The organism is Treponema paraluiscuniculi Cuniculi A, assembly GCF_000217655.1.
Taxonomy (GTDB): domain Bacteria; phylum Spirochaetota; class Spirochaetia; order Treponematales; family Treponemataceae; genus Treponema; species Treponema pallidum.
In genome coordinates this window covers 1-57,671 of sequence record NC_015714.1, presented here as the reverse complement: position 1 = coordinate 57,671, position 57,671 = coordinate 1, and the positions used below count along the sequence as shown (strand labels likewise).

The following is a 57,671-nucleotide window of genomic DNA, read 5'->3' as shown; positions in this document are numbered from 1 at the left end:
TGCACTATGAAATACATATCGGCTCTGACGTTGTCGATCCTGGTAAATACCTCAACGTCAAAACTGCAGGGGCAGGATAGTGTCTCAACAGGATGGAATACATGGCAAAGATTGAGCGTCGCTCCATGAACACGCTTATTGGTGCAGGCTCCCGTATCAGCGGGAACGTTGTTGTCCCCGGTTCAGTTCGCATTGAAGGGGATGTCGATGGGGACGTTATCACTACAGGGCACGTGGTAATCGGGAAGCGCGCGCGTGTCCGCGGCGTCATACGGGTAGGGAGCATCATCGTAGGAGGAATGGTGGAAGGAGATATCGTTGCGTCAGAGGCGGTGCAGGTGCTCCCTTCTGGAGTTATTCTGGGCGCAGTGCTTACCCGAAAAATTGTAGTGGACGAGCAAGCTTTTTTGGATGGTTTTTGCTATGCAGTGGCAGATCAAGAGGGATTCAACAAAGTGCTCAAGGCCTATCTCGGTCGTAAAAGTATTCATACGTCTGCGTTTGGATACAACAAGTACAGCAAGTCAGGATAAAGCGGATGGGATATCGCGTAGGAAATTCTGACTCTACGTCTTTACTGTCCGCATTCGCTCCTCCTGAGAGAGCCAAAAAAAAGTCAAAAGAAAAACGGCCCCTGCAGGCTGCGCGCTTTCTCTCCCTCCTATATCCTAAGACGGATCCGCACTCTGCAGTGCAGGATCCGTCTCTTGTTCACGAAGAACATCAGACACGGTTGGCGTATCTGCAAGATCGCCTATGCTCCACAGGGGATATATTAAAAAACACGCGCACGCTAGAAACCATCGCCGCATATAAACAGGCGGTCAAAGAATTTGTCCAATACGCGATTAAGCACAATTACACCACTGAGTCAAAAAGCAGTATCAGGATAGACAGGGGAACAGGTATGCCTGATACGGTAATATTTACAAAAATAAAGGTCATTGACCAAAAGCTGGCTTCCTTTGTAAGGGAGCTCATGTCTCACCAGGTAGATCAACTTACGGTTTTACAGAAAACGGAGGAAATCTACGGTATGCTCGTGGACCTACTGATCTAGCACTAAGGAAACTTATCATGATACCTAAACTGAGCCCAAATGCTGACCGCTGCACGGCGTGTGCTTCCACCCCTGCCTTTCCGCCGCAGCCCATGGAGGAGGAAGGAGAGTTTTTATATCAGTTGCGTCTTGAGTACTCCCGCGAAGTGTTATATGCGCGTTTTCACGCGGCGCTACGCGTGCACACTTTTGTCGTGGTACCCACGCGTTATGGCAACGACATTGCTCGGTGCGTAGGGCGTATACGCACACCGGTACAAACCGATATCGCGAGTGTGGTACGTGTTGCATCAGACCAAGATTTGTGCACATGGCATACACATAGGGAAAAGGAACGTGCTGCGGAAATGATTTTTCGGGATCGCATTGAGCACTATCAACTTGAGATGAAATGTATTTGCTGTCACTATCCTTTAGAAGAAGCACGCGTGGTATTTCTATACAGTGCGCCAGCACGTGTTGATTTCAGAGAATTAGTTAGAGACTTAGGAGCTACATTTGGTACGAGAGTCGAACTGCGACAGATAAATGAACGGGAAGAAGCGCGGATAGTAGGCGGAATTGACTGCTGCGGGCGCGCGCTATGTTGTTGCTCAGTGTTCAGCAGGTTGCGTCCAGTCTCGGTAAAAATGGTAAAGGAAAAAAATCTATTATTTCGTTCAACCCAGATGATGGGTCGTTGCGGACGATTGCGCTGTTGTTTGACGTTTGAGGAATGATCGTTACACACGTAGCCTGTGTGGCGCACCTAAGTCGCTGCACCCACTCGTAACACCACACTCACATGTGCAGTGTGTTCGCGTGTACAACCGATGTGAGCGTGGTGGGGTTTGTTAGCAAGGGGACGTTGATCTGTTCGTGCTGCTGATTGTCTTTGTCCCGTCGTATAGAACACACTCGCAGGTTTCCCTGCCCAATACCATTACTTAGCCCACCTCCTCTAGGAAATTTTCGTAAATGCAGAACGTTTGGTAATACTTGATTTTTTATAAGTCTCCATTGAATATAAGAAACAGGTATACCCGTTAAAAGCATAGCATTGCTCGACATTATCTATTGTTTTACGCAAGAGGATGCAGAATGAGGAGTCTTGAATATTATCGATCACAGCCAAAAGCAGATGTGCACACGCATCTGAATTTGAGTATGAAATACGAACGATATAAGCAATGGTCAGGAGTAGTCATTCCAAACTTTCCACGTAAAATGCGCGGGCTCGACGAAATGCATGAAATTATTGGTGAGTACACGCGTCCTCAGTGTAAAACTGCGCAAGACGTGTTGAATTTGTTTACCATGTCCATAGAGGATGCCATTGCGGACAATGTCGTCGTAATGGAGACATCAGTTGATATTGGCTTTGTCACCCATTATGAAGAAAATTTGGATCATTTCTTATGTGATTTAAGCGATCTGCATCGACGCTACAAGCGCAATGTTACCCTTCACTTTGAGCTCGGTATCTCCAAAATACGAGAGCGCAGCTTCGTAGAACAGTGGGCTGAGCCCATGATGCGAAGCGGTATCTTCGAAAATATTGACCTCTACGGTCCAGAGATTTCCGAAGGAATCGAAGATTTCATCTATATTTTTAAACTGGCCGAGAAGTATCACTTAAAAAAGAAAGCCCACGTAGGCGAGTTCTCTGATGCGCAATCGGTACGGCACTTTGTCGAAATATTTAACCTGGACGAAGTCCAACATGGCATCGGAGCCGCTACTGACGAGAACGTTTTGCGGTTTCTAGCTGAAAGAAAAGTTCGCTGTAACGTATGTCCAACCAGTAATGTCATGCTCAACGCGGTGGAATGCCTAGAAAAACATCCTATAAAAAAAATGATGGATGCAGGGGTCCGTGTTGGGTTAGGAACTGACGATCTTCTCTTTTTTGGAAAAACAAATAGCGAACAATTGTTTGATATGGTTTCCTGTGGCCTTATCACCGAACTTCACGCCGAAGCGCTCCTTGCTGTGCGTTAAAAGTACGTACAAACACCTGCCTAACAAGGCGGTTCTTCTATCTCTGCGGTAGCTGCTACCGCTTTAAGTGGGCGAGCAACAGCATTACGTCAGAGGGTCTGATTCCGCGCATTCTCCCAACCTGCCCGATAGTGTCCGGGCGAACGTGTTCCAATCGTGTACGGGATTCTACAGAGAGACCTGATATACGCGCGTAATCGAAATGCGCTGGAATCTTTATTCCTTCCATTTTCTCCACTTGTGCAATTCTTTGATCCTGTGCAGCGACGTAGTGTTCGTAGCGTATCTCCACCCCAACCGACTGGAACACTTCCAAAGGGAACCGCGCTATCTGCTCGTTCAGCGAAGCGATAAGCCCAAGAGGTATTACCGGATCACGTAGTGTAGCTGCAAACGATTTACCTATATGCGGCTTCAGCTGAACATATGCGTTTGCATGGGTAAGACTAACTTTGTTGGTCTGAAGCAGATGCAAGATCTCGTGCTTCGTACGCATCTTTTTTTGCAACGTTTCTACAGCAGATTTCTTCTGCAGCCCAATGGCGTAAGCCTTTTCTGTAAGGCGTTCATCCGCAGTATCGTGACGGAGTTTCAAACGATACTCCGCACGCGCGGTAAACATCCGATAGGGTTCGTCTATTCCTTGTGTTACAAGATCATCTATCATGACGCCAATATATGCTTCGTCGCGTTTCAGAACAAATGGATGATACTCCTCTTTGGTTTTAGTACTGCGCGCGTACAGCGCAGCGTTAATCCCAGCGATAATACCCTGACCTCCAGCTTCTTCATAGCCGGATGTTCCGTTAATCTGACCTGCAGAAAAGAGCCCGCTCACCCTTTTTGTTTGCAAATCAATACCAAGTTGTACAGGGAATAGCACCGCATAATCCACCGCGTACGCAGGACGCGTAATAACCGCGCGTTCCATACCAGGGATAGTGCGGATCATTTCGTCCTGTATATCCTCTGGCAAACAGGATGAAAGCCCGTTTATATATAACTCTTCCGTACCTAATCCTTCCGGTTCTATGTACAGCTGGTGACGTATCCTGTCGGGGAACTTCCTCACTTTATCTTCGATAGACGGACAATATCGTGTCCCTACCGCCTTTATTCTGCCAGAAAAGAATGGAGAACGATGAAAATTCTCACGGATGAGCTGATGCGTTCTCTCATTGGTGTAATTAATATAACAATCCGCATGTGGACGATTGATTTCCACGTGAGCAAAGGAAAAAGGACGCATGATAGCGTCGGCTTCTTGCTTTTCCATTACCGAAAGATCTACAGATTTTCGTAGTACGCGCGCGGGCGTACCCGTCTTCAGCCGTCCCATCTGAAACCCTTTTTTTCTCAGCGCAGCTCCCAGCCCTTCAGCAGCATGTTCCCCTAATCGGCCTTCAGGTGCCTCATATTCCCCAATATACACACGCCCTTCCATAAAGGTCCCCGTAGTCAGTACCACCGCGCGTGCAGAGATGTGTCTGCCGCGTGCGGTAACTACCGCATGCGCTGCCCCATACGCTACATATCCTGCATCAGTGGTATTGGAACACACAACGTCTACCACTGTGTCCTGATACAGGTGAAGATGCTGCGTACATTCCAACGTATGCTTCACCTTCTGGGCATACAAAAACTTATCTGCTTGGATACGCGGCGCCTGCACTGCAGGGCCCCGGCTTTTGTTGAGCAGTCGATACTGAATCATGCATGCATCCGCAAACTTTCCCATCTCTCCGCCGAGTGCATCGATTTCTCTTACAATATTCCCCTTGGAAATCCCTCCAATGGAAGGATTACATGAGAGCCTGCCGATACTATCGATTGTCTGAGTGATGAGTAACGTGTGCTCCCCCATACGGGCAGCGGCCAGCGCCGCTTCGGCACCTGCGTGTCCACCACCGACGACGATAACGTCATAGTCAGAAAATCTGAAACCCATGGGCAGCGGATTATAGAAGAAAGGTGCAAAAGGCTTCAATCAGGAAGCACGACAGAATTCAGGAAGCAACGCACACACAACATCTGAAGCCTGTTTCTGATAATAAAGGTACCCGTACATCACCGCTGCGGATAGGATCTTCCTCCCGTACTCCCGAGGTTCTGCAAGAGGCAGGGTTTCGAGGAACAGATCATCGGGCAGGCTTCCCCTCTGTTTTTTCCATTTGCGGACGCGCGACGGTCCCGCATTGTAGGAGAACAGGGCACAGAACACGGAGCCATCAAAGCGACGAATGAGATCTGAAAAGAACAGACTGCCGAATCTAACATTGATATCCGGGTCAGTTAAGTCATAGGTGTCGATATTGAGCTTACGAGCGATATCTGAAGCGGTTGGCCTCATCAATTGAGCAAGACCTACAGCGCCCGCCCGAGAGATAACCTGCGGCTGAAACAGACTTTCACTCCGGATGAGCGCAAACAGCAGATACTCCTCAATATGATACTTCCCTGCATAGCCTTGTATGACGTCAAGCCACGGACGCGGGTACGCAATCTTCAAGTGTTCTACAGAATAGCGCGCACCGTGAGAGCGTATTGCGTACGACTGAATGCGCACGGCATCGGACCATCGTGATCTTTGTATGTGTGCGTCCGCAAAATGCTCTGCAAGGTGGAGAGGAATGTCAGGATAGAACTGTACCATAGCTTGGTAGAACATATCGTCCAAGTGATAGTCGACATAACCTTGGAGAATAGCACGCGACTCATCGGGGGTAAGAAAAGGATGCGGTGTTCTCTTACTCCGCACCTTATACAAAGCCTCTTCCAGAGGAATGCCCAATGCACATGCAGCAAGAACACGATAGTAAAGGGAAGAATGCGCAGTTTCGAAGATGGTACGGTAAGCGCGGCGCGCACTCTCTTCTGAAAGCGTACCTGAACGCGCAAGGACATACGTAACGCGCGCGGAGCGCTCGGGTAATGCCCTATGCGTCAGCACCTCTTGCAGTGTAGCCAGACGCCCCCAATCTTGCTGCGTAGTCAGCTGGACAATTGCATAATCGACAAGGTCAGAAAACCAAGAATCCGAACGCCAACGTGGTGCACTTTCAACAAGCATCTTAAAGAAAGAATCAAAGTCCAATGCACGCAGTACGTCCAAGTAATACCACAGGGCATTATCAGCATCTTGCCGCCTTGTGGCCACTTTCTCTGCCTTTTTGAAAAGGGGAAGCGCTTGCTTCTTGTGAGAAGCGGACCGCGAGTAAAGACGCGCCGCATAAAAATAGCAATAAAAACGCAGTCGTGCCTCTAATTCCGCATTGGACAACGTTGAGCGCGACAGGTGTGCAAGATGGTCAAGAAAAACCTGCGCGGCTTTAACACTGTTTTCACTACCGTAAAGCGCTGCTTTCCCAAAATCGGAGAGAACCGAATTTGTAGCGTACCGCGTGTGCCACGCAGAAGAGCGCAACAACAATCGCACTCTCTCCCACCCCCGTTTGTAATTCCTGTGAAAGACGTCCACACGAGCACCATGTACTTCCTTAAAGATACGCGGCAGATCCGGCAGTGCCGCAATAAGCGCAGCAAATTGTGCACTCGTATGGGGCGCAAGTGCCCTATCGTTGTACCAAGACTCAACAACCGTTCTCAGACTGTAGTAGCGTTCGAGTTCAAAGAGCACCCTTGAACGCAAAAGGCGAAGTGTCTGTTGCTGCGTTTTGGTTCGCGCATCGCTGCCTTCATTAAGGACATGCAGCTGTTTTTCAATAAAGGCGAGACGCTGTAGTGGACTCCCTGTATTGTGTGCCTCATGCGCACATAACTGGCGGTACGGTGCGGCCTGCGCTGCGCCACGTACGAAGTACTCGTGAGCCTCTTCGGAAAACTTGGCCCGCTTGAGGTGTAACCCAATGAAGTAACTTGCACCTTCCCGCGCGGCGACCTGCTCGAGAAACTCATCTGTTGGCTTTAGAAACGGAGTGTAGTTTTTGTCTCTCAAAAACTGAGGGATATCAACCTCCCTAGCGCCGCGCGCGCACACAGTGCCCTCCCACGAGACAAGGACACACACCACGCACCACACGCGCAGGCACAACCTGCCCTCCCGTAAGAGAGAGAAAAAGCCACCTCCCCACACGAGATGCTTACCGTGACGGAATTTCAATTGAGGTTCCTGCAACGATATGATCAGGGTTTTTCAGTCGGTTAAACTCAGCAATTCTCATGTAGCGCCACGGAGTCTTGTAATAACTCCGCGCCAAATCCCAGAGCGTATCCCCCCGTTTGACCGTGTAACGCACAACCTTGACGGATCCAGACTCAGACTCCTCTACAGGTTCTGCCGCTGCACTCGTAGCCGTTTCAGCCCCGGGAGACGCAGGGGGGACGTCCTTTTCCTTGTGGGTTTCTGGAAGAGCAGTCTCAGATGGGAGATCGACGACACGTGCCTCAACCGCAGTACGCTCGAGCTCACGCGCTGCAACATGCGTAGAAGACCTGGGCAGTTCAACTTTTTGTGACGGCACGACCGCAGGACGAGAGGCGCCGTGCATGTACAGAACCCAACCCACCAAGACACCACCGAGCAGAATGAGAAATGCGCACACCGCCAACAAAATCCGTCGTCTCCTCGTGAGGGTAGAACCGTCCCCTCCCTCGTCTTCAGGGAAGGAACTGACATGCTCGATCTGAGCAGCAGGCTGCTCATCCGGTGTCACGTCTCCTGAGGATCTCTCCAACACGGAGAAAGAGGTTTCCTGAAAAGCACCAGAACCTACATCCGTCGCACGCGCACGGCACCGACTCCCATCACACTCAACCTCGAGGCGAATAGTAGCTCCCCCCGCCGCAGCAACGGACAACGCGTCTATCGAAAGCGCACCCATAGGCTCAAGTTCTGCAGAGGCGACCGACGCCTCTCCATCGCCAGGAGAAACCCGTTTAAAAAAGCTCAAAAGAGCACGAGACTGTTGGTCATTCGCGGTAACGAGCTCGAGCGTTGTGCGCTGCACACCCTCTGCAGCAAAGAGAGGGAAAAAAGACCCGTCCGCGAGCTTGATACCGATCTCCTGACTCATGAGCGCACCCCCGCCCGAGCATAGTCAGGCGAAACCCTTTTGTCAATCTTCAGTCCATAGGGGGAGGGGGAGGCCGGCGCTCGCTGAGACTGCACGCTCAGAGACAGCATGCGGTTCACGCTACCTGTAGGCTCCTCCTACCCCCCCCCGTGCCTGTATTCCGACTGAGGTTCGTCCGTTGGTATATTGCTGTCCAAGAGCCCACTCAGGGCGGGTGATTACCTCCCGCGTATGCAACTCAACTGCCCGCGTTCGTGCAACCACTTCCGTGAGCACTTCCACGTTACCGATCATCGTCTCGACCTCTGCGCACACCTTTTGCGCATCTCGTGTCAACCGCTCAGCACGAGCTGCACCTCGCGTGCATACCTCTGCTATCACTTTCCCCTGCTCACGCGCCGTACATAACTGCCCTGTCACCGTGCGCATACGCTCAACGGTACGCTCATTTTCTTCTCCCACCACCTGAACGGCACCGGAAATATCCGCAAGGATGGTGCTGAAACCGTCCACCTTTCCTCTAATGTCTGTAAAACTCTGGGCAACTCCTGCCGACGCGTGCCCTGATTCTCCAATCACTGCCTCTATTTCCTTTAACATTTTTCCCGTTGCACCAGACTCAGCTGCTGTTCGCGCTGCCAGGGAGCGGATTTCCCCCGCTACCACCGCAAAACCGCGTCCTGCGTCACCTGCATGTGCAGCCTCAATCGCTGCGTTCATTGCAAGTAAATTCGTCCGTCCTGAAATATCTACCACCAGCGCATTCGTCACCGCCAAACCACGCGACCGACTCGTAATTTCTTCGATCACCTCCATCATGCGGCCAACGCATTCCTTGCCGGTTTTACTTGCCGTGGTAATTGCCTCAAAATCTGCGTGCACTGCAGAAAACTTACCCCGCAAGTTGTGCACCGTACTCCCGAGACGCTCAACTGCCTCAAGCGCTTCTCGTGCACGTTCCCCTTGTGCTTCCATTTGTTCATCCAACTCTCGCAAGGAGGAACCAAGCTCTTCATTCACCACACGCGTTTGAGAAAACCCTTCCCCCTGCACCGCTAATTCTTCGCGTACAGCACCCGTGTAGCGCGTCAAGTCTTGCACTACCTGCTCTGCACGATCCATGGTCTCGGTCAGATTCTGTTCATTGTGCGAAAACTCCTGCGCGGTGCGACGAACTTCACCAAACAACCGCTCCAAACGCTGCGACGAGGAAGATAAGTCCTGAGAAAGCCGCTGCGCAGTCCGCCCATCCAAAACAACCTGCCACTCGATGAGCGCAGTTTGCGTAACCAAAAATCCAACAAACCCAAAAATCAACAGGGGAGCTCCTGACAGTACCCCTACAGCCAGGAGCACATCGTGCAGCGCTGTGACGCCTAACACCAGCACCCCCATACTCAAAGGCACCGCGCCACGCTTTCTGCGGTACAAGACTTTGCACATCACCCAGAGCACAATACCCAGCAAAAGCAATACGAACAGTTGCTGTAAGGGAAGTAATCGGGCAAAAGAGGCAGGGGGAAGCAAAAGGATAATCACCGCGTACGCAAGCCCCTCTGCACCAAACGCCACCACAAAACTCTGATTCACAAGCCCAGGGTACAACGTAGAAAGATAGTACAAACAGGACACCCCCGAGAACGCCAGGGTCAGGTATTCTAACCGCACCATCGGGTCCCACCCAATCGTGATCAAGCGTGGTAGCAACGCATTCCCCGTCAGCAGCAAGCGAACCACAATCAGCAACGAAAAAAGCGAGCACACATACAGGCTCTTTTCGCTCACTCCCAACACCCCTGCAGTATCTGCCCGCTCATTCTCCGCATAAGACTTTCTGCTGCAGGAGGACAATCGCCGGAAACAAAACATTGCCAGGTAATACGCGAATATCGTAAACGCAAAACCAATTGTCATCGCCTCAAGCACGTCCTTGCGCAGCACGCGCGTACGAACGCGCGAAACAGACCCCAAGTGAACTTCACCGACAATGCCCGGTCTTAGACTGTGGTAATTGCTTACCTGGATGCACACGTCAATTTCAGGTTCGTGCGTTGGCAACCACACTTCGGCAGGGTGGACGTAGGGGATGGCATCTGCTCGGTTACGCGCAACGGTACCAAGTTCTGTTAAGAGATGCCCGTTTGCGTAGATTCTTGCTGCGTAGTTAAGCGTATCGCAGGACAGCGCAAGCGACGGAGCGCGAGGGGGAAGCAAGATTTTCAGCGTATAGGTGGCACATCCGTAGTGAGGATACGCCTGAATAGCGGGTATCTGAACCGCGCCCCGCGGTTTGGTCCACAGGGAGGGAACGGTCATAAACGCAGCAGGCTGCTCAGCTGAGTGAGTAAGTAACTCGTTCCAGTGAAACCCCCACGTTCCCGAGAGAGAAAGCAGTGCATCACCAGAGGAAAAATCCCACTGACGGAGATCGAGCACTCCGTTTTTTGCCGAAGGAGGCGCCGGGAGTGCAGTGTGTGAAACCGCAGCAGAAAGGGCAAAAGCAAAAACATACGAGTACGTAATGGCACGATATTTCATGCCGCGGACTGTACGCGACACGTCCAAAATGATCTATGGACTGCACTTGCTGTTCACGCAATCACACGGGCATGCCCAAATGAGGAATTTTCATCGCCCGCATCAGGAATAGTGCGCACGTTTTTGGAAGGGTTCTCCCGCAGTGGGGACTGCAACGCTTTTTCATCCAAAACAAAATGAAACTGTTGACGCGGTTTATTCTCTTGCCTCACACTGGCTGCGGTCCGCGCCATTTTAAGTCTCTCCATAAGGAGCGTCTCATGCACACGCAAAGCCTCAGCCCCAGGCAGTTCATGATGAAAATACTCAACGGGTCTTCTGCCGGGATCGTCATCGGTCTTGTCCCCGCCGCTATCGCGGGGGAATTGTTCAGGGCGCTTGCTCCGCTTTCGCCGCTGTTCGCCGCGCTCTACCACGTGGTGCTGCCCATACAGTTCAGTGTACCGGCTCTCATCGGTACCCTTGTTGGACTTCAGTTTCACTGCTCCGCGCCCGAAGTGGCTACCCTCGCCTTTGTTTCTGTTATTGCCTCAGGAAATGTCACGCTTCAAAATGGCGCCTGGTTAATCACCGGTATCGGGGACGTCATCAATGTTATGCTCATATCTGCACTTGCAATCATACTCGTCCGTGCTCTACGGGGGAAACTTGGTTCGCTGACCATCATCGCGTTGCCCCTTATCGTAGCTGTTGTCGCAGGGGGTGTCGGCTCCTTTTCCCTGCCCTACATAAAAATGATCACGTTTTTCGTCGGCAGAGTTATCGCCACGTTCATCGCGCTCCAGCCATTACTCATGAGTATCCTGCTGTCCATGTCTTTCTCGCTCATCATCATCTCCCCTGTGTCTTCCGTCGCGGTAGGAATCGCCGTGGGGCTCACCGGTCTGGCAAGTGGAGCAGCAAACATCGGCGTCTCCTCCTGCGCTATGACCCTCATTGTGGGAACCATGCGCGTCAACAAGATCGGTGTTCCGTTGGCAGTGTTCGCAGGAGCGATGAAAATGCTCATGCCAAATTGGATCCGGTATCCGATTCTCAATATTCCGCTCCTACTCAATGGCCTCGTTTGCGGCGTGCTCGCGTGGCTTTTCAATCTGCAGGGTACTCCTGCAAGCGCAGGCTTCGGTTTTATTGGACTTGTTGGACCGGTCAACGCCTACAGGCTTATGGCGTACACTCCTATGGTGCGCGCGGGTATTCTTTTCCTCGTGTATTTCGTTCTTTCCTTCCTTGCTGCGTATCTTATCGACTTTATTCTCGTTGACCGCCTCAAACTTTACCGGAGAGAACTCTTTATCCCCGAACAAGGGTAGATATCCTATATGTTATGTGTTTCCGCCCAGGTCCTGCGTGAGATACGTGCAGAACGTGGGTAAGGAATGTTGTTTGCCTTACTAAGGAGGTGCGAAATGAGGTGTGTTGTCTTTAATCTTCGAGAAGAAGAAGCCCCTTACGTGGAGAAGTGGAAGCAGTCCCATCCAGGGGTAGTCGTGGACACTTACGAGGAACCGTTGACCGCAAAGAACAAGGAGTTGCTTAAGGGGTATGAAGGGCTCGTGGTTATGCAGTTTCTCGCTATGGAAGACGAGGTGTATGACTACATGGGTGCGTGCAAACTAAAAGTCCTTTCCACACGTACCGCAGGCTTTGATATGTATAATGCAACTTTGCTGAAAAAGCACGGCATTCGGCTGACGAACGTACCGTCCTATTCACCGAATGCTATCGGGGAATATGCACTCGCCGCCGCGTTGCAGCTGACGCGACATGCGCGCGAGATTGAAACCTTTGTAAGGAAGCGTGATTTTCGCTGGCAAAAACCAATTCTCTCGAAGGAGCTCCGCTGCTCACGCGTAGGTATCTTGGGAACGGGCAGGATTGGACAGGCAGCAGCAAGGCTCTTCAAAGGGGTTGGTGCTCAGGTAGTTGGTTTTGATCCGTACCCGAACGATGCCGCAAAGGAATGGTTAACCTACGTGAGTATGGACGAGCTGCTGTCCACTAGCGACGTGATCAGCTTGCACATGCCTGCGACAAAGGACAGTCATCACCTGATCAATGCGAAAACAATCGCGCAGATGAAAGATGGCGTGTACCTGGTGAACACGGCACGCGGAGCAGTGATCGACAGTCAGGCGCTCTTAGACGGCTTGGACAAAGGCAAGATTGCAGGTGCTGCACTGGATGCGTACGAGTTTGAGGGTCCGTATATTCCTAAAGACAACGGGAACAACCCTATTACCGATACGGTCTATGCTCGGCTTGTCGCACATGAGCGTATCATCTATACCCCTCATATCGCCTTCTACACAGAAACAGCGATAGAGAACATGGTGTTCAATTCGCTTGACGCCTGCACCACGGTGTTGCGTGGGGATCCTTGTGCCGCTGAAATCAAGCTGTAACTGACGCCAGGTGTCCCTGGTCCCGTGTGAGTCTGACTGGCTAATCGGTCAGTCTGGAGTCGCCAGCTCAGGGTGGGTTGTGGGCTCCGCGGGACCCCGTCCAGCCGGTTACGTGCGGGCGCGGCCCACCTGTGTGAGCGCGATAACCAACATCAGTACCACCACCGAGACCAGTGCGGTGAATCCCCCTGGGGCCACGTTCAAGTAATACGAGAAGACCAAACCCAGCGCCGTATCCAGCATACTAAATAGAAACGCCGCCACCAACGTAAGCAGGAAACCCACCCGCAGCTGTAGCGCTGTCGCAACCGGTACGGTCATGAGCGAGCTCAGCACCAAAATACCGGTAATCTTTATAGAAGCTGCTATAGTCGCTGAAATTACCACCGACGCGACGTAGTTTATCCCGTCTGCTGCGACGCCACAGATACGCGCGGTCTCTTCATCAAATGCCAAGTACAGCAGCTGATGGTAGCGCAACGCTAGCGTACCTACGCAGAACACGCTGAGTGCGAGCATGATCCACAAATCGCATGTAGAAACAACCAGTATGCTGCCAAACAGATAGCTGTCTATATCCGCCTGGATAAGCCCAGAGCTCAACAGCGTGACAGCAATACCCACACTCAGGGAGAGTACTATTGAAAGAATCAGGTCATGATGGTTTTTGAAAAAGGCGCGCAAAAACTCTATCAAAACCCCCACCAAGGCAGTGAAAAAAAAGGATCCCCATCCTGGATGGATGCCGCACGAAACGGCAATAGATACTCCTGCAAGTGAACCGTGCGCAAGTGCATCTCCCATGAGCGCGTAACGGCGGAGCACTAAGTGTATCCCCACAAGAGGACACAACAAGGCTATGAGAAAAGAAGCAACAAAAGCGTTGCGCATAAATGCGTACTGCAACATCACCGACTCCGACACTGCGCACAGGCAAGCGCATCTTTTTTCTGCATATCCAAAAACTCACTGACGTACTGCTGAGGATTACACAAATGGCCATGTCCTTCGCTGAGATGAAAAATTTGCGTAGAGTTTGTAATCGCTGCATCAAGATTATGCTCCACCGATATAACCGTTACGTTACGTGATGTGTTCAATCCCTTCAGCAGAGCGTAAATATCTTTCTGTCCTCGAGAATCAATACCTGTTGACAGCTCATCGAGCACCAGCAAATCAGGATCTCCGATCAGGCTCCGCGCAATGTACACCTTCTGTAATTCTCCTCCAGAGAGGGTATACACAAGCTTTTTTTTCGCACCCCGCATACCCACCTCCTCCAGCACAGCATCGACAGCCCACTTGTGCGATATGCGCAGAAGTCTGCGATACGAGTTAAGCATTTCATATACCGTAAGCGGAAAATAGAGCGTGTGCATCTTTGTCTGTGGAACAGAACCAACACGCTGTACAAAGTGAGCGATCGTACCGGTGCTCGGCTTAAGTAATTTGAGGACAAGCTTCACAAGCGTGCTTTTCCCACTACCATTTTCTCCTACAACGGAAAGGTACGCGCCTTTTGGTATTGCAAGATCCACCTCGTGCAGTATAAAGCGCGCGTCTGCGGTGTACCTGAAACTAACGTTTTGTAAAAGCACCGCGAAGGGACTAGCCATGATGCGCATGGTTATACTCTATTTTTATGAATGCAACACTACTGTCTCTGAGAAAAAAGAGACCACAGCTGCACAATGCAAATTGTCTCTCTACCATGGTTTTCGAAGAAATTCCCGTTCAACATCCTAAAAAGGAATTGCATATTTTGCAGAGAGTGTGCGAGTATGCGCCCGTTTGGGGTGGAAGCCCCTTCAAATGAGCCATCATGCAACGCTGCTCAGTAGTTGCCGCCCTTGCGGGGGTGGTTTTTCTTGCACAGGCGTGTTCGCTATCAACACCTTCTCGCATAACCCACACGGATAAGCTGCCTGTTGTGGTGACATTTAATGCTCTCAAAGAGTTAACACAGATGGTAGGTGGAGAAAAAATTCATTTAGTGTCCATCGTTCCTGATGGGGTTGACTCTCACGACTTTGAACCAAAAGCAAAACACATGGCCTTCATTAGTGATGCCAAGGTCATCGTGTATAATGGTCTTGGCATGGAACCCTGGATACACTCGGTACTCCATGCTGCACGTAATAGCGGCAGTATACGCGTAGAAGCTGCGCAGGGCATTGTTCCGCTGAAGGCTCACACACGTGGGCATACGGCGCACCATGCACATGCACATGCACATGCATCGCACGGGTCTGCGTACGACCCTCACGTTTGGCTCAGCGTATGTAACGCTCAAACGATGCTTCGTACCATCGGAAAGGCACTGTGTAAGGCGGATCCGCAGCATACGCGCTTCTACAAAAGGAATACCCGTAATGCGGCCGCACGGCTTGAGGCGCTGTACAAGGAATACCGCTCCAAGTTTGCAGCCTTATCTCATCGATATTTTGTGACCACGCATGCGGCGTTTGGTTACTTGTGCAGGGATTTCGACCTCCAGCAGAAGAGTATAAAGGACGTCTTTAACACAGAAGAACCTTCCATCAAGAGACTCGTAGAGCTCGTCGAATTTAGCAAAAAACACTCAGTGCGGACCATTTTTAGTGAACGTGGTCCTAGTGAAAAAGTCGCTCGCGTTCTTGCGCAAGAGATTGGTGCTTCAGTTGAAACCATCTACACTATGGAAAAAAACGAGGAGAACCTTTCGTACTACGAAAGGATGAAACACAACATTAACAGGATTTATCGTGCCTGTTCAAAACAGGTGGCACCCTCGCAATAACAACCGCTTTGCACATTATGCGTTTTTCTGTACACTCACCGCCATGTACTCTCGCTTAAGGAGGCTTTTTGGCATACGGGGCACGGGGACTCTGTGTGCCATGTCCGTTTTTTGTCTACTTCTTTCCTTTGGAAGGCGCTGTGTGGCGGCGGATAATTTCCTTTCTTTCCTTGTGTGGAATTTGGTTCTTGCCTTCATCCCCTGGCTCATCTCGGCTATCTTGCACGTGCGTCGCTTCGCTGTCCGCAGTGTACAGCTGTTCCTTATGCTGCTCTGGCTATTGTTTTTCCCCAACGCTCCGTACATCCTTACCGATATTATCCACTTGGGAAAGGGTAAGTCATTTTTGCTTTACTATGACCTTATTATTTTACTCGCCTATAGTTTTACTGGTTTGTTCTACGCGTTTGTCAGCCTTCACCTTATTGAAAGCATATTAGCCCGTGATTTTCATATTAAAAGGCCATTCATAATTTCAGTATTTGAATTGTATCTCTGTGCATTCGGTATATATCTGGGGCGTTTCTTGCGCTGGAATTCCTGGGATATTGTCCTACATGGACGCACTATTCTTTCTGATATTGGTATCCGCGTCATCAGGCCAGTGTTCTATGTTGACACCTGGATGTTTGTGTTTCTTTTCGGCACCATGCTCGTTCTTTGCTATCAAAGCTATCGATCATTTCTTACCCACACAAGAAATGACAAATGAATATCGTTCTCTTTGAACAGGAAGAGGTAGTGCACGGTTGCGCTGTACTTTCTTTCAGGGATAGTCGATTTTGCCATATCAGGCGTGTGCTTAAATTGAGTGCGGGAGCCTGCTTCAAAGCAGGGATTATTAATGGAGTGAAAGGTTCTGCGCGCATCTCCCTAGCCACAGAAAAGTATCTCGTAGCCGTTTTTGAAAAACTGGAATACGAAGATTGTGCCCTTTTCCCCCTTCATCTTGTCATAGGGTTCCCTCGTCCCATTCAGCTCAGGCGCATTTTACGCGACGTGTCCAGCCTCGGGATCTCCTCTATCCATCTTGTAGGGACGGAATTAGGGGAGCGATCTTACCTAGACTCAGGACTTGCTCACATGGAAAAAATGCACACGTATCTCATACGCGGCCTAGAACAGGCAGGAGGCACGAAACTTCCCCTCATTACTGTTTCGGAGTCGGTGCGCACCTTTTGCTCACAACACACCCACATACTCGGCGACAGCACACACCAAAAACTAATACTTGATACTAAGAACACCCTAACCGATCTAGGAAGCGCCGCGCTGCGCGGGGATGTACTGTGGATTGCAATAGGGAGTGAGCGTGGATGGACCGAATCTGAACGTTTACTTTTCTCCGCCATGGGATTTAGAGCAGTAGACATGGGAAGACGGACCTTGCGCACAGAGACCGCGGCCTGTGCCGCGTGCGCCGTTGTACTCGCCAACGCGCACGCGTGGAAAAGAAAAATCCCTCGGCCAGGCAAGAGATCTTCGCCCATAAGCCGAAAGAACCCCCAGATCCGGATCACACTCAAAAAGTAAACCAGAAAAGCCTGAGACAGGCCTGAAACAAGGAAACACAACCAAAAGATCCACACCGCACGCGTCAACCGAAAGCCATCGCTCCCGACCGAGGCGCTAAGTTTCAACCTCGCAAACCCAACGCCGACCCCTTGAGGAGACTTCCCAAAAAACCGCGGAAAGAAATCCACACGGAGACCACCGGCGTTGTATACACGGACCGGAAGCGACGCCAGGGGAATTACCCGCACCACACGCTGGCCGAGATCCACGGGAGACGCTCATCTCAAGAGATCATGCCCTTACGTATGACCAATCGACCGGCGCTAACTAGATCAATACATACCTCCCATACCTCCCATGTCAGGAGCTGGCGGTGTAGAGGAACTCTTTTCGGGAATTGCAGCAATTGCACATTCGGTAGTCAACAAAAGCCCAGAAACCGAAGCCGCATTCTGTAGTGCTGAACGTGTAACCTTCGCCGGATCGATAATCCCGACCTTAATCATATCAACCCATTCCATCTTGGATGCATCAAAACCGATGCCACGTTTCTCCTTTGCCTTCTCTGCCACAACTGCGCCATCAATACCCGCGTTCTCTGAAATCTGGCGTATCGGCTCCTCGAGAGCACGACGCACAATCTTAAAACCAACCGCCTCATCTGGAGTCAGTCCACTCAAATCAGCTTTCTCGAGCGCCGCCGCAGCCTGAATAAGCGCTAAACCACCACCAGCAACAATACCTTCCTCTATTGCCGCACGTGTCGCATTTAAGGCATCCTCAACCCGGTGCTTCTTCTCTTTCATTTCCACTTCGGTGACTGCACCAATTTTGATAACTGCAACGCCACCAGAGAGCTTTGCCAAGCGCTCCTTCAACTTCTCACTGTCATAATCTGAAGTCGAGGCCTCTATTTGCTTTTTAATCTGCTCTATACGATCCTTGATATCCTTCGACTTACCCGACCCGTCAATAATCGTGGTATTCTCCTTGTCTACCTTCACGCTCTTTGCCTGACCTAAGAGCGCAATATCCGCGGACTCTAGCTTCAATCCTAAATCCTCGGAAATGACCTGACCGCCCGAAAGAATCGCGATATCCTCAAGCATTTCTTTACGCCTATCGCCGAAACCGGGAGCCTTCACCGCACACGTCTTCAGCGTTCCCCGAAGACTATTCACCACCAGCGTAGCCAGTGCTTCGCCTTCGACATCCTCAGCTATGATGAGCAGCGGGCGACCTGTTTGCGCAATTTTCTCGAGTAGCGGAAGCAAATCCTTCATAGTCGAGATGGACTTATCGTAGATAAGGATGTAGGGATTTTCATACACCGTTTCCATCCTATCTCGGTCAGTGACGAAGTAGGACGAGATGTACCCACGATCAAACTGCATCCCTTCAACGAATTCCGTCACCGTTTCCATTGTCTGGGCTTCGTCAACGTCAATGACCCCGTCATTCCCCACCTTCTCGATTGCGCTTGCCAGAATCCTTCCAATCTCTTTGTCGTTATTCGCAGATACTGACGCTACATGAGCGACTTCTTCATTGCTCTTTATACCCTTGGAATTTTGCTTAATGTCATCGACTGCAATCGCAACTGCCCTATCCATACCACGCTTCAACTCAAGGGGCGTCATACCGGCAGCAACCGCCTTCAGACCCTCACGCACCATCGAATACGCCAATACCGTCGCAGTAGTTGTGCCATCCCCAGCTACGTCGTTCGTCTTCGTAGCCACCTCTTTTAAAAGCTGTGCACCCATATTCTCGAACGGATCTTCGAGCTCAACCTCTTTCGCAACGGAAACCCCATCCTTCGTGACTGTGGGAGCCCCGTACCCTTTTTCAAGCAAGACATTGCGACCCTTAGGACCAAGCGTTACCTTCACCGCACTCGAAATCTGCTCAACCCCGGAAAGCAGCTTCTTGCGGGCTTCCTCATTAAACAGCAATTGCTTCGCCATGCTTCTCACTCCTTAAATGTAAGGTTAACACCTCATATGTAACGGTCCCCGAGGGTACTAAAAAAAAAGATTCTTGGCAACACTTCACATCTTTTCATCAAATTACCGCATAATACGATCAACCCTCTTTCCAAATACGGACACCAATTGCCTGCAAACGCTCCACTAGACGTTCATATCCACGCTCAATTTGATACACGTTACGGATTATACTTACCCCGCGCGCACAACACGCTGCAAGCACCATCGCCATTCCCGCACGCACATCAGGAGATACCAGGTCACTCCCATGCAATGCACTCGGACCTGAAACAAGCGCCCGATGCGGGTCACACAGAATGATACGCGCACCCATGGTAATTAACTTGTCCACAAAAAACATACGCGACTCAAACATTTTCTCATGAATCAATATAACCCCTTCGACTTGAGTCGCCACCACTGTCATAATGCTAGTCAGATCCGGCGGAAATGCAGGCCACGGGCCATCATCTATTTTAGGAATCATACCGCCAAAATCGTAATTTACCCGCAGATCCTGCGACGCAGAGACGCTTACCGCGTGCTCCTGCTCGCTCCAAATTACTCCAAGTTTTTTAAACGCAAAACCTAGTGGACGTAGATCGCGTACGTTCACATCCGAAATCGTCAATGCTCCACGCGTTACTACCGCAAGCCCAATAAGCGAACCTACTTCCATGAAATCAGCCCCAAGTGTGTATGTGGTACCATGCAACGCGCTCACCCCCTCAATTGTTAAAACATTCGATCCGATGCCAGAGACGCGCGCACCCATCGCATTCAACAAATGGCATAGATCTTGCACATGCGGTTCGCTCGCCGCGTTCGTGATTACCGTAACCCCCTCGGCAAGAACTGAAGCCATAAGCACATTCTCTGTCGCCGTCACAGATGCCTCGTCTAAGAAGACGTCACATCCCACCAGCTTATTTGCAGAGAAAGTAAACACCCCATCTAAACGAACTTGTGCGCCAAGTGCGGCAAGCGCAAGAAAATGCGTATCAAGTCTCCTGCGCCCAATAACATCACCACCAGGTGGTGGAAGCACCGCTTTTCTACCACGCGCAAGAAGTGGCCCTGCAAAAAGAATGGAAGCACGCACTTTCTGCGCAGCCTCGCACGGCACCTCGCACGTCTGTAACTGAGGAAGATGTAACATGTACTCATGATTACCACGCCTTTCAACACTCCCACCAAACGCACGAAAGATAGTTAGCATCACCGCCACATCCTCAATGTCGGGCACATTTTGCAGTAACACTGGCTCTTGTGTGAGAACTGCCGCCGCAATACAGGGAAGCACTGCATTCTTATTTCCACACACGCGAATACAACCTGAAACGGGAAACCCACCTTCAACACGATAGCAACTCATGCTCTCACCCCTTTGCGCACACATTCCTGTAGAACACCGATCAACATACAACTTAATTGCACGAATACCGCAAAAGTACGGCCCCCATCCTGTGTACTTACTTAGGCGTCAGCCAACGCTTGACCTACATGCTCGAGTGTCCACGAGGGCAGACACAACATACCGATCGAGTACACGGCGTATCTTAAAACGCAATCCTTCAATTACCAACTCATCCCCTACCGTAGGGAGACGTCCAAAACGTTCCAGGAGTAAACCTCCCACCGTGTGGTACACGCGCGACTGCAAACGCGTACCCAACACTTCGTTAAAATATTCAAGAGGAACCGTTCCTGAACATAAAATCTCATGAGTACCGACGCTTTTCATCTGAAAATCAACACGAGGTTTTGACATTCGCTGCACCATTGACCCATGCACTGTGTATCCTTCTACTCCTTCCGAAACTCCAGCAAGTGAACCAAAAATTACCTCCATAATGTCTGTCATGGTTACTAATCCTTCCCCATCGCCCCGCTCGTCTACCACTAACGCCATCTGCTGCTTTGATACCGAGAGCATATCTAACACTGAAAAAAGGTCAGCTACATTCGGTACACAACACAACTCCCGTGCCAAATCACCCACCCGATGCACCGCAGCTCTGGTGTTCGCTACACATGCCGACACCATCTGATCTGATGACTGCGAGGGTAATACTTTACTTTCCCCAAAAATATCCCAGTAATGTACGAAACCCCAGACGATCCCCGCAGCATCATGCACGAGCAACTGAGAAAAGGAACAGGTACGAAAAGCATCCCACACATGAGATAGTGGTGTATCCTGAAAAACTGACACAAAGTGTGTGCGCGGTACCATAACGTGTGCAAGCGGTATGCGTTTAAACTGTAAAGCGCGCTGGAACAATTGATTTTCGGTTGACGAAATCACCCCCTCTCGTGCCCCAACTGCAATAAGCGTTTTAATTTCTTCTCGCGAAAGACACGTCGTATGACGCGGCAAAAAAATACCCTCCAGCACATGCATCAATGCTGACGACACACACGCGCAGGGGTACAGCAACCAGTAACTCAATTGCAAAAAAGGCGCAATCCACATCAAGAATCCCAGTGAGTACCGTGCACCCAGCGCCTTCGGGAACATTTCTCCACAAAGAATAATCACGCACGTCACCGCAACCAGTGCCTTCCACACCGACTGTGCACCCCACAACTCCATAGAGCCTAACGTCACCACGCTAGAGAGCACCATATTCAGTGCAGTGTTTTGCACAATAACTGTGGTAATCAGCTGTTCGCGCCGGGCCAGAAGCCAGCATAAGCGTTGTGTACAACGTGTACTGTGCCGCTTAAGCTTACGTTCATCGTCTTGGTTCACCGACGACAACGCGCTTTCTGAACCTGCACATAGGGCCGAGCACACAAGTAAGAACATGAGTTCCAATCCTACCAGAAAAGGGTATGCCACGCGCGCTTCCCTACTATCCTTGAAACTCAAACCGAACACGTACGATTCTGCGCACATGCAGTTGTAGCACCACACAACGCCAAGAACCGAATACAACCGTGGTGCCAGGATCAGGGATACACCCTGTATACTCCATGATAAGACCTGCAAGGGTTTCACTGGTACACGAAGAAAAATCGGTGCCGAGTAGATCATTTATCTCATCCAAGCGCAGCGATCCAGGAAATATATACGCCCGTACCCCCGCACGCGTAACCTGCGGACCTGTTGAATTCACAGGGAATTCATGCGTACTGCTCTTAAAAAATGCTTGGTATATATTGTGCTTTGTCACAAGACCTGCCGTCCCGCCATATTCATCAAGCACAATGGCGACTGCGCGTGAGTGTGCGCGCAATTTGTGCTGCACATATGCAAGTCGTGTACATTCGAAGACAAAAACCGGCGCGCTCACATGTTGCATCAGTGTTCCGCACTCTTCTAAATCCCGTCCGTCTACCTCTTCTGAGCACAAGAATTTCTTCACATCGAAAATACCAATTATCCAATCAACACTCCGTTCATACACTGGAACACGCGAAACGCGCATCTTCTGCGCACAGGCAATTGCCTCCGCCAGAGAACTCGCGCGCGGAACTGCAATCAATTGCGCACGACAGGTCATAATATCTCGCGCAGTAAGGGATGCAGAATGCAAAATACGTTGATACAATGCGCGCTCGCGGGAAGTCACAGTGCCATCCGCCTCTCCAGCGTACAGTACGGTGTGCAGGTCGTCATCCGTAACACGCAGCGAGGGAGTGTGGCACGCGACACGCGCAAGACGCAAGAGCGCACTCCGCGCCATACAGAACACCTGTACAAAAGGAGTAAGCATCAAAGTGCTCCACTGCAAGAATCGCGCAGTATGCAGTGCCACTGCGTTCGGCCGGCACAAGGCAAGTGACTTCGGAATAATTTCTCCAAAAAGAAGTGTAAGCACCGTTCCTGCACCGATGCTCCACCCCACTGCGTGGATGCCAAAGAGGGCACGTGCAAAAAGCGCAATGACTGCAGACAACGCACTGCTCGCCAGGGTGTTCCCGATAACCACAGCAGCAAGATAGAAGTTCTTCCGTCGAAGGATACGCATTGCCACTCGAGCGCGAGCATGACGTTTTTCGTATAGGTAGCGAAGTCTTAAGGTATTTAGCGCACAGAACGCTGTTTCCGCAGCAGAGAACAACATGGAAAGCACCAGCAGCACTACCAACACACCGAACGCAGCGGAAACGGAAAGAACACTCACACGTAATTCCCCCGAAGGGCTAAAACACCAGAACCGAAGAGACAACGCCATACATCCTTGGACCCCTCCCCGCTGGAGGGCACCTTTTAAGGTGCTCACGCCCTTGTGTCAAGAGCACACTCTCCACTACAATGAACTGCGTGTCCGGAGACCGCGCGGAGTCCTCTTTCTATGAATAGAACCGAATTTCCTCGTGGCTTAATCAAAGCCACCGTACGTGAACAAGACCGAGGCCGAACCGTTTATAAAAAGATTGCCCAGTTCCTCTCCCTCATTGGAGAAGAGCAGGCGGCGCTGGTGCTCAAGCAACTTGAGCCTGCACAAATTGAGGCGGTGGTTGCCGAGCTCCTGACACTCAAACCCCTCAGTCCAGAAGAAGCGCGTGAGATCCTACGGGAGTTTTCTGCCCTCTGCGCTCGTGTGTCGCCTGTTACCGGTGGACTGCGTGCTGCGCAGTCGATGCTTTCCAAAGCGTTTGGGGAAGAAAAGGCCGATCTTATCTTGAAGCGGGCGGTGCCAGAGGCACAGCCGAAACCTTTTGAGTTTTTGGCTGCGCTTGAAGCCTCCCAACTTCTCCCCCTCCTGGAAGGAGAACTACCTGCCACCAAAACACTCATCCTCTCGCAGCTGCCTCCAAAAAGCGCTGCGCACTATTTGAGTAATATCAGCACAGAGGAGAAGAAGGACTTGATCGTTCGCCTTGCAAAGTTAAAGCACGTTAACCCTCAGGTGCTGCAAGTCATGAGTGACTCCTTGCACAAAAAGTTTGCAGCGCTCCATTTGTCCCAGCGCCGTGATCTTGACGGGCATGCAGTGCTTGCGGCAATTCTCAAAAAGATGGAGCGCGCGACTGAGCATTCAATTCTTCATGCCCTTGCAGAAAAAAATCCAACACTTGCAGCGCGTGTCCGCACGCATCTTTTCACGCTGGATGATATCCCCGCGCTCCCAGATACATTTCTGCAAAAACACCTGGCGTCTTGTTCTGAAAAAACTCTTGCTGCGCTCATCAACACCAATCATCCTGCTTTTGTTCAGAAAATTCTCTCTAATCTCTCTAAAAACCGTGCACAGCTTGTGCGCGATGAGTACGACACGTTCCCGCCTTCAGCGCATGATACGCGCACCATCACTGAGCACTTTTTAGCTACATTGCGCAGTGCCGGCGCGCAACAGCACATTGCTTCCAAATAGCTTGCAAGAAGAGGAGTGAGAATCACCGATGAGTACGCTTCTTCACGGTTTTGAAATTATCTGGCGCCATTCACTCGCTGAGCTTTCGGCAGTGGGTGTCTATGCTCGACACAAAAAAACAGGGCTTGAGTTGTACCACATTCTCAACGAAGACCCGGAGAATTTGTTTGCCTTCTGTTTTATGACGGCAGAAGAAGCAAGTACCGGGGTTGCTCATATCCTTGAGCATTCGGTGCTCTGTGGATCACAGCATTACCCCCTCAAGGATCCGTTCCTCATACTCGCGAAACAAAGCGTGAAAACGTTTCTTAACGCTCTAACCTTTCCGGACAAAACAGTATATCCGGCCTCCTCCTTGGTAGAGACTGACTACTTCGATGTTATGAGTGTATATGCAGACGCAGTCTTTTTCCCCCTGATCGAAGAGTGGACCTTTAAGCAAGAAGGACACCGCTTTGAGTTTAATGAGCACAACCAACTTACCCTCCAGGGCGTTGTACTGAATGAAATGCGCGGTGTGTATGCAGACTTTCATACGCTTGTGTATAAGCACGCAACACACGCGACCACACGTGGCTCGGTGTATGCACACGATTCAGGAGGTCATCCAACAGTTATTCCTCGTCTCACGTACGAATCGTTTAAAGCTTTTCACAAAAAACACTATCACCCGTCAAACTGCAAGCTTTTTCTGTACGGAAATATACCCACCGAAAAACAGATGGCATTTATTGAGGATAAATGCCTTTCAAAATTTTCTGCCCGCAAAGCGTTGCCCCCCATCCCCCCTATCCCTGCATATCAAAGCCCCCGTACGTACACCGGGTACGCACCGGCGAGCGAGGGGATGGATTTAACACGGTGCGCCGTATTGCTCAGCTGGTTACTCCCAGAATCAGACAAGGCTGAACAGTTAATGGACGTGTTTTTGCTCGAACACGTTTTGCTCGGTCACGATGCTGCTCCCCTTGCACAGGCACTGTTAGAATCAGAACTCGGTGAGGATTTATACGCATATAACGGCAGTCACATCGATCTAAAGCGTATGCTTTTTTTTGTAGGTATGACTGGGGTGCAGCATACACAGGTCGATGCACTAAAGGCATGCGTGTTTGAAACACTAGAGTCGCTTGTTGCGCACGGCATCCCTCCACAGGAAGTGGAAACAGCGCTGAATGCACTCGAATTTTCAAATACTGAAGTACGCCGCTCTGACGGTCCTTTTTCTCTCGTGCTCATGCAGCGTTCGCTGCGTGGATGGTTGCACGGTGCAGGTCCAGAAAGTTCTTTGCGTTATATCCCCGCACTGCAGGCACTGCGTGAAAAGGTACACCACCATCCACACTACGTGGAAAATCTCATCCTCACGCACTTGCTGCGTAACCCACAGTACACGGTACTTTCGGTACACCCAGACCCAGACTTCTCAAAAAAACTTGATGAGCAATTAGAAAAATACGTACAGGATTTCTCCCGTACACTCACGCAGCCAGCAGCGGCACGCCTCCGAGCTGACCAAGAATCACTGCGTGTACGACAGACAACACCCGATCCGGAGGAACTCCTTGCGTTGCTCCCCCATATAAAGCGGGAACAACTGCCAGTCCCCACCCCAGAACTGAGCGAAACCATGCAGTTTTTTGGTTCTGTTCCTGTTCTCGTGCATGAGCTTGCCACGAACGATATTACGTACTTACACCTTGCAATCCCGGCAGATATGCTCAGTGTAAAAGAAGCACAACTTCTGCCACTGTATGCCTACGCACTGACAGGTATGGGAACTGAGACACATCATTGGAGTGTGGTATCTGCCGAGATTGCCCGTCTCACCGGGGGCTTTGCCGCCCGCTGTATAGTAGCAGGCGATCAGGGAAGCGAGATACTCCCCTTACTGAGGGGACAGAACACACTGCAACGCAGCGATATAGTCGGGCGAGCGTGGCTAGTTGTCAGCGTAAAAATGCTGTCGCGCTTTATCGTACAGGCGATTTCGTACGTGTGTGCACACGTGCGCAGTCTTTCTTTTACAGATACACGACGGTTAAAAGACATCCTTGCACAATATAAAAATGACTTGGATAGCGCTGCCATGCATTCAGGACATTCCATTGCACTTGCAAAGGCAAACGCTCGCGTGAATGCAGCAAAGGCCGTAGAAGAACTCTGGACTGGAGTCACGCAGATTCGCTTGGTACGTGCTTTGTGGACAGAGTGTACAGAAACCGTTGCCTCCCCTTCGCTGGCAGCCAAACTCAAAGCGCTGCATGAAAAACTGCTCACTGCAGGAGTGATCGGATGTGTATGTGGTACAGAAACATCGTTACACACAGCGCTAGATGCATTGGCAAAACCTCTGGCGTGTTTTCGTGCACCGCTATCCACTTATTTTATCCACCACACCTCTGCGCCCACAGCGCACGAACAACAGATACCCTCCGCTCACGGTGTGCTCTTTCAAGAGGCCCTGCAGCACATGCGCACCCGCAATATGCTGACGCTGCTTCCAGCCCCTGTGCAAGTGGGTTTTGCAGCGCTGTCCCTTGCACATCCACGGCTTCCTTTAGAGAGACGCGGGGTAGAGCAGGTGTTTGCCCGATATCTAAGTACTGAGCCGTTTTGGGAAAAAATTCGAACGATAGGTGGTGCTTACGGTGCATTCACCCTGCCAGATCCAGTACATGGCATATTTTCCTCACTAACTTACCGCGATCCAAATCCGCTCCACTCCCTTGACGTGATATTCAAGACGATTGAGCACCTGCACGCCGATCACAAGGGCACCTCCAGTCTCTTTAACCAGAAGACGATGGAACGTCTAATCATAGGAGCGTACAGTACGGCGGTAACTCCTGAAACACCGGAGCATAAAAGTTTTGCGAGTTTCCTGCGCTTTCTCAACGGAACGACAGAAACAGAGCGTATTGCGGCTATTGAGCATATTCTAGACGCACGGGTAACAGACATGCACTTGTGTACCCAACTACTCTGGGCGCAGCGCACGTGTGCCGAAGCTGCGGTGGTAAGCACTGCAACCTCTGTTCGGGAAGCGGCAACGCTTGAGCCTTATTTTTCAAAACTTGAAGCTGAGCCCCCTCTCTAAATATTCCCCTTTACGTAGACATGTGCGGGAAAAGGGAAGATTACACGCGCCTACTCCCGTGCGCGGAATATTGGGAAGTCAGCTGGTAAGGAACCATTGTTTGAAACAGTCGCTGAAGCTATGGGTATGTGCCAACTTGTCCTGCGACTGTGCATAGATGTCTTTGTGAGAACCGGCAACGAGCAACACATCGTTCGCTTCAAAGCAGTATTCAGGATCATTGATAAAACAAAAATCCTCTGCATCGCGCTTACGGATAGCAATGATATTAAGAGAGAAGTTTTTGCGCACATCCACTTCACGCAAAGTTCTTCCCACATAGTCCTCGTGCACAGCCATTTCCGCAATTGCCAGCTGCGCAGAAAGTGGCATAAAGTTGAAAAGAAGATCGAAAGCAATCATAGGAGTGACTTTTTTAGCCGCCTCCCGGTCCGGGAGCACTACGTGCGTAGCACCAACGCTCGAGAGGATATGCCCTTGTTCAGCGCTGTATGCCTTAACTACGATATCTGCAATTTCTAATTTTTTTAAAAACGTTGTTATCATGATTGATGATTCAATTTTGACCCCCAGATCAACAACCGCTGCGTTGATATCCTGTGGAATCATCTTGCACAGAGTGAATTCGTCCAACACATCAATTGCGCGCACGATTCTCACCCTGCTACGGTAGGTTTCAACGAGCGTTCGATCCCTGTCCAGGAGGACTATATTGTTAGTGAGCTTGAGCAGCTCCTTTAGCATGCTAAGACCGAAGTCTCCAAGTCCAATAAGAGCAAATCTTTTCACGCGCAGCTATCCCCCCTCCTATAACTGGAGCCTCACAAACTGAGGAGTACGGACGTGTCAACATATCCCCGGCACGACACCTCTCCACCTGCGATCCCTCTCGTCAACGGTTGTGTCGACAATTTGCAAAGAATATATTTACCCAACTGTGGGTTTGGCCGCTTTTGCGCGTCATCACACTAAAAACCACCGAACATCACCCCAAGCACCATAATCATTACACAAAGCCCCAAATACACGTACCGCATATACGGCGTGAACCATTTACCCAACGGACCGCGTGCACACCGGTTGATAGCTACACGGCAACGCTCTGCACCATATACCCAAAATATCATCACGCTCCCCATAAGGGCAGATAACGGAGATAGTATAACCACCACTATATCTGTAAACGTTTCGAACACTCTCATCGAGGCATTCAGAGGAAGAGATACAAACGCAACCACGAGTGCTAGTGACCACGTCAGCGTTCGGCGCCCCACTGTACACGTGTGCACAAAAGACTCGAGTATTACTTCTAACATAGCAATTGCAGAACTTAACGCTGCACATAGTACACACAAAAAGAATAACACACTTATCATCACCCCCATCGGTATCTGCGAGGCGACACGGGTTATTGTTACAAACAAAAACTCCGGTCCACTGCTGACGTCCATACCTAAAACCCACGCACTCGGAATTAAACATAATGCGGACATACCTGATGCCAAAAAATCTAAGGTCACTGTCTGAAATGCAGTACGCGGTATGTCCACCGTATCTGGCATGTAACTGCCATATAAAACCATAGCCGCGCCCCCCAAACTGAGACTAAAAAACGACATGCCTAATGCATACAACCAGAGTCTCGGATTGCACAATGATGAAGATTGAAATGCCAACATTCTACGCATACCTATCCACGCGTTAGGAAGAGTAAATATATATCCTGTAATAAACGCAAGGACACCGTAAAAAAGTACCATCATTATAATGTTTCCTCGCTCCACCCCCTTTTGCACGCCCACACTCACTACACACGCTGTGAGCGCGATAGCTGCAAGCGTCCACGGCACATTCGCACTTGTCCCTGCAACCTGGTAAAACAGGTCGTGCGCCTGAGTACCTGCAAGTGCATTTGTGCACGAAAGTACTACATAACGCAAGATCCACCCTATAATCACTACATAAAAAGAGCAGGTAGCGAGCAATACTCCTACCGGAAACCACCCGCTACCTCGTAGTGCTCGTAAAGAACACGATGGGTGTGTTTCACACACACGGGCAAACGCACGCACAGGACCGCAGCGCAGTGTCTTTCCAAAAGCATACTCCCCCATCAGTCCAAAACGGGAAAGACCAAATAGAAAAATAAAATACGGAATTAAAAACGTCACACCACCAAATTCCACCAGGCGTCCAGGGAACAACCACACGTTTGCAAGCCCCATTGCCGCACCGACACAAGACAACACCACGCCCACATGACTGTTGAATAACTCTCGTCCCTGTTTCCTACGACTCATATCCTACCCGCTCGTCTATTCCTTTTTACAAGGGACAAAAGGATCCCCTTCAGAACAGACTCAAGAAAAAATAGAATTTTTCAGTAGCACTATCCTGGACGCGCGCGCAATCGATACTCGCTCAGGGGGAAGTTCTGCGTGTACACACACGTGAAGCAACGCATCCTCTTCGCATTTTTCAATTGCGCACACCGTACCCACTATCTTATGCACTGACTGCCCTGAACTAGTCTCAATCTCAAGTAAAGCACCAGAACGTAACGCACACTCTGCAAGACGATACTTGCCTAAAAAATCAACCCCACTCGCTTCCGTTCTCTCCCTGCGGATCGTTTCGGAAGAAAGTTGCATTCTATCCAGAATCAACCCCCGTTGCAAGCGGGCACGTAGCTCCGTCTGCTCTGTTGCGTCCAATTTTAGTTGTTGCAGGTGCGCCTCAAACTCTTTGAGCCGCTGCAGCCGCACAGCACGTTGCATCCGTTGCACCTTGCGCCATTGTGCCTTGTCCCAATACTTACCCGTTGCACCAGACGTGGACGGATCTACATCCTCTTCGCTCTGCACGTGAGCCACCCCACCGGTCTGTTCTGAAATAGACGGAGTATCTGCAGCACTGTGCGTGCACGAAACGTTCGGAGTTTCCAACACAAAGGCACCTAAATGTGCAAAATCTCGCGTTGATTCCTCGGAGACTCCCCGAGCAGACCGCACTGGAAAAGAAAAGGAAGGCACATGGAGCGCACGTGCACCCTGCTCACCAGGGCGGAATAACGGGGTGGCTGTATCAATTGGCTCGCACAGGTAGGACAGACGCGCTCGCGCGAGCGCCTGATACAACATACACTCTTGGCATTCATCAAAAAAGTACACTCCTTCTGCAAGACGCGTGCGCACTAGCGGGTGCAGTGGCCCGCCAGATTCAAAAAAAGCTTGCTGAGATGAATCAACCTGCATGACAAAGCCGCGTCTTAAGGTCAACGCGGTTATCTGTGCATACCACTGCCGGAAAGAAGATAGTATATTCTGTGGCACCTGCTCACCTGTTTTACATTCTAAAGCCTGTGCAAGTGCCTGCACTGTTAATCCGCGCGCAAAGCCAGTGGTACAGCTTTTTTTATTGAGCTCAAACGTGGCAACTGTTTGTAGTGAGCAGACATGCGCACAGGATAAAATTGGCAAAACCCCTTGCATATCTCCATCGGGGAAAATGGTTAACTCTGCCGTCGCTGACAAGACCATTCCTGGCCCACGCGTGTACTGTCCTTTAAATAGAGCCTCATTCAACGCGCACAGTCCATCTTTCACACACAACAACCCAAAAAGCTGGGCCGTGCGTATAGCCGTGATCGCCGACTGCATAGAAAAAACCGATGAATCATGTAAAGCTCCTTTACGCTTTTGCAGCATTGTATCTTTGGACAAAGACAAAGAAGAGAAAAAATCAGCAGCAACAGATGGTGCTGCCTCTTCCACCAAGATACGATACACGCGTGTTAGATCTTCAGGTGCGTATTGCGCATCTGGGTGCAACACACAGAGAAGTGTACGCAAAGCCTGCGCTCGCTGTACGAGCACCTCTTTGCGCAGAATAGCCGTACTGGCAACTGTCAAATACACCGCACGTTCCAGAGCAGTTAAGGAGAAAAAAGAAGCCCACCGTTTATCTTGCACATGCACCTGTGCTGATTCGCAGACAATCAATCCCAGATGTTCCAAGACGCGCCGACCTTCCTGTAAAAGACGTGATGTACCCCTTTCCTCCCCTGTTCTCTGCAGATATGCAGGGAGTGCCACACTCACCACATCCGGATCAACAGGAAACAATGCCTGGAACATAACAAATGCCTTTTTCCTAAACGTCCCATCGACTTTTAATAAATTTTCCCCGTGCGTAAAAAACGAATACAATGCGCACAGCATCAAATCTGTTGTCAATAACTGTGCGGATGGACGCATCCGCTTTTGCGGAATGAGAAAAAGATTGAGTCCAGCTACCGTACTCAATGCTTTTTGCAACAGAGGATTGATACCATAACACGGCGTTTGCCGCACCCTACCATTCTGCGCAACGCTCGCGACTTCTGCCTGTGTAACCTCACCAGGCATCTGAGGAATGCGGTAAAGAATAAGACGTTCTTCTAAATTCAGTAGACGTGTTCTTATCTCCGCCTGGGCAACACGTTCTAAAAAAAAAATTGTCAGCAGCTCGAGCGTTGCACGGGGAACGCACATAACAACAGAAATAAATAACAAGTCGAGTTCATCAAGCATCTGCACCACAGCGTTCTGAATAGACTTTCTTTGCAGGAAGGCACTAAGTTGTTGAACAAGCCTCTGTTTATGAAATGGAGTCTTAAGCACACCCAAATAGAGGCGCATAAGATCAAAAAAATGCGTATCGGGCAACTGCACCAAAGATGCACTCCATTCTGCATATCTTGCATCGTCCATATACTCCCCTACTCAAGCTACAAGGGGGAGCGTAACATAAAAACGCTACTTCTCTAAGAACTTCTCCCCAGAAGGGAAGTTTTCTACACGTACCACTTTTTTTATGCTGCTCGTACAAAGACTTGACAGGAGCAACGTTTACACGCAGGATGGGAGGGAGTCCGGAGTGGTGGCCGAGTGGTTGAAGGCGACGGTCTTGAAAACCGCTGTGTCGCAAGGCACCGGGGGTTCGAATCCCCCCTGCTCCGCGGGGAGTATTCGGTACGGTGCGTCTGTTTGCTGTTTTTTGGAGCGGTGCGAGAGTGGTCGAATCGGGCTCCCTGCTAAGGAGTTGCATTCATCCGAGTGCCGGGGGTTCGAATCCCCCCTGCTCCGGTTTGGGGGCCGGTTGGCATCCCACTCCCTTGAGACTATAGCTCAGCTGGATAGAGTGTCAGATTGCGGATCTGAAGGTCGACGGTTCGAATCCGCCTAGTCTCATTACGGGACTTGTCCCGCTGAGGGTGGTGTCCTGTGGGGCTCTGCCGTTGTTATTGAGGAGAGATGCGAGAGCGGTCGAATCGGACGGTCTCGAAAACCGTAGCGCTCTTGCAAGGGCGCCGAGGGTTCGAATCCCTCTCTCTCCGCTGTTGGCTGAGGAAACGTCGCACCCCCTTCTCAGAACCGGCTGGGTGCGGCCGTAGGAGAGATGTCCGAGTGGCCGAAGGTACACGATTGGAAGTCGTGTGTGCCCCAAAAGGGTACCGAGGGTTCGAATCCCTCTCTCTCCGTTCCGGGGCCGCCCACGAAATATCCCCCAAACCCCGCTAGGTCCGGAAGGAAGCAACGGTAGGGGGACGCTTCGGTGCGCGATCCGCCCCGGTTTTCATCTTTCCCCCTTTCCATCTGCTCAATCGAGTCCCGAATCCACCTCTCGACTCGTTCCTTTATCGCTTTGATCAAGCGTATTCGATAGAGGTGAGCAGATTGTTCAATCTCACAGCGGGATCCTCATACTGGCGGAATGTGAAGGGCACATGATACCCCCTGTCAGAGACAAGGGTAACCACTCTGCCGACGCAGTCGTGCACCACACTCGACTCCTCGTACGGGAAGTACTTCGGCTTCAAGATAGCAAGATGATATACTTCACCGTCAAAATACACCTGTGCTAGCCGCCTTGGAAACGGCACCAAAAAAATTAGGAAGTCATCCCCCTTGTGCCCGCCAACCCCTAAACGGGTTCCTGCTTTCATTACGTGAATATTGCGCTTGCCAATCGCACGTGTTTGATCAAACACAAAAATTTCAGTCATTCCTGACCGACTACATCCATGCTCCGCACGCGTTACCCTGGGGGAAAATGAAACTCGATCACGCCCAAATGCAGTTGCCGCATTCGATACACTGAGGCGATCCTGCACATCGCTTTTACGCTGGGATACAATTCTCTCCATGCCTGCATACACGCGCTCCTGATCCTGCCTTTGTTCCTTAACAGAATGCGCCCGAAAATCAGACATCGAACCAGGACCCTGACACCCATTCTCTGTACGGGGACTTCCGCGCCATGACTTACGAGACAACACGCGCTTTGACCTACACACCACGGCTGATACAAGTACTAAGAAGATAGCCAAAGCAAACAGAGGCAAAAGCACCGCACCGAAACCCGTGCGACTCAACCCTACCATGTCCAACACATATCCAAACGCATGCGTAAGCCCTACAGGAGACAGAACCCCATGTATACCTCTCCGCACCAATCCAAGAAAAGACAAAGGAGAAACGCGCAGCTCTGCTGTTGCCACCTGAGGGAACACGCGGACGTTATCTGCAAACTGTACACGCATGGTCACCTGGTACGTTCCCTCTTCGTGGTAGCGCTTAGGTAATAAAAAAGTTGTTCGCAACATCGCGCGTGCACCGGACGCTACTGCACAAGACTCTGTTTGCACCGAAACTATGTCAGTCTCAACGCCATTGTCAAAAATCACCCGCTCCAAATGCAACAAAACGGGAGCATCCGTGCTATTTTCAACCTCGAACATACATTCTGCATACTTACCCTGTACCTCAAGGACCCTTGGAAAGTGTAACACGGGAAGCGTGCGCTCCTTCTCGGAAAAACGCACAGAACCATCTGAATCAACCGGACTCACCCTGATTCCCAAATCCTCCGTGAACTCGCGGGAAACATCAGTTGCTTCTGAGGAAGGCCGAACCCCTTCCCTTTTAGCAGGATCTGCATTACTGCGTCTGTCCTGTGTGCGTGCCACCTCCACATGACTGCCAACAACCCCTTGGACTGTCCCGTCCTCCCTTCCGTGCGTAGCAACTGCATGGTTATCTGCAACGCCGCCCGTTTGATCGGAAACCACACCCACAGTGTCCAACTTAGGCCTTCTTGTTTGTCCTTCTGCAAAGCTACCGACTGCAGAGATTTGAACATCATCTGTCTTTTGTAGGTCAGTCAGCAGATTGTCATCCAAATCGCGGATCTGGATGTCCTGGGGAAAGGGAAGTTTTATGTAAAACACACGCACCTGCTCTCGTCTCAGATCCGCGGCAGCCCGTGCAAGGTTAATTTTTACCTGATCCTTGTTGTAGTTTTTATATGCGCTACGCGCAGGCGGGTTAAAAATACCGTCAGACACAACAATCAAAATTTTTTCATGTGCTGCAGGCAAAGCGCGTAAGTGTGTACGCGCGAAATCTAGCGCTGTTAAAAAGTCAGAATATAACCCCAACTGATGCAATATCATGAAACGAGACACTACCTGAGAAAGATCAAACTCACTACGGATAACCTGAGAAATCTCGTGACGTGGCGTGGCACTAAACGAAATAATATGGAACGAATCACCCAAACGCACAAAACGAGTAGCGATATCTTTTAGCACACTACCGCTTACCACGGAACGGTACGGTAAAATAGTGCCAGACGTATCAAGTAGCACCGTAATATCTGCAGACTTTGTAACACTCTGTTCACGAACCAGCTCTTGCGCGAACAGCGCAGCACATAGACACATAAGAAATAACATTAATCTCCGCATAATTCGCATCGCACACTTCCTCACTAGATCTCTGCAGCAGAGATGCTTAAGATCTCATACACTTTTTCATGTTCTCCCACCGTAAAGGCAAGTTGTTCCCCTGTCTTACGATTGAGCAGATTGCTACCTAACGGAGACATGTACGAAATAATACCACGTTCTGGAGCCGACTCCCACGGACCAAGAATAGTGTATGTCTCATCTTCTCCACTTGTGTGATTTTTTAAGCTAATTACCGTACCAAACGAAACTCTGCCAGCTACAACAGTGGTAGGATCGAATACCTGTGCCCGCTCAATCTCCTCTTGTAGCCGAGTCACCATATTGTTCAACCTTGTTTGTTCTTCTCGCGCAGCCTTATACTCTGCGTTCTCACGCAAATCACCGAGTTCTAAGGCCCTACCAATCTCTCGAGAATTTTCCGGAATACGAACATCAAGCAAATCCTGCAATTCTTTCTTTTTTGCATTGAGCATCTTTGCAGTTACCACTAGTCCACGTCCGGAAACCACACGTTCCTCAGTATCAAAAAACTTAAAATCCTTGTACTTCTCAATAATTTTATTGCGCAAATGGACCTTTAACTTTGGATCAAGCCCCTGGATATCACTTATTAACGTGTAAAGACGGGTAGTAGTTCCCACATCGTGCGAAAGCATGAAGTGTTCTAGCAAATGATCATTCCCAAAGAGTACCGAAAGAGCCTGCTTGTTAAGTTTTCGGTTCTCAGTGGTGTTCCGCCGGTTAGCGATTTCCCGATAAGTAATGTCCACAATGTGGATGAGGACGATAATCCGCTGTTCTGCGGTAATGCGCAGCTCCTGGAACCAAGGCTCATCCCTTACCGTCTTGAATAACCAAATAACCGCCGCACGATTATCCGCATAGTATTCAAAGCAAGCTTCAACCACCTTCAGTGCCTTTTCCTTATATCCCTCTTCCATAAGCGCGCGAAGAATCTCTAGAGAGAGCACCTCGGGGAACAGCTTGACATACTCATCGCTCCAATTGCTCACAAAGTTTTTCACACTATTCACGAATTCCCACTTGAGGCCCTTATCCTTTATCTCTGTGTACACCAATCGAGGATCCGCAATATGCGCGTACAAATCCGCAAAACCATGGGGTCTACACGCATTTAGGTGAGGCAACACCGTGGAAACACGCGTTACCACCAAGTAAGCCGCAATTACATTGCCGTCCACGACACTAAACGCACGCAAAAATGTGTTAAAGTAGTCGAACATTTCTCTGAAAGCATCAGAATCTGTATCTGCCTTGTCCATAAAGGTATTGAGGATGTCGATGCGCGCGAAGAAATTTTTTTGTGCCTTAAATTCCACAGCAAGTTTTTCTTCCAGGGAAACAGGACAGCTCCGCACCGTATAAAAATCGATATTGCTGGGATTCGCAGCAAATCCAGTACTTTCTTTCAAAATCTTCCGTGCTTTCGTACTCCAACTTGTCCACTCCCCCACAGAAAGCAAAGAAGGAACTAATTCCTGCTTAACTTTTTTGAGATTACAGTTATTGTCGAAACTTGTGATGATCACCTTCAGTGCCCATTCAGGATCCTGCTTTATTTTCGCAGCAAGATCCTGCCGCTTCAGTACTGACTTAAGCACCCAGATATGCTCTTTGCCAAGGGTTTGCAACGCGCTAATAGCCATCTTCAAAAGCATGGTATGCGCACGCCTTTTCGCAAAATCGATCAGTAACTCATCGTTACACACCTTCGCAATCCGACCTACCCCCCACGTTCGATGAAAAACAAAACTACCCTCGTCAAAGGAAATATGCTTTTCAAAATCATTAATGGCTTCAAAGACATTGCGCCAAGATTGGCTAATGTTCGATATCTTTAGGTACTCCTCAAGCTGGCTATGTCCGCGATACTTACACCGAAAATTCTCTATGATTTCCTTACGCGCCCAAACATCCTTCTCATCATGTTCAAGAATATGCTTGAGTATATTGATGCACGTTGTCCAATCCTCATTTTCTTTGTAATAGACATATACATCTTGCATGAGCACGCTCCCGCGCCCTTCTCCCAGTTTCTCTGAAATTTTCTTCTGCTCACGATAAAAAAACTCGACATCGTCTGGAATCAGTGCAACAAGCTTAGTCCAAACCTCCTTTATGGCCGCGTTCTGCCTCCGCGCGATAAAACGATACAGTGCTTTTTTGTAAAACTCCGTAGCTTTCTCTTTATTCCCTTCCTGCTCGTATTTATCCGCCAGCACACGAGTGATTTCCGCCTCTTCGTAATCGATCCTAACTAACCGTTCCCAAACATCATAGAGCTGTTCGTTTCCAGAGGTTTTGTAACATTCTCCTAACGCACGCAACGCAAGCTTTGATTCACCGTACTCAAGCACACGGGTACAGAGGTGCTCAACTATTTGATTCTTGTGATTATCACCAAAGATAGTCAGCAGCGTCACTAAACACGAATCATCTAACAACTGCTTAGAAAGCGAAATAATCCCAGAAATGTATAACGCGATTATACTGTTCTTCGAGTGCGCCAGATGTTCGTCACAGATACCTTTCAGTACATCAAGGATAGATTGTCTTTTCGCCTCCGCAATGATTCTGTCAAGTTCCTTAAACTTTTCCGCAGAATACGCGGTAAGCGTCGCGCGTGTCCATTTTTCTTCATTGAGCATTTCCCGAACGTCGTGTTCTATGTGTTCTGACATTACTTCACCCTCACTTTCACGCTATCCTCACATAGCGATGATAAACCGCTTCATCAAGCAATTTAATTTTGAGTAACACTTCGTCGATGTTCCTCTTGTCTTCTTGCACATTCACATAGTGATCAACGAGCCAGAAAAAATGATTGATGAGACGAGGACGCAGGAGCCGCCTTTCAGCCGAAACTTTCTCATTCCTTAAATCGTTTTCGAGGGAATAAATCGCCTGTTTCAGCTTTCCAATCTCTACTGCACGCAGCTCACGCTTTGCGGTAAGGACTCCTTCGAGGGTGCCGTACACCGGCAACCACTCTAACAACTCCACGCCAGAAAACCCATACGACTTCACCCGTTCAATGAGACTGAAAATAAGATCAGACTCAAGTAAATTGAGCTCGAGCTTTGAAGCACCCTTGAACAAGGCCTCGCGAAAATACAACTTCGACCAGCGCTCATCTCCCGCAAGAGCGTATGCATCAGCAAGTTCAGCAAGAATTGCAGAAGAGTCTGGCTCCAAAGAGACTGCAAACTCAAGGCATTCACGCGCAGCATCGTAATTGCCCAATGCTTTATAGCACAGCCCAGTCTTACGATAGACTTCCGCGGGATGCTCGCGCGCATCACCGGTGATAAGACTCCCATAAAACCGCAATGCGTAAGTGAACACACAACAGCGCAATGCATACATAACAGGTTCGACAACACCACCACGTTTTTGCATATATGCAACGAACGCACCCCATTGTCCAACAAGATACTCACCCTGACTAAGACCGCCAGAGATGGTATGTACACGCTGCATCCGATCCTCCCAAAAGCGAATACCGGTAAGCGCGTACAAAACATCCCGATTGTCTAGCTCTTTTTGAAGCAAATCCTGCAAATCCTGGTGTGCCTGGCGCAGATCCCCCTGCTTCAGTAAATCCAGTGCTGACTCAAGCTCTACACGAATCGATCGTGCAACCATAGCGGGATATTGTATCGGTATCAAAGCGCCACGTCAACGAAAGTACTTTTTCAAAAACAAAACCAATATATCACGTCCGTTTAGACGCGCGATTAGATACACACGCTATGTAAATAAACACGAGCTACCCGCAGTGTCCTTTCACTGTGACATAAAAATCCCGCAAACGCGCACGCACACACTGGTAGAGCTGAGCACTTCCCTGCTCTTTCAAATCGTCCGGCACCATCAATTCCAGCGCATCATCAATTGTGCATACCGCCCACACGTGAAACGTACCAGCACGCACCGCATCCTGCACACGTTCAGGCAAAAACAATTGTGCACAACTACTCTTTGGGATCAAAACTCCCTGCATTCCCGTCAGTCCGTTCAGAGCACAGACGTCATAAAAGCCACTGATCTTCTCGCTCACTCCTCCAATAGCTTGCACTTGTCCCAACTGGTTCACACTTCCTGTTATTGCGCGGTCCTGCCGAAGAGGAAACCGGCCAATCGCAGAAAGCAATACTAAAAATTCTGCAGCAGACGCCGAATCCCCATCAATCCCGTGATACGACTGTTCAAAACAAAGCGCTGCAGAAAGACACAGTGGAAAACTATCCTGCCCCTTTCCAAGGTCATCCACAGCTGGATCAAATGCAGCATCTGCAAAAGCAGACAAGCACTTTTCACGCAATAGCGAAGTGATGATTAAATGCGCCTTATCATAAATTTCCCCCGAAAGACCTGCCTCCCGCTCAATATTCATCACTCCTTCCTTACCCGCGGATGCCTGTGCCGTTAACGAAATTACTATGCCAAAGCTATGGCCGCAATGTTCTTCGATTGCCAGCGCGTTAATTCTCCCTATTCGATATCCCTGTACCTCTACCAATAACTCTCCACAGGCTATCATGCGCTGAAAACGCTCCCGCGCGCGGGAACACACGTACTGCCTGCGATTCAGCGCTTCCTGCACCACATGCGCAGTAATCACCGACACATCTGGATGCATATCCACGGCCACTGCATGAGACTCCAATACTAAATCTGCAATTTGTACAAAAGAAGTACTGAGCCGTGTATGACTCTCTGCCAGTTCTTCCGCATATGCTAACAATCGCGCGTACGCTGAGGAATCAAGTGAGAAGGTGCCATAACGCGCCACAACTCTATCAAGGTAAGCTATCAAAGCAACTTGATTCTTATCAGAATTCGGCATGCTCGTATCAAATTCTGCACACACCTTAAATAGTTCTCGGAACGAGGAATCTTCCTGAGATAGACGTTCGAAAGAGCATGGCTCGCCAACCAAAACAAGCTTGCATGTGAGCGGAACTCCTTCAGGCCGCAACATACCTTGGGACTGGGAACTACCCGCTGGGAGTAACAGCTGCTTGGTACGCAGCGCACGCTTCAAATGTGTCCATGCTTCTTCCTCCGCCAGTAGATCTTCGAGCTGCACGATGAGTACACCTGCATGCGCTCGATGCAGCGCACCTGCACGAATGCGTAAATGCCCATTCTCCAGCGTATCCCCTTCATTCCCCTTGCTTTCAATCGATCCACATAAATTCGCCAAATTCGGCTGATGCTCCGTAAACACATACCCCGCATGTTCTGTGTGCACACACACGAAATTTAAGGTATAGCGATCGAAAAACCGCTTTTTTACTAGTGCAGAAATACGCATTGACATTAAACACTGTACCCGCACCTGCACATCGGTTTGTATCCGCTCTATGTACGATATGATGCGCGCACGCATTTCTTCAAATTCATGCGGCACCTCAATGAGGCGAGAAGAGGAAGTCTTCTCCCTTTCCGTCTGTTCCGCCGCACACGAAACAGGTGGAGTGGAAAAAACCGGTGCATAACACGCCACGCGTTTTTTAATACAGGCCATCTGCTCGAGGATAATTAACCGCAAACGCGCACGGTAGTACTGCGCAAGACGCCTACGCGCGGCCCGCCGCGCAGTGCGCAACGTATGGAGCAGCGAAGAAACCTCATCACAGGAAAGACGATATCGCGCATGGAGTTCGTGTACTACACATCTAGAAAGCTTCGCGCGGGAAGCTAAATCGTGCAGCGCTTCAAAGCTACTGTCTTTTCCCTTTAATAGGGGAACTAAATCAAAGGAGTACGTACCACGTTTCCTATGCCATCTCACACGAAACCCACGCGTATACAACTCCGCTTCAATACGTGAAAGCTCAGCACACTCACGTGTTTCAATATCAGCCAGCAATGTGCGCCGCTCACGTAAGAAGGCATCACTTTTCACAATATCCCGTGCTGTATTGAGAATAGCGTTAACCGATCTCCTCAACGCCGTAGCAAAAGGCATCCCTTCTCCCGCCGGAAACTGCAGCACCTGCGGTTCGTGCGGATGCACAAAATTGTATGCATACGCTATATCCCACATTTGCTCGGGACGAGGTACAAAATCTTTTAATAGATATCGGAGCGTAGTGCGCTTCCCGGTGCCTGACGCGCCAATCACACAGATATTGTAGCCGTCACCGTACATTCTCATCCCAAGACGTATCGCAGCGCAGGCACGTTCATGCGCTAGCAGAAAGGGGTGATCCTGTGCACGGGCTTTCAGATACGCAATAGTGTCAGGAGCAACGATACCCGTAACTTCTTGCCAGGAAAGCTCTCGCCAGAGCGAGCTACGGCAATAGGGCCCCAACATCAAGTTCCCCAGCAAAGCACGGCATGCGGATATCCCAATTACTCAGCACCTGCGGATGTATCTCCCCAAATATACCCACACGAGAACCATGCACGCAGATACTCGCTTGTCTGCCTAAGACAAACCGCGGATCCTGCGCTTCCTCTACCTGATACGGAAGTTTCAAACAATACAAAAGTCCTGAAACTAGGCTTGCCACCTCATTGTAACTTGCCTCCTGCGAGGCATTGAGGAATCCAAGTGATTGTTGCGTGCATGTACCGTGTTCACCATGAGGGGAGCAAAAGGCAACCTTTCCAATTTCGAAAATACGATGTGGATACAACGCATGTGCTGACTTTAGCTCAGCTGACAGAAGACACGGAATGATAGACCTGCGCACGAATCGGTAGCTTTCAGTAAGAGGATTTTCTATCTCGATTAGATCATCTGCCGTGCATCGCATACGCGTGCAAAACTCCCTGGCAGAGCCAAGATAATGAAAAATCATCTCCTGATAACCAAATCCAACTAGAAGGTGCTTAATCTTGCGCGTCAAAAGGGTCAGATCACTCAGTCTGCCCACTGTAAAAGAACGTGGAACCTGCGGAGAAAAACGGTCAATCGTTCTACCCAGCATCACTTCTTCAATCAGATCTACCGCATGGAGAAAATCATTACGGTACGCTGCAGGCTCGACGACATAGGTTCCCTGCTTAACTTGCACGGCACAGTCCATCCTTGCAAAGGCTTCGGTTATATCTGCAACAGTCAAGGGCATCCCCAAAAGACGATCTATCTGCTCGTGCGCAACCTCCCTTTTTTCTTGAAAATAAAAGGGGGTAGTAACAGACCTCCCCCATGGGGTGTCAAAACTATAGGTAATTTGCACAGGTTCAATCTGCATACCCATATCAGAAAGATCACACGCAAGGCTATTCACCGCTACTAGCACTGCGCACATATCCGTACCACTACACTCGATAAATAGTTCTGTATCCCCGGTCACTACTGCACCCAGCGACGCGCTATTAGTGATCGGAATAAGCGAAAGCACCTCACCACGAGCATCGACTAATAAGGGAACGAAAGAATAATCCTTGAGGAGGTGACCATATTCACGCCCTTTCGGATGTTGCGTCAGAATCTGCTCACCAGACAGCGGCATGGACATACCGAGAGGCGTGAAACTTACCTCTGCGAGTAGGACAGCGCGGTATGCGAGTGGCCAACATATATCCTGTGCACGGTAACACCCCAGCGAAAGGGTACACCTCCTACGTCCAAAATTACTGGCGAGTCTTTCCTGTGTTTGTATTAGATCCCACAGTCTTACTTCGCTCAGTCCAGCACCCCGAGCCACAAAGCCAGCAATAAAAGGGCGTATAGTTTGCAAACGCGCATCCACTACTACGCATCGCCCATACGAGTCGCGCACCGTACAGCGATCTGAAAGAAATGCACGATACTGCGCTGCGCGCGAAGCCCCCCCTGCGTGAACACGCAAGAGGCGCGCAAGCCCTGCTGTAGACCACAAATCCGGACGATTTGTGTCGTTAAGTTCGATTTTTAAAAGACGCGCATCAAACGCACCCTCACGTACACAGCTGGCCTGACCCCTCGTCCTCTGCACAGGATCGCACACCTCCCCTCCTGGCGAAAGGCTCCCTCCCTCTTTATCTTCCCTCACGGAAAAAGAGCTGCACTCCAATTCAGCCTTAGCACTTCGCAAACGTCGCTCCAACGTATCATCGTCGCACCGTTCACCGAGCAGCTCAAAAAACAACGCCTCATGAATGCTAATTTTCGGCATGAGCCCTCCGACCGTGCTCAGTATACGGTCAAGAAAAGGACACCACAAGGGCCAGCCACCACACCGTCTTTGCAGAGGATGCCACTACACGGCACACGTGCTCTACACTTTAGTCATAATACGCGTAACACTCTTAAACTGAGCGCTCATATGCGCACGGCATAAGTACCGTGCGCACAAAGGCATGAGCTCACTGACGACCGAAACGAATACTCCGATACTTTTCCGGAAATTCCTGGTCTGTTACCGGTAAAGAAAACTTACCCAAAATATGTATGTCAGAGAACACTGACACATGGTTGGATACTTCCTTCCCTGTGAGAAGATCCGTGTACGGCGCAACCCTCCATCGTGTTCCTTTGGAAAACAAACTAAAGGCATCAGAGAGAGCTACACGCATATCCTTTTCTCGGAGTTCATTTTGCAATATCCTGCGCGCATATTCAGCTAACCCAAGTGTGCTGACAAAAATATGCGAACTTACATTCACCCCGAAACGACCTACCAACCTCTTCTCTTCTACCGCCGACTCGACGCGCTCCAAGATCCCCGACACATCCTCATCGTCAGTATACTCCACCCCGAGTGCTTCAGCACAGTCAAACACATTCGCCCCCAGAAGCATGCCATCTTTGCTTACCAGTTCTCTCATCAGGGAAACACGGTGCGTATCATTAGTGCAAAAGAACATAGTGTTCTTCCCATACTTACCGATCCATTGCTTTGTGTGTGTGCCGATAAACGCACGCGCCCCTTCAACACCTGACTCCCCTGCGGGATCTGGAGCCTCCTCAGACGCAAACTCTATACCGATATCTGCACACACTGCCTCCATTACCTGACGCCTCGTCCTAAGCTCAGCGTTTGAAAGGTGAAGAGGAAAAGAAACGTGCACCAACGTACGCGCGCCCATTTTCTTTGCAGCCCAGGGAATAGCATACCCACCAAATGCATAATCATCACTAACCACGATATCAGCAGATTTTTGGATAAGCTCAGGATACTCATGCGGATCCCCTACAAAGAGCATGATGTCGGAACGCTTCGCCCTAATTTTGTTAAAAGCCTCTGCAGTTCCATGAATTCCTTCGCTGACAACAATAGCACCCATGAGAGGATCATCAGCAAATGCAAGGAGCCGGGACACCGTTTCATCTTGCCGATTTACAAAATCTTCAGGATACGTGACATGCAAGATACATCCTCGGTGACCGTCACCTACCGCACCGTACATGGCGCATGCTCTTTTTGCCGCAACTACATCATGGCTAGAGTGACTAGCCGGACCGGTCATAACCCCGATGTGATAATCCTCCACCGCTTTCGCGCTCCCGGTATTTTGTGGAGCACGCGCGCCCCCACAGCGACACAACAGTGCACCGACACATACCACCCATACCTTCGATAGAAACTGGCTTTTCATAGTCTCCCCTTAACGATCGCACACACCATCTCTCCAAAACGCTTAGGCGTATGGTCCACCCCCCCCCCACGGGAAAATCAATTGTGTATTTATGATACAGCATCAAAAAATCATCGTGTGCAAACCAAAAAGGTATCCCTTCCCTCCCCCTTATTGAAGGCTCCCTCACCACAGAACCTTACACGAACACACGAGCTCGCTCCGCTTATTCGGCCAAGAACCATGCTCCAAACTTATATAGGGACGACGCGCAAGCATTCCCTGCGACCACTCAATGAGTAACTCACATCTTTCAAACGGACTCACCGCCACCCCTACCTGATAGTACAGATTTTTACCTGCGCGGAACGTGCGACTCCTCTTTACCGTTCCGGCAGCACCACCTGGTCCGTAAGAAAAACCCTGCGCACCATATGTAGCGCCATACAGCGAAACCATCGGTCTTATCCATGCGTGAGCAGCAAGAGTAATCCGGTAGTTAAGCCATAGTTTCCCCACAACAGGCAACGCGCTGTGTGCACCCGGATGGACAACACCGGGTGGAGGAAGCACAAACGCCTGAGGCTTCTTTCCCCGTGTGGAATTCGGCGTACAGGAGCCAGGTTCCAGGTACAAGCCATGAGTGAAAGGAATATATAAACGCGCCTCGACACCTCCGCTCAGACCGGACACAAGCTTAGAAAGAGAATCGTACCACTTACTTTCCACCCGCACGAATGCGGCACAGTCAAAATGGTCACTACTCCCGCGCGGAAAAAGCATTGAGCCAAACACATTGGTAGGAGCACTTGCTACGTATGCTCCCAGCGAAATCCAGCGCCATTGCACAATCAGCAATGCGTCAAAGGCGACACGATCAAAACCACCCTGCTCAAGTACAGAAAGTACATCGACAAGTGCTTTCCTTACCGGGGAAAGTTCCATCCACATCGTACCCGGGCGGACCTCCGCCCCAACGACGCCAGGCTTTCCCTGCGTTATAGGAGGTAACGATTGCACCGCCTGTTCAAATTTTTCCCACACACCTGGTGGTGACTGCGATCGCATCTGTGCGGCGAGTTCATTGCGTGTCTTCGCAGCAGCAACAAGTAACCCAAGCGCGTGCATGAGCGCGGTGTCAAAACGATTACAACCACGCTGTGCCGCAAGCGTTTCAGCGAGGGACTCCCTCGCGGCACCCTTCTTGTACGGTGTCCCAGCATCGAAGGCACACACGATCTTGAATCCTGCTCCCGGGGAAAGCGTCAAACGCGCGCCTACATTCCACAGCACAGTATCTTTGTTTTGATGATGCGTCTGATCAGGTCCAGTTCTGTACCCTGCAGAAAGAGTAGCACAACTTGCTGCCTCAAGCCTGACCTGTTCCCGCCCCTTTCGGGCGTATACGAGCGTGAACTCAGTACCAAGGCCATATTTACTGTGCGGGTCCGCTGGCATGCGCCGACTATTGGTGCCCTTTCCTTTCACCTTAGAGGTGACAGAAGGAGCACTCTTCCATATGCCGTTCGACGAAAAGGAAAGGGCACAGTTGAATGTAATGCCACTGTTCGAAATATTCCGTGCCTGATATGCGATTTTTCCGCCAACCCCACCAAACCCTGGAGCGTATTTGACGCTCCTTGACTCATAACTAGTAGTAATAAAGGGGGTCCACAACTGCGCAAAATTAGAGGGAAAAACGGGATCTTTTCCTACAGAAAAAGAGACATCGTAGAGGTGGAGTGTGGCCTCAAGGGAAAAATCGCTTCTTCTTGACTTTAAGAAAGGAGAACGCGTCGTCATACTTGGATCCGCAGTTCCCGACCCTAAAGCACTTTCAAAATCCACCTTCAATCCCTTGAGAGAAAGCTCAACCCATATGGGATCCTCACCTGAAAAGCTCGTATACGTGGCGCCTTTCTTGGGCAACAAGGGAAAAGCAAGCTTCCAGCTACTCTTCGTGCGAAACCCATGTCGTATGCTTTTACCCGCTGTAACTGGAGAGGCACCTTCTGCATCAAAGACGACACCCCAGCTAAGTTCAGCAGAACCGCTGAACGCGGCGGAGGACGAAAAGGCGCGTGAAACCCCGTCCAAAACCGCACCATGAAGGAAAAACACCCCACACCCTAACGCAAAACGCGCATATACGGATATACAGGCGCCCATAGGGCGCCATTATGACCCTTTCATAAACACGATCAACATTTTTTCCCGTCAGCGGTAATTTTTTTCACTACTTCACTCAGTTTTCGCACAAATGGCACAACACCACGCCCCGTTCCTTCTATACGCCTCCCCAGAAAGTGACTCTTCTTCCCACCCACGAATATCTAACGTACACCAACATACATTTCGGTATATAGGAAATAAAAATCATTTAAGATATATAAACCACATATACTGCTAGATCTTACACATGACATCGTTATTATACTAAACTGTGATGAAAATACGGTACACTACTGTATGCATGCGTCTAGTGTTAGGCTCGTGCATTTTTATACTTTTACTCCGAGGGCGCGCTACCGTGTCGCGTCTGCACGCGAGCCCGGCCGTCACCATTTCGGGGAGTACTCGTCTTACTTGGGGCATTAACTTAGGCGCGAAGGCGAACTTCGTGCCACCCGTAGCACCGTCTGGGGCAACCGGCAATGTGCGAGAGAACCCCAATCATCGCTTCCGTCATCGCAGACACGGTTTTAGGAGTTCCAGTACTCTCTTTTTCTCGCTGACGCTTTGTCCACCGAAAACTCGGTCGAATCTGCATAAAAGCAGCGGTGTGTATGCAGAAATCCTGTTAAGGAACCTAGAGTGTGCGCTCCCCCTTGGTTCCTTATCTGGTGAGACTTTAGGCGAACTCACGCCCACAGAAAAACAAAGCTTCTCCGTAGAAGCGACCCTTCGCTTCTACGGCGCATATCTCACTATTGGAAAAAATCCGACCTTTTCTAAAAATTTTGCCAAATTGTGGCCCCTGTTCATCACCACACGATACAAGGAAGCAGACACCCAATACGCCCCTGGCTTTGGGGATTATGGAGGGAAGATTGGTTACCGCGTAGAAGACGTCGGGAATTCCGGGCTAGGTTTTGACTTTGGGTTCCTTTCCTTCGCTTCAAACGGCGACTGGAGCACGAGCGGGACTAGCCATAGCAAATATGGGTTTGGTAGTGACCTCTCTCTATGGTACAAGAGAAACAAGAAGCTGTTTTTAACTGTGGAACTCGCCGGTAATGCTACCCTCCAGGAGGGTTATGCCACGTTGGATTCAAGATTTTTGGGAGCACCCAACAACAAACGGGCACCCCACGCACTCTTATGGAGTGTGGGAGGGCGTCTTTCGATCATGCCTGGTGCAGGATTCCGCTTCATTTTAGCTACGGATGCTGGAAATACCTACCGGGATACGAACAGTGCGAGAGCACGTGTCGTCGAACAGGCACTAAAATTCGCGGAGAAGACGTATCCGTCATTACGGACGGTGCGTCGTATATTCAGCTGGATGGTACAGCACGTGGACTCATTAGGCATAGACGCGCTGGTTACAGCGCAGTGGCGTTGGCTTTCAGGAGGTGTATACGGCGCAACAGGGGCGGCGTCTGTTTTTGGGAGTAGTCCCTTTGTAAATTCAACTTTTCAATACACGGACTTTGCTGCGTTTCTCAGACTAGAAACTCGTTCGGGAGATGATTACACCCATGCCTTGCATGGCCTAAACGCAGGCATAGAAGCACGTGTATACCTTCCCCTGACCTACAAAAGTTACCTTGACAACGGAGGTCTCCCCCCAGACGTCGTACCTGCCCGAGGGGTAGCACAGCAGGTCGCCAATATTTTCGAAGCAGGTCTTCGCAATATTTTTGGTTTTTTTAACAGAGCCGTAAACTTTGTAGCACGCGCGGCAGGGTTACCGGCAGACGCGATAACAACAGGCGCAGCTTCAATAGCCCTTCCGATAATGGGGAATGCATGGGTAGGCTACCGCATACCATGCTACGACAGTATGTGGATAGAACCACGTGCGCACATATATATGGCAACCAACCGATTCAATTTCAATGGGTTCAAAGGAACGCACAATTTAAAGGGAGAACTTTGTTTCCAATACGCTGTTGAGCTGCGTGCAAGTCCTATCAAACATGTGGAGTTTTCCGTGCGGTGGGAGCAAGGGTTGCTTTCACAGGATCCCTACATGTTGATAGAAGAGAACTGGAGCTGGCCTGGATACACCGGTTCACTCTTTCTAGAGTGCAAGATCACTTGGTGACCCAGGGAGACGGCGACATTGCCAAACAGAGAAAGCGATCCATCTCCCCGGCTACAAACAGAAAACCCGAACGGAGTTCTTATTCCTTAGCGGTCAATGCCCAATACCCTTCTGGGAGTACTTGGTCTGTGACGGGCAAGGTAAATTTACCCAGGACGTGTGTGTCCGTATACACCAGCACGTGATTCGGAACAATTTCGTGCGTTTTCAGTCTCAGGTAAGGAGCAATACGCCAATGTGCGTCACGCGTAAACAAGTCGAAGGATTCGGCAAGAGCTTCACGCATATCATCTTTACGCGGTTCGCCATCTATGATTTTACGCGCATACTCCACAAAACCCATGGTCACCGTAAATGCCTGTGCATTTAAATTTAATCCAAAGCGCCCCTCTGCGCCGAAGGCAACCAATGACTTCTCAACCTTCTTTCGTATTTTATACACGTCTTCAAGCTCAGCATAATGCACCCCGAGCGCATCAGCGTAATCGAAGATGGTTGCACCAATTAGCATACCGCCATATTTCAACAAGGCACTGATGAGCGGCCTGTTGTGAGCGTCATTGGTGCAGTAGAACAGGGTTTCCTTGCCATATTTTTTGATCCACTTCACAACCGTCTTGTGGAAAAAATCCTCAAGTTCTCCGTCACTGACACCGTCTACAGGATCAGGCGCTTCCTCGTGTGCGAAGGAAAGTCCCAAATCGGTACATGCTGCCCTCATCACCGTACGCCTAACCCTCAAACCGGGGTAGGACATATGCCGGGGAAAAGAGACATGCACCAATGTGCGCGCCCCCATCCTTTCCGCAACCCACGGAACGGCATATCCACCGAACAAGTAGTCCTGACTGACCACGATGTCTGCAGACTCCTGCACCATCTCTACCGGCTCAAGTGGTTCTCTCGCAAAAAGCAAAACATCAGGACGCTTAGACTTAATGATCCTAAACGCCTTTGAAACGCCGGGAACTGCCTGACTAACCACAATGGCCTTTATAGTCGAATCCTCAGCGAGTGCAAGCAACTTAGAAACGGTTGCTTCATGGTCGTGGGAGAAGTTATCGGAGTAAGTAACATGGACAATCCTTCCACCCGTTTCCCCACGAGCCTCTCCGTAGATACTGACGAGGCGTGTCTTCGCAAGGACATCATCTACAGACTGAGATCCCGTACTTGTCATGAGACCGATCCGATAAGAAGTCCTCCGCGCCTCAGATTTCTTTGTAGCGCTTCGTGAAGATTGCAAAGAACAACTAACTAAAAAACCTAGTGCGAGTAAACATACACCCGCAATACCGCAGAAGGAAAATCTGACACGAGTCCCTATACACAACCCCCATAAAGTTTACATGAACGTGAACCCAAATAATCCCCCAGAATTAGGGTAGGTTTGATCCCACTCCTCATCCCACACGTTTCACGTGAAACATCAACTTCTGCACGCACATTATCCACAATACTCACAACATATACACAGCCACTCACGGAGAAATATACCCCAGAGCCCATTACCCCTGCATTACACAACTAAGTCCTACTACTAAATCCGATGGCTCGATATCCAACACACGCACGCCCTGCGCACCACGCCCCAGCACGCTGATTGCACACACGTCCACGCGAATCGTTTTTCCCTGACCAGTAATACACATACACTCATCTGTATCGAGAACAGCAAGAGCACCTATTACAGCACCTTTTCTATCCGTTTGTGTGTAAATCTTCTGTCCTGCAGTCCCTCGCCCATGTACAGAAAATTCTGAAAAACTGACCCGCTTACCATATCCATTCTCCGTCATTATCAGTACTTTCCGTTGTTCGCTTACTCGCAAAACCCCCGCCACTAGGTCCTCGGACGTCAATTTTATCCCAATCACCCCACTGGAATTGCGACCCATTTCGCGCACCTCCCTCCCCGACATGCGCAACGCTTTTCCCTGACGCGTAATAAGCATTACTTCATCTTCGTCCTGCACCAACACTGCGCTCACCAGCGTGTCACCTCCGCTCAGCTTAAGCGCTATAATACCGCGCGTCTTCGCATTCACAAAATTATCAGTAGTTACCTTTTTAACTACACCTCGCGCAGTAGCCATAAAAACATAACTTTTATTACTAAACTCTCTCAAAGATACGATGGCCGTGATCTCCTCGTCCGTCGCTACCATGAGAAGCGACTTAATATGCGAACCACGATTCGCCCGACCAGATTCAGGAATCCCGTATACTTTTAGCCAATAGGCCCGCCCACGGCTCGTGACAAACATCACGTAGTCATGTGTTGATGCAGTAAATATCTGGCTAATAAAATCGTGAGCCGCCAGATTCGCTGAACTTGAGCCCTTTCCTCCCCGATTCTGATTTCTATACGCAGACACTGGAACGCGCTTAATGTAACCAAGATGGGAAATAAGAATAACCATTTCCTCTTTCTGGATAAAATCTTCTACATCCAGATATTCTATTTCATTGTTCACAATATCTGTACGCCGATCATCCCCAAACATATCTGCAATATCACGCGTCTCTTTCTTAACAACTCCCAAGACCTTTTGGGGAGAAGTAAGTAACTCCTCCAGAGAAGAAATCAGCTCCGTCAAATCTTTCAATTCCGTACGCAAACTCTCGACTTCCAAACCTGTCAAGCGCTTCATCTGCATATCTACGATCGCCTGCGCCTGCACGTTGTCAAAGTCAAATTGTTCACGCAAACGCTGTTTTGCAAGCTCTGTGTTCTGCGAATGACGGATAAGCGTGATGATTTTATCAATGGCATCCAAGGCACGTATCAGCGCACGCACCAAGTGTATGCGCTCCTGAGCCTTACGTAATTCAAAATGCGCACGCCGAGTCACTACATCGACCCGGTGTTCTACAAAGTAGCGCACTAGGTCCTTGAGCGTGAGCATTCGAGGTCTTCCCTCTACCAAAGCAAGATTAATCACATTAAAAGAGGACTGCAGGGGAGTCTTTGCAAACAGGTGATTGAGTACTACCTGTGCGGGGGTACCCTTTTTGAGCTCTACCACTATGCGTAGCCCTGTACGATCGGAAGTCTCGTCGTTTACATTCGCAATACCTTCGATCACTTTCGCACGTGCAAGTTCCCCAATACGCATAACAAGCATGGTAGTATTAACTTGATACGGAACTTCTGTAAAAATAATGGTATCCCTACCCTTTGAATCCGTCTCGATGGTAAAGCGAGCACGGACAACAATTTTCCCTCGACCTGTTTCGTAAGACTGCCTAATCCCGTTCTTTCCAAAGATAATGCCTCCCGTGGGAAAGTCAGGACCATTGATACAATCGCATAACTCCTGAATCGAAAGATTTGGGTTCTCGATGTACGCAGAGATAGCTGCGGCTATCTCACGCAAATTATGCGGTGGCATGTTTGTAGTCATACCAACTGCAATACCACTGGACCCATTCGCAAGAAGAAAAGGAAACCTTCCAGGAAGAACCGCAGGCTCTACGTCAGAATCGTCAAAATTGGGAACAAAGGAAACCGTTTCCTTTTTTATGTCCTCTACCATAGATTCTGCAATACGCGCCATCTTCGCTTCGGTGTACCGATACGCTGCCGGAGGGTCGCCCCCGATAGTCCCGAAATTTCCTTGAGGATGAATGACTGGATAACGAAGGGAAAAATCTTGCCCAAGACGCACTAGCGCGTCATAGACGGACGCATCCCCATGAGGATGAAAGCTTCCCAAAACGTCCCCCACTATCTTGGCACACTTCCGTGTAGGTCCTGAAAAGCGTAGCCCTTTTTCCTCCATCGCGTAGAGAATACGTCTGTGAACAGGCTTTAAACCGTCGCGGACATCCGGAAGCGCACGAGAAACTATGACGGACATAGAATAGTCTATGTAAGCACGCTTGACTTCTTTCTCTATAGAAATGGGCACAAGAACGCCACCCTCTGGGGTGCTAATTTCTTCCATAGGGCGGGCATTCTAACGCAAAGCCATACTGCGTTCAAGGAGAGACACAGTCGTGCATAGGCTGCACGCAAGAAAAACCGCAGTCCTATGGACTTTGAACAGATCCGTCGGATCCCATCCGCAAAACTAATGTGACGGTTCTTCCGTTTTCACCTGAAAAAGCGTCCGGAGCTGTTCAAATACCTCGGCAAGTTCAGACACAGGACGAGTCTGCTTTTCTGACACCGAAAGTCCTTGCATGTTCTTTTTCGCAGAAGGGGTACATGAGGTAGAATCTACGTACGTACTCATACCCGTCACTCCCAACGACGGATATCGCCTACGAAGGGCATGTACAATTTCGTCTTTCTTTAACAAAAGGTACTGTGCCCAACCAGGATGAGTCACCTTGACCACAACTTTCCCATTTCTGATATCTACCAGCGTGCTGTGTAACGCAACGGGGTTACCCACAATACACACCCATTCTCGATGCGCATCAAACGCCTCCGTTTCATAGGAAGCTTGGATATATTCAGTGGTCAACACGAGTAAGTCCGATAGCTTATTCACACCATTATTCATGACACTCCCCTTCAGAAACAAAATATACCCGCGTTTTTTCACGCCCGTATCGCCTGTACGCTTCCCCTGGCAAAAATGTACAAAACAGCTGATCATACGGAGGCAAACTCATCATGAACCTTTCCCGCTTCTCAGGATCAAGCTCTAACAAGACATCATCCATTAAGAGTACGGGCAGTTTTCCCGTTACTCCTGTGTAGAACACAGCCTGCGACATCCTCAGTACCAACGAAACCAACCGCCTCTGTCCGGTAGAAGCCTGAGGAATGAAAAGCGCCTGCGACCGAGTAAAGTGAATCTTATCTCTATGAGGACCTGACATACTCATCCCCATCGCAAGATCGTGCTTACGTCTCTTGTAAAGAGAATGTACGATCTCCTCAACTGAGGAGTCAGACCATGAAGGCTTATACTCGATGCGCACCTGCGCAAGGTCTCCAAGGCGCTCATAATACTTAGTAAAAATCACGTTAAAGTCACGGACAAGCTGAGTTCTCCACTGCACGAGATCAAAACCCACGGTTGCAATTTGCGTATCCAGTGCATCGAGTAACTGAACGCGTTTCTCTTTTATCTCTCTGTTCTTTGTTTTTGTTAGTGCGTGATATTTTTGCAAGTATTCCAAATACAGAGGATTACACATCGAAAGGGATTGATCCAAAAAGAAGCGTCTGCGTTCTGGCGTACCAACTACGAAGTCCAAATCGTTATGAAAAAACAAAATACAGGGAATACTGCTGATAAGTTCTTTTTTTGTCCTTATTTTTTTCAAGTTTTTCTCAATGCGCTTTTTTCCATTTTTGGAGAAAATCTGCACTGTGTGGGTATACTCCCCGCGGTACATAACTTTTACCCGATACTCATTCGAACACGCATGAGTTGCATACAGTTCGCTTTCGGTGCGTGTTCGAAACGAATTTCCGTACGCAGCAAGATATAGAACCTCAAGTATATTGGTTTTTCCCTGTCCGTTATTTCCCACAAAAAAAACCTCAGGAGAGGATATATCAATCGTGTGATGTGCAAGATTTCTGAAATTTATTGCAGTCACTGTAAGAAAAGGCAAGGAATCACTCCGTTTGCATAGGCATAATGATGTGAAAGCAGTCCGTGTTTGGTACAGCACGAAGCGTGAGTGCTTTTGCAGGATCGGTAAATTCCACTTGAACCTCCTTCGAAGTAAAAACCTTAAGCGGTTCTTCAAGGTATAGATAGTTAAGAGCTATGATCTCACTTTCTCCTGTATAAGCACAGGCTATTTCTTCCTGAGCATCACCTATTTCATTTTCTTGAGTGTGAGCTTTTGAGCTTAAAGTCAACAAACCCTGCTGTATGGTAATAAATATCCTGTGAGATTTTTGTTCTACCAACAACGAGACTCGTTTAAGTGCCTCCATTAGCTCCACACGTCCAACACAAAAAGAACGCTCCTGATGATCAGGGATTACTCTTTTGTAATTAGGAAATTGCCCCTCAATAAGCACAGAAGAAAACTTATATCCACCGAAAAAAAAGTAAACGTGCTGCGACGTAATGCATAGCGTCACTGATCCTTCAGGGGTAAGCTTACGGTTTACTATGCCTAAGATCTTAGTTGGCACAATAACACCCGAAAAGGATTGGGGAGAGGATTCTCCCTTTTTTTCTATATAGGCGAGCCGCTTTCCATCTGTTGAAACACAAATAATATTTCCATACTGAAAATCAACGTGTACGCCATTGATAAAATGGCGCGTACTGTCTTCTGAGACTGCAAAAACGGTATGGTTAATCATGTTTCTAAGATCGGAGGTAGGCACAGCAAGAGAGACGCCTCCTTCATTTTGAGGGAAACATGGAAAACTCTCATGTGAGAGGGTTCTGAGCTGAAAGCTTATCTTTTTGTTTGGAGGGGTAATGACAAGTTGTTCTTCACATAACGTTAATTCGATTTCTTTTGTTGGAAGGACAGAAACAACATTCACAAGTTTGTCGCAAAAAACCGTCGTTGTGCCTTCGGCGAGAACATTGACGGGAATGCTAGTTTCAAAGGTAACTTTTGTGTCGGTTGCTCTGATGGTAAGCAGGGCTCCTTGAGCAGCTAATAGGACGTTCGAAAAAATAGACGTGTTTTTTTTATTTGAAATAACCTCTTGTGCTGTGTTTATTTCCTTCAGAAAGGCTTCTTTCTCGCATAGAATTTTCACAGTTAGTTTCCTCCTTATTAATCTTATAAGTATAGAGAATGTAGTCGTATCATATAATAGTAACTGTGAATATCTGGATAAGTGCTTATGTCTCGAGAATTACCGAACAAAAACCACACACAAGCTTGTGAAGAAAGTATATTTTTTCTCTAAAAAAAAGGGGAGCATTCGTGAGTAAAGTGTAATGACTAATTTATATTCTTTTATCCACCACTTATCCCCATCGAATTCAGTGTCTACGCCCTAGCGGATTGAATCTTGAACTTTACTTTTCAGCAAATCAAGATTTGCCTGTAACGAAGGATTAGTGAGAATTTCTCCTTCTATTTTTTGACATCCGTAAATGACAGTTGAGTGATCTCTGCCACCAAATTCGATACCAAGTTCAGTAGTGGAGAGTTCTGTCAGTTCCTTTGAGAGAAACATAGCGATTTGCCGAGGATAAACAACGCTTTTATTGCGTTTCTTACCCTTTAGATCTGAATACGAAATGTTAAAGTGATCTGCAACTACATGAAGAATAGTTTCTACTGTGATGTGTTTTGGCCTTGCGGAGAGGAAGAACTCTTTTAGGAGAGAGGGAACGATATCTATCGTGATGGATCCCGACACTTCAATAAAAGCGATAATTTTTGTTAATGCTCCCTCAAGATCCCTGATATTTGAAGAAATGTTTTCAGAAACAAGTCGGACAACATCGTCTGAAATGTGGATGGCTTTATGAGGATAGATGCTGTTATAGTTTTGTATTTTTTTAATCAAGATAGCACAGCGCGTTTCAAAACATGGCATATTCAGATCAGTGCTAAGCCCTCGGGAGCACCTCGAGCGTAAGCGAGAAGAGAGATTTTTCAATTCTTGTACAGGCCTGTCGCAGGTAAAGATAATTTGTTTTTTTTTCTCGAAAAGTTCGTTGAACGTATAGAAAAGCTCTTCTTGTAATCCGTCTTTATTTTCAAAAAAATGAATGTCATCTATAAGAAGTACATCCGCAGTGTAGCGGTATTTTTTTTTAAAATCCTGGGTCTTTTTATTGAGTAATGTGGAAATGAATTCATTTCCAAAATTCTCCGCAGTGACGTATATGACGTTCAGGTCTGTTGTCTTGTAGATCTCGTGTCCAATAGCCTGCATAAGGTGGGTTTTTCCTAGTCCCACTCCACCGTAGATAAGTAACGGATTGTAGGAAGTGCCTGGGTTTTTTGATACGGAGATAGCAGCGCTATGGCTGAATTTGGTTTCTTCTCCGGATACAAAGTTCTCGAAGGTATAGTCTCTGTTCAGGTCGGGGTGAAAGCTCTTTTTGGAAGGAACCTCTGCAGGAGAGTTTTTCTCCAGGTAGGTATGCACGTGTTTGGGGGGAGCAGTATTTCCATGAGGGGTGCCTTTTTTAACGGCAAACAAAAGTTTAATGGGGTGTCCAGAAAGTTCGAGGAACTTGCGCTCAAGCTTTTCTTGATATTTTTGGCTAAACTGTATTCGGAAAAAGTCTGAAGGTACTGCTATTTCGATAGCGTTTTCAAAAGACGCGATAAAGAACAAATGAGCAAACCACATGTTAAATTCTGCTTCGGTCGATTCACTCCGTATCTGGCTGAGTGTCTCGTTCCAGAATACTTCATACCCCGCTGCGTCCATCTA

39 protein-coding genes, 5 tRNA genes, 1 other RNA gene and 3 pseudogenes (1 of these 48 running past the window's edge) are annotated in these 57,671 nt (G+C 49.3%); 19 read left to right on the top strand and 29 right to left on the bottom strand.

What is annotated here, in order from left to right:
* From TPCCA_RS00240 to TPCCA_RS00220, 5 genes are all read left to right on the top strand, one after another.
* Window positions 1-80: the end of a M23 family metallopeptidase gene (locus TPCCA_RS00240; RefSeq protein ID WP_013944763.1), read on the top strand. It extends 1,012 nt beyond the left edge of the window; only the last 80 of its 1,092 coding nucleotides appear in the window; its start codon lies off the left edge, out of view; it ends in the stop codon at window positions 78-80.
* Window positions 81-101: 21 nt separating this feature from the next.
* Window positions 102-533 carry a bactofilin family protein gene (locus tag TPCCA_RS00235; RefSeq protein ID WP_010881497.1) on the top strand — a complete coding sequence of 144 codons (432 nt, stop codon included), beginning with the start codon at window positions 102-104 and terminating at the stop codon, window positions 531-533.
* Between the two features lie 5 nt (window positions 534-538).
* Complete coding sequence (locus TPCCA_RS00230; RefSeq protein WP_010881496.1) at window positions 539-1,060, top strand: YaaR family protein; 522 nt, start codon at window positions 539-541, stop codon at window positions 1,058-1,060.
* A gap of 17 nt (window positions 1,061-1,077) precedes the next feature.
* Window positions 1,078-1,779 (top strand): PSP1 domain-containing protein, encoded by a 702-nt coding sequence (ricT, locus tag TPCCA_RS00225; protein ID WP_013944762.1) that lies wholly within the window; start codon window positions 1,078-1,080, stop codon window positions 1,777-1,779.
* Between the two features lie 361 nt (window positions 1,780-2,140).
* Window positions 2,141-3,040 carry an adenosine deaminase gene (locus TPCCA_RS00220; protein ID WP_013944761.1) on the top strand — a complete coding sequence of 300 codons (900 nt, stop codon included), beginning with the start codon at window positions 2,141-2,143 and terminating at the stop codon, window positions 3,038-3,040.
* 55 nt (window positions 3,041-3,095) lie between these two features.
* Here TPCCA_RS00220 and mnmG read toward each other — a convergent pair whose 3' ends face one another.
* The 5 genes and pseudogenes from mnmG to TPCCA_RS00195 all read right to left on the bottom strand — a co-directional run bounded on the left by mnmG (window position 3,096) and on the right by TPCCA_RS00195 (window position 10,859).
* A complete protein-coding gene (gene mnmG / locus TPCCA_RS00215) occupies window positions 3,096-4,988 on the bottom strand; it encodes a tRNA uridine-5-carboxymethylaminomethyl(34) synthesis enzyme MnmG (RefSeq protein WP_013944760.1) in 1,893 nt (630 codons plus the stop codon).
* Window positions 4,989-5,027: 39 nt separating this feature from the next.
* Complete coding sequence (locus TPCCA_RS00210; protein ID WP_407058154.1) at window positions 5,028-7,133, bottom strand: flagellar assembly lytic transglycosylase; 2,106 nt, start codon at window positions 7,131-7,133, stop codon at window positions 5,028-5,030.
* A 7-nt stretch (window positions 7,134-7,140) separates the two neighbouring features.
* A complete protein-coding gene (locus TPCCA_RS00205) occupies window positions 7,141-8,073 on the bottom strand; it encodes a LysM peptidoglycan-binding domain-containing protein (RefSeq protein WP_013944758.1) in 933 nt (310 codons plus the stop codon).
* Window positions 8,074-8,193: 120 nt separating this feature from the next.
* Window positions 8,194-10,638, bottom strand: a pseudogene (locus TPCCA_RS00200) (methyl-accepting chemotaxis protein).
* A gap of 26 nt (window positions 10,639-10,664) precedes the next feature.
* Window positions 10,665-10,859: a hypothetical protein gene (locus TPCCA_RS00195; protein WP_193386069.1), complete on the bottom strand. Its 195-nt coding sequence runs from the start codon at window positions 10,857-10,859 to the stop codon at window positions 10,665-10,667.
* A gap of 45 nt (window positions 10,860-10,904) precedes the next feature.
* Here TPCCA_RS00195 and TPCCA_RS00190 point away from each other — a divergent pair, with 45 nt between their 5' ends.
* Entirely contained in the window at window positions 10,905-11,924 is a 1,020-nt protein-coding gene (locus TPCCA_RS00190) for a PTS sugar transporter subunit IIC (RefSeq protein WP_245522136.1), read from the top strand.
* A 96-nt stretch (window positions 11,925-12,020) separates the two neighbouring features.
* Window positions 12,021-13,016, top strand: coding sequence for a d-lactate dehydrogenase (locus TPCCA_RS00185; protein ID WP_013944754.1), 996 nt, complete (start codon window positions 12,021-12,023; stop codon window positions 13,014-13,016).
* Between the two features lie 108 nt (window positions 13,017-13,124).
* On the opposite strand, the gene TPCCA_RS00180 is transcribed toward TPCCA_RS00185, so the two are convergent.
* Complete coding sequence (locus TPCCA_RS00180; protein WP_013944753.1) at window positions 13,125-13,925, bottom strand: metal ABC transporter permease; 801 nt, start codon at window positions 13,923-13,925, stop codon at window positions 13,125-13,127.
* Window positions 13,925-14,641 carry a metal ABC transporter ATP-binding protein gene (locus TPCCA_RS00175; protein WP_013944752.1) on the bottom strand — a complete coding sequence of 239 codons (717 nt, stop codon included), beginning with the start codon at window positions 14,639-14,641 and terminating at the stop codon, window positions 13,925-13,927. Before TPCCA_RS00175 ends, TPCCA_RS00180 begins: the two co-directional genes overlap by 1 nt.
* Before the next feature lie 197 nt (window positions 14,642-14,838).
* Between TPCCA_RS00175 and TPCCA_RS00170 the strand changes: the two genes are divergently transcribed.
* The 3 genes from TPCCA_RS00170 to TPCCA_RS00160 are packed head-to-tail and all read left to right on the top strand — an operon-like array spanning window position 14,839 to window position 17,328.
* A complete protein-coding gene (locus TPCCA_RS00170) occupies window positions 14,839-15,795 on the top strand; it encodes a metal ABC transporter substrate-binding protein (protein WP_013944750.1) in 957 nt (318 codons plus the stop codon).
* Between the two features lie 43 nt (window positions 15,796-15,838).
* Entirely contained in the window at window positions 15,839-16,507 is a 669-nt protein-coding gene (locus TPCCA_RS00165; protein ID WP_013944749.1) for a DUF1361 domain-containing protein, read from the top strand.
* A complete protein-coding gene (locus tag TPCCA_RS00160) occupies window positions 16,504-17,328 on the top strand; it encodes a 16S rRNA (uracil(1498)-N(3))-methyltransferase (protein WP_013944748.1) in 825 nt (274 codons plus the stop codon). The genes TPCCA_RS00165 and TPCCA_RS00160 overlap by 4 nt, the downstream gene beginning before the upstream one ends.
* Here TPCCA_RS00160 and TPCCA_RS05165 read toward each other — a convergent pair.
* The 5 genes and pseudogenes from TPCCA_RS05165 to TPCCA_RS00140 form a co-directional block, all read right to left on the bottom strand.
* A pseudogene (locus TPCCA_RS05165) lies at window positions 17,304-17,579 on the bottom strand (hypothetical protein); the annotation flags it as partial. The gene TPCCA_RS00160 and the pseudogene TPCCA_RS05165 overlap by 25 nt on opposite strands.
* A 63-nt stretch (window positions 17,580-17,642) precedes the next feature.
* Complete coding sequence (gene groL / locus TPCCA_RS00155) at window positions 17,643-19,277, bottom strand: chaperonin GroEL (RefSeq protein WP_013944747.1); 1,635 nt, start codon at window positions 19,275-19,277, stop codon at window positions 17,643-17,645.
* A gap of 118 nt (window positions 19,278-19,395) precedes the next feature.
* Entirely contained in the window at window positions 19,396-20,673 is a 1,278-nt protein-coding gene (murA, locus tag TPCCA_RS00150) for a UDP-N-acetylglucosamine 1-carboxyvinyltransferase (protein ID WP_041610016.1), read from the bottom strand.
* Between the two features lie 108 nt (window positions 20,674-20,781).
* Complete coding sequence (locus TPCCA_RS00145; protein WP_245522135.1) at window positions 20,782-22,200, bottom strand: hemolysin family protein; 1,419 nt, start codon at window positions 22,198-22,200, stop codon at window positions 20,782-20,784.
* Window positions 22,157-23,530 (bottom strand): hemolysin family protein, encoded by a 1,374-nt coding sequence (locus TPCCA_RS00140; RefSeq protein ID WP_013944744.1) that lies wholly within the window; start codon window positions 23,528-23,530, stop codon window positions 22,157-22,159. The genes TPCCA_RS00145 and TPCCA_RS00140 overlap by 44 nt, the downstream gene beginning before the upstream one ends.
* A gap of 72 nt (window positions 23,531-23,602) precedes the next feature.
* On the opposite strand from TPCCA_RS00140, the gene TPCCA_RS00135 reads away from it, so the two are divergent.
* Together TPCCA_RS00135 and TPCCA_RS00130 are read left to right on the top strand one after the other, a co-directional pair.
* Window positions 23,603-24,625: a flagellar motor switch protein FliG gene (locus TPCCA_RS00135; RefSeq protein ID WP_013944743.1), complete on the top strand. Its 1,023-nt coding sequence runs from the start codon at window positions 23,603-23,605 to the stop codon at window positions 24,623-24,625.
* Window positions 24,626-24,653: 28 nt separating this feature from the next.
* A complete protein-coding gene (locus TPCCA_RS00130) occupies window positions 24,654-27,725 on the top strand; it encodes an insulinase family protein (protein WP_013944742.1) in 3,072 nt (1,023 codons plus the stop codon).
* A gap of 78 nt (window positions 27,726-27,803) precedes the next feature.
* On the opposite strand, the gene TPCCA_RS00125 is transcribed toward TPCCA_RS00130, so the two are convergent.
* From TPCCA_RS00125 to TPCCA_RS05455, 4 genes and pseudogenes are all read right to left on the bottom strand, one after another.
* Window positions 27,804-28,514 (bottom strand): potassium channel family protein, encoded by a 711-nt coding sequence (locus TPCCA_RS00125; protein WP_013944741.1) that lies wholly within the window; start codon window positions 28,512-28,514, stop codon window positions 27,804-27,806.
* Between the two features lie 179 nt (window positions 28,515-28,693).
* Window positions 28,694-30,025 carry a sodium-dependent transporter gene (locus tag TPCCA_RS00120; protein WP_013944740.1) on the bottom strand — a complete coding sequence of 444 codons (1,332 nt, stop codon included), beginning with the start codon at window positions 30,023-30,025 and terminating at the stop codon, window positions 28,694-28,696.
* Window positions 30,026-30,085: 60 nt separating this feature from the next.
* Entirely contained in the window at window positions 30,086-32,131 is a 2,046-nt protein-coding gene (locus TPCCA_RS00115) for a hypothetical protein (protein WP_144011664.1), read from the bottom strand.
* Window positions 32,132-32,212: 81 nt separating this feature from the next.
* Window positions 32,213-32,476, bottom strand: a pseudogene (locus tag TPCCA_RS05455) (hypothetical protein); the annotation flags it as partial.
* Between the two features lie 163 nt (window positions 32,477-32,639).
* Between TPCCA_RS05455 and TPCCA_RS00110 the strand changes: the two are divergent.
* The 6 genes from TPCCA_RS00110 to ffs all read left to right on the top strand — a co-directional run bounded on the left by TPCCA_RS00110 (window position 32,640) and on the right by ffs (window position 33,342).
* Window positions 32,640-32,724, top strand: a tRNA-Ser gene (locus TPCCA_RS00110).
* Between the two features lie 40 nt (window positions 32,725-32,764).
* Window positions 32,765-32,851, top strand: a tRNA-Ser gene (locus TPCCA_RS00105).
* 31 nt (window positions 32,852-32,882) lie between these two features.
* Window positions 32,883-32,956: transfer RNA gene (locus TPCCA_RS00100), tRNA-Arg, on the top strand.
* A 57-nt stretch (window positions 32,957-33,013) separates the two neighbouring features.
* A tRNA-Ser gene (locus tag TPCCA_RS00095) sits at window positions 33,014-33,102 on the top strand.
* A 56-nt stretch (window positions 33,103-33,158) separates the two neighbouring features.
* A tRNA-Ser gene (locus tag TPCCA_RS00090) sits at window positions 33,159-33,246 on the top strand.
* A 1-nt stretch (window position 33,247) separates the two neighbouring features.
* Window positions 33,248-33,342, top strand: an RNA gene (gene ffs, locus TPCCA_RS05160) — signal recognition particle sRNA small type.
* A gap of 72 nt (window positions 33,343-33,414) precedes the next feature.
* On the opposite strand, the gene TPCCA_RS00085 is transcribed toward ffs, so the two are convergent.
* The 7 genes from TPCCA_RS00085 to TPCCA_RS00055 form a co-directional block, all read right to left on the bottom strand.
* Window positions 33,415-35,538, bottom strand: a complete 2,124-nt coding sequence (locus tag TPCCA_RS00085) for a vWA domain-containing protein (RefSeq protein WP_013944738.1) — start codon at window positions 35,536-35,538, stop codon at window positions 33,415-33,417.
* Window positions 35,538-38,219 carry a transcription elongation factor GreA gene (greA, locus tag TPCCA_RS00080; protein WP_013944737.1) on the bottom strand — a complete coding sequence of 894 codons (2,682 nt, stop codon included), beginning with the start codon at window positions 38,217-38,219 and terminating at the stop codon, window positions 35,538-35,540. Before greA ends, TPCCA_RS00085 begins: the two co-directional genes overlap by 1 nt.
* Before the next feature lie 16 nt (window positions 38,220-38,235).
* The gene (locus TPCCA_RS00075; protein ID WP_010881466.1) at window positions 38,236-39,183 is read right to left on the bottom strand and encodes a tetratricopeptide repeat protein; all 948 of its coding nucleotides are present in this window, start codon (window positions 39,181-39,183) and stop codon (window positions 38,236-38,238) included.
* Window positions 39,184-39,307: 124 nt separating this feature from the next.
* Window positions 39,308-41,881: a Lon protease family protein gene (locus TPCCA_RS00070; RefSeq protein WP_013944736.1), complete on the bottom strand. Its 2,574-nt coding sequence runs from the start codon at window positions 41,879-41,881 to the stop codon at window positions 39,308-39,310.
* A complete protein-coding gene (gene pheT, locus TPCCA_RS00065) occupies window positions 41,844-43,658 on the bottom strand; it encodes a phenylalanine--tRNA ligase subunit beta (RefSeq protein ID WP_013944735.1) in 1,815 nt (604 codons plus the stop codon). Before pheT ends, TPCCA_RS00070 begins: the two co-directional genes overlap by 38 nt.
* Window positions 43,659-43,848: 190 nt before the next feature.
* Window positions 43,849-45,081, bottom strand: coding sequence for a DUF3798 domain-containing protein (locus TPCCA_RS00060; RefSeq protein WP_013944734.1), 1,233 nt, complete (start codon window positions 45,079-45,081; stop codon window positions 43,849-43,851).
* 165 nt (window positions 45,082-45,246) lie between these two features.
* Window positions 45,247-47,229, bottom strand: a complete 1,983-nt coding sequence (locus TPCCA_RS00055) for a major outer sheath C-terminal domain-containing protein (RefSeq protein WP_013944733.1) — start codon at window positions 47,227-47,229, stop codon at window positions 45,247-45,249.
* Window positions 47,230-47,842: 613 nt separating this feature from the next.
* Here TPCCA_RS00055 and TPCCA_RS00050 point away from each other — a divergent pair.
* Window positions 47,843-49,330 carry a major outer sheath N-terminal domain-containing protein gene (locus tag TPCCA_RS00050; RefSeq protein WP_245522131.1) on the top strand — a complete coding sequence of 496 codons (1,488 nt, stop codon included), beginning with the start codon at window positions 47,843-47,845 and terminating at the stop codon, window positions 49,328-49,330.
* 79 nt (window positions 49,331-49,409) lie between these two features.
* On the opposite strand, the gene TPCCA_RS00045 is transcribed toward TPCCA_RS00050, so the two are convergent.
* From TPCCA_RS00045 to dnaA, 6 genes are all read right to left on the bottom strand, one after another.
* A complete protein-coding gene (locus TPCCA_RS00045; RefSeq protein ID WP_013944731.1) occupies window positions 49,410-50,663 on the bottom strand; it encodes a DUF3798 domain-containing protein in 1,254 nt (417 codons plus the stop codon).
* A gap of 175 nt (window positions 50,664-50,838) precedes the next feature.
* Window positions 50,839-53,280 (bottom strand): DNA topoisomerase (ATP-hydrolyzing) subunit A, encoded by a 2,442-nt coding sequence (gyrA, locus tag TPCCA_RS00035; RefSeq protein ID WP_013944729.1) that lies wholly within the window; start codon window positions 53,278-53,280, stop codon window positions 50,839-50,841.
* Window positions 53,281-53,406: 126 nt separating this feature from the next.
* Window positions 53,407-53,844, bottom strand: coding sequence for a DciA family protein (locus TPCCA_RS00030; protein WP_013944728.1), 438 nt, complete (start codon window positions 53,842-53,844; stop codon window positions 53,407-53,409).
* Window positions 53,837-54,970, bottom strand: a complete 1,134-nt coding sequence (gene recF, locus TPCCA_RS00025; protein ID WP_013944727.1) for a DNA replication/repair protein RecF — start codon at window positions 54,968-54,970, stop codon at window positions 53,837-53,839. The genes TPCCA_RS00030 and recF overlap by 8 nt, the downstream gene beginning before the upstream one ends.
* The gene (gene dnaN, locus TPCCA_RS00020) at window positions 54,915-56,030 is read right to left on the bottom strand and encodes a DNA polymerase III subunit beta (protein ID WP_013944726.1); all 1,116 of its coding nucleotides are present in this window, start codon (window positions 56,028-56,030) and stop codon (window positions 54,915-54,917) included. The genes recF and dnaN overlap by 56 nt, the downstream gene beginning before the upstream one ends.
* A 243-nt stretch (window positions 56,031-56,273) precedes the next feature.
* Window positions 56,274-57,668 carry a chromosomal replication initiator protein DnaA gene (gene dnaA, locus TPCCA_RS00015; protein ID WP_013944725.1) on the bottom strand — a complete coding sequence of 465 codons (1,395 nt, stop codon included), beginning with the start codon at window positions 57,666-57,668 and terminating at the stop codon, window positions 56,274-56,276.
* Window positions 57,669-57,671 lie beyond the last annotated feature (3 nt).

Coding starts and splice junctions, on each gene's coding strand:
- TPCCA_RS00165 (WP_013944749.1), top strand. CDS start 15,839: ATGTACTCTCGCTTAAGGAGGCTTTTTGGCATACGGGGCACGGGGACT.
- TPCCA_RS00145 (WP_245522135.1), bottom strand. CDS start 22,200: ATGTGCGCAGAATCGTACGTGTTCGGTTTGAGTTTCAAGGATAGTAGG.
- TPCCA_RS00185 (WP_013944754.1), top strand. CDS start 12,021: ATGAGGTGTGTTGTCTTTAATCTTCGAGAAGAAGAAGCCCCTTACGTG.
- TPCCA_RS00175 (WP_013944752.1), bottom strand. CDS start 14,641: ATGCGCATCATGGCTAGTCCCTTCGCGGTGCTTTTACAAAACGTTAGT.
- TPCCA_RS00060 (WP_013944734.1), bottom strand. CDS start 45,081: ATGAAAAGCCAGTTTCTATCGAAGGTATGGGTGGTATGTGTCGGTGCA.
- TPCCA_RS00130 (WP_013944742.1), top strand. CDS start 24,654: ATGAGTACGCTTCTTCACGGTTTTGAAATTATCTGGCGCCATTCACTC.
- TPCCA_RS00190 (WP_245522136.1), top strand. CDS start 10,905: ATGATGAAAATACTCAACGGGTCTTCTGCCGGGATCGTCATCGGTCTT.
- TPCCA_RS00135 (WP_013944743.1), top strand. CDS start 23,603: ATGAATAGAACCGAATTTCCTCGTGGCTTAATCAAAGCCACCGTACGT.
- groL (WP_013944747.1), bottom strand. CDS start 19,277: ATGGCGAAGCAATTGCTGTTTAATGAGGAAGCCCGCAAGAAGCTGCTT.
- dnaA (WP_013944725.1), bottom strand. CDS start 57,668: ATGGACGCAGCGGGGTATGAAGTATTCTGGAACGAGACACTCAGCCAG.
- TPCCA_RS00180 (WP_013944753.1), bottom strand. CDS start 13,925: ATGTTGCAGTACGCATTTATGCGCAACGCTTTTGTTGCTTCTTTTCTC.
- gyrA (WP_013944729.1), bottom strand. CDS start 53,280: ATGGAAGAAATTAGCACCCCAGAGGGTGGCGTTCTTGTGCCCATTTCT.
- mnmG (WP_013944760.1), bottom strand. CDS start 4,988: ATGGGTTTCAGATTTTCTGACTATGACGTTATCGTCGTCGGTGGTGGA.
- TPCCA_RS00115 (WP_144011664.1), bottom strand. CDS start 32,131: ATGCCTGGTGAGGTTACACAGGCAGAAGTCGCGAGCGTTGCGCAGAAT.
- murA (WP_041610016.1), bottom strand. CDS start 20,673: ATGAGTTGCTATCGTGTTGAAGGTGGGTTTCCCGTTTCAGGTTGTATT.
- TPCCA_RS00220 (WP_013944761.1), top strand. CDS start 2,141: ATGAGGAGTCTTGAATATTATCGATCACAGCCAAAAGCAGATGTGCAC.
- greA (WP_013944737.1), bottom strand. CDS start 38,219: ATGTCAGAACACATAGAACACGACGTTCGGGAAATGCTCAATGAAGAA.
- pheT (WP_013944735.1), bottom strand. CDS start 43,658: ATGCCGAAAATTAGCATTCATGAGGCGTTGTTTTTTGAGCTGCTCGGT.
- TPCCA_RS00160 (WP_013944748.1), top strand. CDS start 16,504: ATGAATATCGTTCTCTTTGAACAGGAAGAGGTAGTGCACGGTTGCGCT.
- TPCCA_RS00230 (WP_010881496.1), top strand. CDS start 539: ATGGGATATCGCGTAGGAAATTCTGACTCTACGTCTTTACTGTCCGCA.
- TPCCA_RS00170 (WP_013944750.1), top strand. CDS start 14,839: ATGCAACGCTGCTCAGTAGTTGCCGCCCTTGCGGGGGTGGTTTTTCTT.
- TPCCA_RS00205 (WP_013944758.1), bottom strand. CDS start 8,073: ATGAGTCAGGAGATCGGTATCAAGCTCGCGGACGGGTCTTTTTTCCCT.
- TPCCA_RS00030 (WP_013944728.1), bottom strand. CDS start 53,844: ATGAATAATGGTGTGAATAAGCTATCGGACTTACTCGTGTTGACCACT.
- TPCCA_RS00195 (WP_193386069.1), bottom strand. CDS start 10,859: ATGGAGAGACTTAAAATGGCGCGGACCGCAGCCAGTGTGAGGCAAGAG.
- ricT (WP_013944762.1), top strand. CDS start 1,078: ATGATACCTAAACTGAGCCCAAATGCTGACCGCTGCACGGCGTGTGCT.
- TPCCA_RS00055 (WP_013944733.1), bottom strand. CDS start 47,229: ATGGGCGCCTGTATATCCGTATATGCGCGTTTTGCGTTAGGGTGTGGG.
- TPCCA_RS00075 (WP_010881466.1), bottom strand. CDS start 39,183: ATGGTTGCACGATCGATTCGTGTAGAGCTTGAGTCAGCACTGGATTTA.
- TPCCA_RS00120 (WP_013944740.1), bottom strand. CDS start 30,025: ATGAGTCGTAGGAAACAGGGACGAGAGTTATTCAACAGTCATGTGGGC.
- TPCCA_RS00235 (WP_010881497.1), top strand. CDS start 102: ATGGCAAAGATTGAGCGTCGCTCCATGAACACGCTTATTGGTGCAGGC.